Source organism: Aeromonas sobria (assembly GCF_050266975.1).
In the GTDB taxonomy this organism is placed as follows: Bacteria; Pseudomonadota; Gammaproteobacteria; order Enterobacterales; family Aeromonadaceae; genus Aeromonas; species Aeromonas sobria_B.
Genome location: NZ_JBKISU010000015.1, coordinates 1 through 57,671, shown reverse-complemented (window position 1 = coordinate 57,671; position 57,671 = coordinate 1). Strand labels below are relative to the sequence as shown.

48 protein-coding genes and 1 pseudogene (1 of these 49 running past the window's edge) are annotated in these 57,671 nt (G+C 59.5%); 17 read left to right on the top strand and 32 right to left on the bottom strand.

The genetic code is table 11. The features are described 5' to 3' along the window. The 3 genes in view from sdhA to sdhC are tightly spaced (at most 1 nt apart) and all read right to left on the bottom strand, a layout consistent with a single transcriptional unit that may run on beyond the window. Positions 1-557: the start of a succinate dehydrogenase flavoprotein subunit gene (gene sdhA / locus ACLHZ1_RS10440; RefSeq protein WP_408793281.1), read on the bottom strand. Its footprint begins 1,210 nt before the window's first position; 557 of the gene's 1,767 nt are visible here — the first part of the coding sequence; the start codon lies at positions 555-557; the stop codon falls past the left edge of the window. Position 558: 1 nt separating this feature from the next. Beyond that, a complete protein-coding gene (sdhD, locus tag ACLHZ1_RS10435) occupies positions 559-903 on the bottom strand; it encodes a succinate dehydrogenase, hydrophobic membrane anchor protein (RefSeq protein ID WP_408793280.1) in 345 nt (114 codons plus the stop codon). Further along, entirely contained in the window at positions 897-1,286 is a 390-nt protein-coding gene (gene sdhC / locus ACLHZ1_RS10430) for a succinate dehydrogenase cytochrome b556 subunit (protein ID WP_041992260.1), read from the bottom strand. The genes sdhD and sdhC overlap by 7 nt, the downstream gene beginning before the upstream one ends. 433 nt (positions 1,287-1,719) lie before the next feature. On the opposite strand from sdhC, the gene ACLHZ1_RS10425 reads away from it, so the two are divergent. Further along, positions 1,720-3,006, top strand: a complete 1,287-nt coding sequence (locus ACLHZ1_RS10425; protein WP_427262042.1) for a citrate synthase — start codon at positions 1,720-1,722, stop codon at positions 3,004-3,006. A 98-nt stretch (positions 3,007-3,104) separates the two neighbouring features. Beyond that, positions 3,105-3,422 carry a DUF4377 domain-containing protein gene (locus tag ACLHZ1_RS10420; RefSeq protein WP_427262041.1) on the top strand — a complete coding sequence of 106 codons (318 nt, stop codon included), beginning with the start codon at positions 3,105-3,107 and terminating at the stop codon, positions 3,420-3,422. 67 nt (positions 3,423-3,489) lie between these two features. On the opposite strand, the gene fbp is transcribed toward ACLHZ1_RS10420, so the two are convergent. Further along, complete coding sequence (fbp, locus tag ACLHZ1_RS10415; protein ID WP_427262040.1) at positions 3,490-4,518, bottom strand: class 1 fructose-bisphosphatase; 1,029 nt, start codon at positions 4,516-4,518, stop codon at positions 3,490-3,492. Positions 4,519-4,907: 389 nt separating this feature from the next. On the opposite strand from fbp, the gene ACLHZ1_RS10410 reads away from it, so the two are divergent. Then, complete coding sequence (locus ACLHZ1_RS10410) at positions 4,908-6,524, top strand: peptide ABC transporter substrate-binding protein (RefSeq protein WP_427262039.1); 1,617 nt, start codon at positions 4,908-4,910, stop codon at positions 6,522-6,524. A gap of 164 nt (positions 6,525-6,688) precedes the next feature. Here ACLHZ1_RS10410 and ACLHZ1_RS10405 read toward each other — a convergent pair whose 3' ends face one another. After that, positions 6,689-6,895 carry a DUF1107 domain-containing protein gene (locus ACLHZ1_RS10405; RefSeq protein ID WP_408793275.1) on the bottom strand — a complete coding sequence of 69 codons (207 nt, stop codon included), beginning with the start codon at positions 6,893-6,895 and terminating at the stop codon, positions 6,689-6,691. Between the two features lie 116 nt (positions 6,896-7,011). Further along, a complete protein-coding gene (sixA, locus tag ACLHZ1_RS10400; protein ID WP_041992242.1) occupies positions 7,012-7,491 on the bottom strand; it encodes a phosphohistidine phosphatase SixA in 480 nt (159 codons plus the stop codon). A 168-nt stretch (positions 7,492-7,659) separates the two neighbouring features. Between sixA and ACLHZ1_RS10395 the strand changes: the two genes are divergently transcribed. Next, positions 7,660-10,434, top strand: a complete 2,775-nt coding sequence (locus ACLHZ1_RS10395) for an insulinase family protein (RefSeq protein WP_427262038.1) — start codon at positions 7,660-7,662, stop codon at positions 10,432-10,434. A gap of 392 nt (positions 10,435-10,826) precedes the next feature. Here the strand turns inward: ACLHZ1_RS10395 and ACLHZ1_RS10390 are convergent, their stop codons facing one another. Both ACLHZ1_RS10390 and ACLHZ1_RS10385 read right to left on the bottom strand, forming a co-directional pair. Continuing rightward, positions 10,827-11,477, bottom strand: coding sequence for a thiopurine S-methyltransferase (locus ACLHZ1_RS10390; protein WP_427262071.1), 651 nt, complete (start codon positions 11,475-11,477; stop codon positions 10,827-10,829). A 140-nt stretch (positions 11,478-11,617) separates the two neighbouring features. Next, positions 11,618-12,982, bottom strand: a complete 1,365-nt coding sequence (locus ACLHZ1_RS10385) for a leucine-rich repeat-containing protein kinase family protein (RefSeq protein WP_427262037.1) — start codon at positions 12,980-12,982, stop codon at positions 11,618-11,620. A gap of 259 nt (positions 12,983-13,241) precedes the next feature. Between ACLHZ1_RS10385 and ACLHZ1_RS10380 the strand changes: the two genes are divergently transcribed. The 5 genes from ACLHZ1_RS10380 (at position 13,242) to ACLHZ1_RS10360 (ending at position 16,949) form a co-directional block, all read left to right on the top strand. Then, positions 13,242-13,772, top strand: a complete 531-nt coding sequence (locus ACLHZ1_RS10380; protein WP_427262036.1) for a MarR family winged helix-turn-helix transcriptional regulator — start codon at positions 13,242-13,244, stop codon at positions 13,770-13,772. Next, the gene (locus ACLHZ1_RS10375) at positions 13,769-14,551 is read left to right on the top strand and encodes a DNA alkylation repair protein (protein WP_427262035.1); all 783 of its coding nucleotides are present in this window, start codon (positions 13,769-13,771) and stop codon (positions 14,549-14,551) included. Before ACLHZ1_RS10380 ends, ACLHZ1_RS10375 begins: the two co-directional genes overlap by 4 nt. After that, positions 14,548-14,922: a DUF6616 family protein gene (locus ACLHZ1_RS10370; RefSeq protein ID WP_427262034.1), complete on the top strand. Its 375-nt coding sequence runs from the start codon at positions 14,548-14,550 to the stop codon at positions 14,920-14,922. The genes ACLHZ1_RS10375 and ACLHZ1_RS10370 overlap by 4 nt, the downstream gene beginning before the upstream one ends. Before the next feature lie 398 nt (positions 14,923-15,320). After that, the gene (locus ACLHZ1_RS10365; protein ID WP_427262033.1) at positions 15,321-16,112 is read left to right on the top strand and encodes an SDR family oxidoreductase; all 792 of its coding nucleotides are present in this window, start codon (positions 15,321-15,323) and stop codon (positions 16,110-16,112) included. Positions 16,113-16,121: 9 nt separating this feature from the next. Continuing rightward, on the top strand, positions 16,122-16,949 hold the full coding sequence (locus ACLHZ1_RS10360) for a bifunctional transcriptional activator/DNA repair enzyme AdaA (RefSeq protein WP_427262032.1): 828 nt from the start codon (positions 16,122-16,124) through the stop codon (positions 16,947-16,949). 259 nt (positions 16,950-17,208) lie between these two features. Here the strand turns inward: ACLHZ1_RS10360 and ACLHZ1_RS10355 are convergent, their stop codons facing one another. Then, positions 17,209-17,790, bottom strand: a complete 582-nt coding sequence (locus ACLHZ1_RS10355) for a GNAT family N-acetyltransferase (RefSeq protein WP_427262031.1) — start codon at positions 17,788-17,790, stop codon at positions 17,209-17,211. A 185-nt stretch (positions 17,791-17,975) separates the two neighbouring features. On the opposite strand from ACLHZ1_RS10355, the pseudogene ACLHZ1_RS10350 reads away from it, so the two are divergent. After that, positions 17,976-18,260 (top strand): annotated as a pseudogene (locus ACLHZ1_RS10350) (methylated-DNA--[protein]-cysteine S-methyltransferase); the annotation flags it as partial. Between the two features lie 185 nt (positions 18,261-18,445). On the opposite strand, the gene ACLHZ1_RS10345 reads toward ACLHZ1_RS10350, so the two are convergent. The 9 genes from ACLHZ1_RS10345 to ACLHZ1_RS10305 form a co-directional block, all read right to left on the bottom strand. Beyond that, the gene (locus tag ACLHZ1_RS10345) at positions 18,446-19,204 is read right to left on the bottom strand and encodes a hypothetical protein (RefSeq protein ID WP_182310606.1); all 759 of its coding nucleotides are present in this window, start codon (positions 19,202-19,204) and stop codon (positions 18,446-18,448) included. 185 nt (positions 19,205-19,389) lie between these two features. After that, entirely contained in the window at positions 19,390-19,533 is a 144-nt protein-coding gene (locus ACLHZ1_RS10340; RefSeq protein WP_427262030.1) for a hypothetical protein, read from the bottom strand. Between the two features lie 696 nt (positions 19,534-20,229). After that, positions 20,230-21,948, bottom strand: a complete 1,719-nt coding sequence (locus tag ACLHZ1_RS10335; protein WP_234917548.1) for a DUF2326 domain-containing protein — start codon at positions 21,946-21,948, stop codon at positions 20,230-20,232. 64 nt (positions 21,949-22,012) lie between these two features. Continuing rightward, positions 22,013-22,261: an ABC-three component system middle component 8 gene (locus tag ACLHZ1_RS10330; protein ID WP_319893861.1), complete on the bottom strand. Its 249-nt coding sequence runs from the start codon at positions 22,259-22,261 to the stop codon at positions 22,013-22,015. Further along, positions 22,245-23,210: an ABC-three component system protein gene (locus tag ACLHZ1_RS10325; RefSeq protein ID WP_201956363.1), complete on the bottom strand. Its 966-nt coding sequence runs from the start codon at positions 23,208-23,210 to the stop codon at positions 22,245-22,247. Before ACLHZ1_RS10325 ends, ACLHZ1_RS10330 begins: the two co-directional genes overlap by 17 nt. Positions 23,211-23,226: 16 nt before the next feature. Next, positions 23,227-23,787, bottom strand: coding sequence for a recombinase family protein (locus tag ACLHZ1_RS10320; RefSeq protein WP_427262029.1), 561 nt, complete (start codon positions 23,785-23,787; stop codon positions 23,227-23,229). A gap of 906 nt (positions 23,788-24,693) precedes the next feature. Next, on the bottom strand, positions 24,694-25,449 hold the full coding sequence (locus ACLHZ1_RS10315; RefSeq protein WP_427262028.1) for an ABC transporter ATPase: 756 nt from the start codon (positions 25,447-25,449) through the stop codon (positions 24,694-24,696). Next, complete coding sequence (locus tag ACLHZ1_RS10310; protein WP_427262027.1) at positions 25,436-26,299, bottom strand: helicase RepA family protein; 864 nt, start codon at positions 26,297-26,299, stop codon at positions 25,436-25,438. Before ACLHZ1_RS10310 ends, ACLHZ1_RS10315 begins: the two co-directional genes overlap by 14 nt. Positions 26,300-26,303: 4 nt before the next feature. Beyond that, complete coding sequence (locus ACLHZ1_RS10305; RefSeq protein ID WP_033134993.1) at positions 26,304-26,534, bottom strand: helix-turn-helix transcriptional regulator; 231 nt, start codon at positions 26,532-26,534, stop codon at positions 26,304-26,306. An 86-nt stretch (positions 26,535-26,620) separates the two neighbouring features. Between ACLHZ1_RS10305 and ACLHZ1_RS10300 the strand changes: the two genes are divergently transcribed. Next, entirely contained in the window at positions 26,621-27,601 is a 981-nt protein-coding gene (locus ACLHZ1_RS10300; protein ID WP_427262026.1) for a hypothetical protein, read from the top strand. A gap of 152 nt (positions 27,602-27,753) precedes the next feature. Here the strand turns inward: ACLHZ1_RS10300 and ACLHZ1_RS10295 are convergent, their stop codons facing one another. The 7 genes from ACLHZ1_RS10295 to ACLHZ1_RS10265 all read right to left on the bottom strand — a co-directional run bounded on the left by ACLHZ1_RS10295 (position 27,754) and on the right by ACLHZ1_RS10265 (position 41,213). Further along, positions 27,754-29,619, bottom strand: a complete 1,866-nt coding sequence (locus tag ACLHZ1_RS10295) for a UvrD-helicase domain-containing protein (RefSeq protein ID WP_427262025.1) — start codon at positions 29,617-29,619, stop codon at positions 27,754-27,756. Further along, entirely contained in the window at positions 29,616-31,601 is a 1,986-nt protein-coding gene (locus tag ACLHZ1_RS10290) for an ATP-dependent nuclease (protein WP_427262024.1), read from the bottom strand. Before ACLHZ1_RS10290 ends, ACLHZ1_RS10295 begins: the two co-directional genes overlap by 4 nt. A 48-nt stretch (positions 31,602-31,649) precedes the next feature. Continuing rightward, complete coding sequence (locus ACLHZ1_RS10285) at positions 31,650-32,837, bottom strand: tyrosine-type recombinase/integrase (RefSeq protein WP_427262023.1); 1,188 nt, start codon at positions 32,835-32,837, stop codon at positions 31,650-31,652. Positions 32,838-33,145: 308 nt separating this feature from the next. Continuing rightward, a complete protein-coding gene (gene guaA / locus ACLHZ1_RS10280; RefSeq protein WP_427262022.1) occupies positions 33,146-34,735 on the bottom strand; it encodes a glutamine-hydrolyzing GMP synthase in 1,590 nt (529 codons plus the stop codon). 83 nt (positions 34,736-34,818) lie between these two features. Then, positions 34,819-36,282 carry an IMP dehydrogenase gene (gene guaB / locus ACLHZ1_RS10275; RefSeq protein WP_427262021.1) on the bottom strand — a complete coding sequence of 488 codons (1,464 nt, stop codon included), beginning with the start codon at positions 36,280-36,282 and terminating at the stop codon, positions 34,819-34,821. 257 nt (positions 36,283-36,539) lie between these two features. After that, on the bottom strand, positions 36,540-37,181 hold the full coding sequence (locus ACLHZ1_RS10270) for a YitT family protein (protein ID WP_427262020.1): 642 nt from the start codon (positions 37,179-37,181) through the stop codon (positions 36,540-36,542). A gap of 825 nt (positions 37,182-38,006) precedes the next feature. After that, positions 38,007-41,213 (bottom strand): alpha-amylase family glycosyl hydrolase, encoded by a 3,207-nt coding sequence (locus ACLHZ1_RS10265; protein ID WP_427262019.1) that lies wholly within the window; start codon positions 41,211-41,213, stop codon positions 38,007-38,009. Between the two features lie 339 nt (positions 41,214-41,552). On the opposite strand from ACLHZ1_RS10265, the gene ACLHZ1_RS10260 reads away from it, so the two are divergent. Together ACLHZ1_RS10260 and xseA are read left to right on the top strand one after the other, a co-directional pair. Then, positions 41,553-42,458: a DMT family transporter gene (locus ACLHZ1_RS10260; protein WP_427262017.1), complete on the top strand. Its 906-nt coding sequence runs from the start codon at positions 41,553-41,555 to the stop codon at positions 42,456-42,458. Between the two features lie 163 nt (positions 42,459-42,621). After that, positions 42,622-43,983, top strand: a complete 1,362-nt coding sequence (gene xseA, locus ACLHZ1_RS10255) for an exodeoxyribonuclease VII large subunit (protein WP_427262016.1) — start codon at positions 42,622-42,624, stop codon at positions 43,981-43,983. Positions 43,984-44,043: 60 nt separating this feature from the next. Here the strand turns inward: xseA and hutW are convergent, their stop codons facing one another. Continuing rightward, the gene (gene hutW / locus ACLHZ1_RS10250) at positions 44,044-45,411 is read right to left on the bottom strand and encodes a heme anaerobic degradation radical SAM methyltransferase ChuW/HutW (RefSeq protein WP_427262015.1); all 1,368 of its coding nucleotides are present in this window, start codon (positions 45,409-45,411) and stop codon (positions 44,044-44,046) included. Between the two features lie 240 nt (positions 45,412-45,651). Between hutW and ACLHZ1_RS10245 the strand changes: the two genes are divergently transcribed. Continuing rightward, on the top strand, positions 45,652-47,247 hold the full coding sequence (locus ACLHZ1_RS10245; RefSeq protein ID WP_427262014.1) for a methyl-accepting chemotaxis protein: 1,596 nt from the start codon (positions 45,652-45,654) through the stop codon (positions 47,245-47,247). 84 nt (positions 47,248-47,331) lie between these two features. Here ACLHZ1_RS10245 and aroG read toward each other — a convergent pair whose 3' ends face one another. The 5 genes from aroG to ACLHZ1_RS10220 form a co-directional block, all read right to left on the bottom strand. Continuing rightward, positions 47,332-48,387, bottom strand: a complete 1,056-nt coding sequence (gene aroG / locus ACLHZ1_RS10240; protein WP_427262013.1) for a 3-deoxy-7-phosphoheptulonate synthase AroG — start codon at positions 48,385-48,387, stop codon at positions 47,332-47,334. A 213-nt stretch (positions 48,388-48,600) separates the two neighbouring features. Next, on the bottom strand, positions 48,601-49,884 hold the full coding sequence (gene aroA, locus ACLHZ1_RS10235) for a 3-phosphoshikimate 1-carboxyvinyltransferase (protein ID WP_427262012.1): 1,284 nt from the start codon (positions 49,882-49,884) through the stop codon (positions 48,601-48,603). A 206-nt stretch (positions 49,885-50,090) separates the two neighbouring features. Beyond that, positions 50,091-51,179 carry a 3-phosphoserine/phosphohydroxythreonine transaminase gene (gene serC / locus ACLHZ1_RS10230; RefSeq protein ID WP_427262011.1) on the bottom strand — a complete coding sequence of 363 codons (1,089 nt, stop codon included), beginning with the start codon at positions 51,177-51,179 and terminating at the stop codon, positions 50,091-50,093. Positions 51,180-51,409: 230 nt separating this feature from the next. Next, positions 51,410-52,330, bottom strand: a complete 921-nt coding sequence (locus tag ACLHZ1_RS10225) for an electron transfer flavoprotein subunit alpha/FixB family protein (RefSeq protein WP_427262010.1) — start codon at positions 52,328-52,330, stop codon at positions 51,410-51,412. Next, a complete protein-coding gene (locus ACLHZ1_RS10220; protein ID WP_408793240.1) occupies positions 52,327-53,079 on the bottom strand; it encodes an electron transfer flavoprotein subunit beta/FixA family protein in 753 nt (250 codons plus the stop codon). Before ACLHZ1_RS10220 ends, ACLHZ1_RS10225 begins: the two co-directional genes overlap by 4 nt. Positions 53,080-53,222: 143 nt before the next feature. Here ACLHZ1_RS10220 and ACLHZ1_RS10215 point away from each other — a divergent pair, with 143 nt between their 5' ends. The 3 genes from ACLHZ1_RS10215 (at position 53,223) to ACLHZ1_RS10205 (ending at position 56,630) form a co-directional block, all read left to right on the top strand. Continuing rightward, positions 53,223-54,860 carry an electron transfer flavoprotein-ubiquinone oxidoreductase gene (locus ACLHZ1_RS10215; protein WP_427262009.1) on the top strand — a complete coding sequence of 546 codons (1,638 nt, stop codon included), beginning with the start codon at positions 53,223-53,225 and terminating at the stop codon, positions 54,858-54,860. A gap of 195 nt (positions 54,861-55,055) precedes the next feature. Further along, the gene (gene corA, locus ACLHZ1_RS10210; protein WP_041992177.1) at positions 55,056-56,003 is read left to right on the top strand and encodes a magnesium/cobalt transporter CorA; all 948 of its coding nucleotides are present in this window, start codon (positions 55,056-55,058) and stop codon (positions 56,001-56,003) included. Between the two features lie 153 nt (positions 56,004-56,156). Further along, on the top strand, positions 56,157-56,630 hold the full coding sequence (locus ACLHZ1_RS10205) for a DUF2919 domain-containing protein (RefSeq protein ID WP_427262008.1): 474 nt from the start codon (positions 56,157-56,159) through the stop codon (positions 56,628-56,630). Between the two features lie 69 nt (positions 56,631-56,699). Here the strand turns inward: ACLHZ1_RS10205 and ACLHZ1_RS10200 are convergent, their stop codons facing one another. After that, on the bottom strand, positions 56,700-57,455 hold the full coding sequence (locus tag ACLHZ1_RS10200; protein WP_427262007.1) for a hypothetical protein: 756 nt from the start codon (positions 57,453-57,455) through the stop codon (positions 56,700-56,702). Positions 57,456-57,671 lie beyond the last annotated feature (216 nt).

Genomic DNA, 57,671 nt, shown 5'->3' with positions numbered 1-57,671 from the left:
TCCATGTCGATGGCGGTACAGCCAACGACGTGGCCATCCTGGTTCTTCACCAGATCCAGGGCATACCACTCGGAGAAGACGGTGGTCTTGCTCTTGACGTTTTGCTGATACAGGGTGTGCAGCAGGGCGTGACCGGTACGGTCGGCCGCCGCGGCGGTACGCGCCGCCTGCTCACCGCCAAAATCCTTGGACTGGCCGCCGAACGGACGCTGATAGACGCGGCCGTTGTCGAAGCGGGAGAAGGGCAAGCCCATGTTCTCCAGCTCATAGACGGCTTCCGGGCCCGTCTTGCACATGTATTCAATCGCTTCCTGGTCGCCGATGTAATCGGAACCCTTGACGGTGTCGTACATGTGCCACTGCCAGTTGTCATCGTGGGCATTGCCCAGGGCGACCGTGATCCCGCCCTGGGCGGACACGGTATGGGAGCGGGTCGGAAACACCTTGGACAGCAGAGCACAGCTCTTGCCGGATTGGGCAATCTGCAGTGCGGCGCGCATGCCGGCGCCACCGGCACCGATCACCACTGCATCAAATTCACGAGTTGGAATAGTCACCTTATACACCCCACAGCACGACGAAACCCGTCATCAGATAGACAAACAAGACCACGACCAGGGCAAATTGCAGAGAGCCCCGTACGGCAACCGGCTTGATATAGTCGGTCAGCACCTGCCACAGGCCGATCCAGGCGTGGATCAGCACACAGAAGAGCGCCAACAGGGTGAACACCTTGGTAAAGGTCTTGGCGAAGAAGCCGACCCATACCTCGTAGGTGATGTCGTTGAAGGCGATGAAACCCACCAGATAGAGGGTGTAGAACGTCATGATGAGGGCGGTGGCACGGATCAGGATGTAATCGTGAACGCCGCTGCGCCCGAAGGTTGCAGAATTGGTTACCATACCAGTACTCCCGCCAATACCGCCAAGACACCGGTGATCACGAAGGCCACGCGGGCACTCTGTGAGCCGGACTCCAGCTCTTCCCAATAGCCCATGTCCATGATCAGGTGACGAATACCACCAACAATGTGGTACGCGAGCGCCGTCAGGATCCCCCAGAACACGAGTTTGACCAGGATGTTGTCCAGGATGGACATGACAGTGTCGAACCCCTCGGGAGAGGAAAGGGAAGTACCAAGCATCCACAGCAAGATGGAAAGCGCCACAAAGGTGATCACCCCTGAGACACGATGCAAGATGGAAGCGATGGCGGTGACAGGAAAGCTGATAGTCTGTAGGTCGAGGTTTACAGGTCTCTGTTTATTTTTCACGGCTTTGCCCACTCAGCTCCATTGAGCACGTTAGTTATTGTTTTCACAAACTATTGAGGGCACGGAGTGGCATTTGTTAGGATTTTGTTACCAAAACAACTCAGGAAAGCCAAAAACAACATTTTCAATATCACATCCGGCTTTGCGAAAGCGTTTCAAACACCGACAGCCATCACCCACGAGGCGCAGTATATCGGCGGCCTTAACCAATGACAATCAAATAGCTACAAAGAAAACCCAAAACCGTAAACCAGATCTCACATCTTGTTTAACAGGTCATTAATGATCATTCAGCAAAATTGACAAGGGGGGGGATCTCTGGTTCAAATAAGGCGATCCAGCCGACCCTTTAGGGATGAAGGGTGAGAAACCTTTTTGCCTGAGTCATGATTCTCGTAATAGAGTACGACTGGAACTAATTATAAAAGAGCAAAGGAGACGTGCTATGGCTGATAAAATAGCCACCCTACACCTACCCGGAAAAGAGCCGGTCGAACTACCGATCCTGTCGGGGACCGTCGGACCCGACGTGATCGATGTCAGAAAACTGGGCGCTCAAGGTTATTTCACCTTCGACCCTGGTTTTATGGCCACAGGTTCTTGCAAATCCTCCATCACCTACATAGATGGCGATCAGGGTGTCTTGCTGCACCGTGGTTACCCCATTGCCGAGCTGGCCACCCAGGCAAGCTATCTGGAAGTCTGCTACATCCTGCTCTACGGCGAGGCCCCCACCAAGGCCCAGTACGCCGAATTCGAGCGTCTGGTCACCCGCCACACCATGGTGCACGAGCAGATCGCCTTCTTCTTCCGCGGCTTCCGTCGTGACTCCCACCCCATGGCCATCATGTGCGGTGTGGTCAGCGCCCTGTCCGCCTTCTATCACGATGCCCTCGACATCAACAACGAAGAGCATCGCGAGATCTGCGCCTTCCGTCTGCTCTCCAAGATGCCGACCCTGGCCGCCATGTGTTACAAATACTCCATCGGCCAGCCCTTCATGCAGCCGCGTAACGCCCTCTCCTATGCCGGCAACTTCCTGCACATGATGTTTGGCGTGCCGACCGAAGAGTACAAGGTCAACCCCATCGTCGAGCGGGCCATGGATCGCATCTTCACCCTGCATGCGGATCACGAGCAGAACGCCTCCACCTCCACCGTGCGTCTGGCCGGCTCCTCCGGTGCCAACCCGTTTGCCTGTATCGCCGCCGGGATCGCCTCCCTGTGGGGACCGGCTCATGGCGGCGCCAACGAAGCCTGCCTCAAGATGCTCGAAGAGATAGGCTCGGTGGATCGCATTCCCGAGTACATCGCCAAGGCAAAGGACAAGAACGATCCGTTCCGTCTCATGGGTTTCGGTCACCGGGTCTACAAGAACCACGACCCTCGTGCCACCGTGATGCGCGAAACCTGCCACGAGGTACTGAGCGAGCTGCAGATCAAGGATCCGCTGCTGGATGTGGCCATGGAGCTGGAGCGCATCGCGCTGTCCGATGCCTACTTTGTCGAAAAGAAACTCTACCCCAACGTGGACTTCTACTCCGGTATCATCATGAAGGCCATCGGCATCCCCGTCTCCATGTTCACCGTGATCTTCGCCATCTCCCGCACCATCGGCTGGATTGCCCACTGGAACGAAATGCACTCGGATCCGGATCAGAAGATCGGTCGCCCGCGTCAGCTCTACACGGGTCAACCGCAACGGGAATTCACTCCGCTCGATCAGCGCTGATGCACTGAGTCGATACGCTGTGTTACCAAGGCGGTCATTGACCGCCTTTTTCTTTCGCGTTTTAATCCTCGTTTGAATTCGTCAACGAGGCCCATCCCATGAAATTTCCCCTTGCCGCTGCCGCCCTGGTACTGGCTGGCTGCCAACCGGCCCCCGCCCCGGCGGGCGACACCCTCTTTATCAACGCCCAGCTGGTGCCCTGCACCGGTGTAGGTCCCATGCAGTGCATGGAAGTCAAGGAGAGCAAGGATCAGGACTGGACGCTGTTTTACAACCAAATTCAAGGCTTTACCTTCGAACCTGGTTACCTGTATGAGCTGAAGATTGCCAAGCATCCGGTGGAAAATCCCCCCGCCGACGCCCCCAGCATTCGCTACGAGCTGCTGGAGCTGGTGAGCAAACAAGCGGCCAAATGAGCCGTGAGTGCAGAGAAAAAGGCCGCTTGCGCGGCCTTTTTGCTTTTTGTCGGAAGGTGACCAGGTCTTAATCCTTCACCTCTTCATGACCGGAAAACTCGCGCATGAAGCCCTCGGCCCGCTCCACCATCCGGGTTGAGCCCACGAAATAGGGGGTGCGCTGATGCAGGGCGGTCGGCTGTATGTCCATGATGCGACGGAAACCGTCAGAGGCCTTGCCCCCCGCCTGCTCCACCAGGAAGGCCATGGGGTTGCACTCGTAAAGCAGACGCAGCTTGCCGTTCGGGGAGTTGGTACCGGACGGATAGATGTAGATGCCGCCCTTGAGCAGGTTGCGGTGAAAATCCGAGACCAGGGAGCCGATATAGCGGGAGGTATAGGGCCTGTGGGTCGCCTCATCAAGCTCCTGGCAATATTTCAGGTACTTCTTCACCCCATCCGGGAACTTGATGTAGTTGCCCTCGTTGATGGAGTAGATCTTGCCTTCCTCCGGGATGCGGATGTTCTCGTGGGAGAGGCAGAAGCAGCCGATGGAGGGATCATAGGTGAAACCGTTGACCCCAAACCCTGTGGTATACACCAGCATGGTGGAGGAGCCGTAGACCACGTAGCCGGCGGCGACCTGGCGATGGCCCGGCTGCAGGAAGTCATCCAGACGCACCGGCGAGCCCGGTTCGCTCACCCGGCGATAGATGGAGAATATGGTGCCGACCGAGACGTTGACGTCGATGTTGGAGGAGCCATCCAGGGGATCTATCAGCACCACATACTTGGAGTGAGCCGAGAGCGCCGAATCGAAGGCGACGAAGTCCTCCTCCTCCTCGGAGGCCATGCCACACACCTCACCACGGGCCTCCAGGGCCGCCTTGAAGCGTTCGTTGGCATAGACATCCAGCTTCTGCTGCTCTTCACCCTGCACATTTGCGGCACCAACCGAGCCCATGATGTCGGCCAGGCCTGCCTTGTTGATCTCCCGGTTGACCACCTTGGCAGCGAGGCGAATGGAGCTGAGCAAGGAGCTGAGTTCGCCGGTTGCGGTCGGATAGTCCGCCTGTTTTTTGACGATGTACTCACCCAGGGTGATCATGTTCTTCATGGTGTTTCCTTTGAGCATTTCCGTTGGCGTTGAAAACGTTTGCATGGCGGCGCAAAAAAAGAGCCGAGCGCGGCATCATTGTTATGTAACCCAATGTAACGTTGAAAATTTGTTTTTGCAGCGAATTAACTCGTTGAATTTCTGTTCAAAAAAGTCACCTCCATGGTCATTCATCCCTTGATGTGTCGAGTTTGCCCCGAGATTTCGAGAAGTTAATTCGCTTCGATAAACTACCGGCAGGCATGCCCTCCCCACCTTCACCTCACCATGGCGCCCTCCCCTATCGATGCCCGCCTCTCCCGGGCCAGAGGGACTCGCTCTTGAGCTTTCCTTGCGGATACAGCACACTGGGATCGCTTTGGAAGCATACAAAAACATAAGGATATTCAATGAAGAAGACCCTCATCGCCGGGGCCGTGCTGGCCCTGTTCGCGCTGCCCGCCCTGGCAGCACAGGTACCACCCGGCACCACATTGCTCCCCGCCGAGCAACAGACCTTTATTCGCAACATAGGGGCTGAGCCCGCCTCCATCGATCCCCAGCTGGTGGAGGAGAGTTCGGGCAGCGAGATAGTGAACGATCTGTTCGAGGGCCTCTATACCGTGGATGGGGATGGCAAGCTGCAACCGGCCGGGGCCATCGGCTATGAGGTGGATGCCAGCGGCACCCTCTACACCTTCACCCTCAGGCCCGACGCCAGATGGTCCAATGGCGAGCCGGTGACGGCGGCGGATTATGTCTATGGTTGGCAGCGGGCGGCGGATCCCAAGACGGCATCGAATTATGCCTGGTTCATCGAGCTGACCGGGGTCACCGGCGCCAGCGAGGTGCTGGCAGGAAAGGCCAGCCCGGATACCCTCGGCATCAAGGCCCTCGATGACCACACCCTGCAGATCCGCCTCAAGGCCCCCGTCCCCTTCTTCCTCAAGACCCTCTCCCACTACACTACCTTCCCGGCGCCACGGGCGACCATCGCCAAATTTGGCCAGGAGTGGGTCAAACCGGGCAATATCGTTTCGAACGGTGCCTATGTGCTCAAGGAGTGGACCCCCAACGAGCGCCTGGTGGCAGAGCGCAACGTCCATTACTGGGACAATGCCAATACGGTGATCAACAAGGTGCTCTATCTGGAGATAGTGGCCGACACCGCCGCCTACAATCGCTACCGGGCCGGCAGCCTGCACTACACCAGCTATCCCCTGGAGCAATACGCCGTCTTGAAGAAATCGGCGCCGGACGAGCTGCTCAACGTGCCGCTGCTGGCCAGCTATTACTATGTGTTCAACACCCAGCGCAAACCCTTCGACGATCCCAGGGTGCGCAAGGCGCTCTCCCTCGCCATCGACCGCGACACCATCACAGGCAAGATCCTGGGTCAGGGGCAGATCTCGGCCTACAGCTTCACACCGCCCATCGTCGATGGCTTCGAGCTCAAGCCCTCCCGCAGCCAGCAGATGAGCAAGGAGCAGCGTATCCAGGAAGCCAAGGCGCTGCTGGCCGAGGCTGGCTATGGTCCGGACAAGCCCCTCAGCGTGGATATCCTCTACAACACCAACGAAGGCCACAAGAAGATAGCCCTGGCCATCTCCTCCATGTGGAAACACAACCTGGGGGTGAAATCCGAACTCAACAACATGGAGTGGAAGACCATGGTCTCCGCCCTCAACGAGGGGGACTTCGGGGTGAGCCGCTACTCCTGGAACGGCGACTACAACGACGCCTCCACCTTCCTCGACATCATGACCTCCAGCAGCTCGGCCAACAGCGGCAAGTGGGTCAACAAGGAGTATGACGCCCTGCTCGCCAGGGCCCATGACGCCCAGAGCCCGGCCGAGCGCAACCGGCTCTATCAGGCGGCAGAGCAGATCCTCGATCAGGAGGCCCCCATCGCCCCCGTCTACTTCTATGTGAAATCCCGACTGCTCAAGCCCTTCGTGAAGGGCTACCCCTATCACAATCCCCAGGATCTGGTCTATTCCAAGGACATGTACCTGATCGCCCAATAAGGCCCGACGGCGGCTCCTGATATCAGACGGCCCCATCGCGGGGCCGTTTTTTGCATGAGAGGACGGGTGCAAGGGCTCATTGAGGCAAATCGCAGGGGCTGAAACAATCAGACCCTCCGAAGAGGGTCTGGGGCACGGCATGGCGGCAACGCGGGATGGCGCCGTTACGCCGCATCCATGTGCAGGCGACCTATCAGGGCGTTGACCTCGAGCACCGTCTGACGGTGAGGCAGATCGGCCTGGCTCGGCATCAGCAGCAGCCCGGACTGAAAGTCGAAGCGACCGCGACCATGGATATAAATGCGCCCCTTGAAGAAGGTCTTGACATGCTTTGCCACCATCAGCGGCAGGTATTTTTTAAATACTCTCATCGTTGTAACCTCTTGCCATTGTCCCCGTATGACAGCAGTTTCTGCGAAACGGTTCCCTGAAAACTGGATATTCATCTACAAACAACAAGGTCAAACATTAAAAAAGCTGAATGTTATCAGATTGTTTCAATGGGTATTGTATGAGGTCCCGTCAGCCAGAGCAAGTTGCCTTTGCCCTGCTGCCACTCGATGCAGGCCAGACCCGAGGTGGCGAACATGGGCGCCCCCGCCGCCGGGCTCAGCATCTGCACCAGATAGCCCACCAGGGGCAGGTGACTGACCATGAGGATGCTGTCGTGCTGATCGGCCAGGGCGGTGAGATAGCTGGCCACCAAGGCCGGATCGCCGTAAGGGGTGATCTCCGCACTCTCCTCGACCCGACTCGGGGTCGGCAGCACCTGGCTGATCCCCTGCCAGGTCTGCCGCGCCCGCAGGTAGTTGCTGTGGATCACCAATCCCAGGCCATTGTCCAACTGAGGAGCGAGCCAGCGCGCCATATGCAACGATTCTGCCACCCCCTGTTCGGTCAAGGGACGCTGTTCATCGGTTTTCGCATTCATGCCAGCCTGGCCATGACGCATGATGTAAATCTTCATTCCCACCTCACCCTGTCGGGCCTGTTTGGACGTTGACGGCGGGGCGATCTTACCTTGACCCGCACGGGGAAACAATTGCGCGACCTCTCAGAAAAGGGTTTGCCCAACCGGGAACCGAGGTCGATAATCATCTTTAAATTCAAATAAATCCAACATGAGTCAACGCCTATGAGCCCCTATGCCAGCCCAAATGACCACAGGCAGTATCACTACCTCACGCTGGCCAACCGGCTCAAGGTGCTCCTCATTTGTGACCCTGAGACCGACAAATCGGCGGCTTCGCTGGCGGTCAATACCGGCCATTTCGACGATCCAGTCGATCGCCAGGGCATGGCCCATTTCCTCGAGCATATGCTGTTTCTCGGCACCCGCACCTTTCCCAAGCCCGGCGAATACCAGCAGTTCATGAATCGTCACGGCGGCAGCAACAATGCCTGGACAGGCACCGAGTTCACCAACTTCTTCTTCGATATCGACAACGCCTACTTCGAGCAGGGGCTGGCCCGGTTCGCCCAGTTCTTCATCTGCCCGACCCTGGCGCCCGAATGGGTCGACAAGGAGCGCAACGCGGTCGATTCCGAGTATCGCCTCAAGCTGATGGACGACGTGCGCCGCAGCTATCAGGTGCACAAGGAGACGGTCAATCCGGCCCACCCCTTCGCCAAGTTCTCGGTCGGCAATCTCGATACCCTGGCGGATCTGCCGGGACGCAGCCTGCATGGCGACCTCGTAGCTTTCTACGAGCGTCACTACAGCGCGGATCGCATGGCGCTGGTGATGCTGTCACCTGAGTCTATTGCGACCCAATTAACCTGGTGTGAACACTTCTTCGGCCCCATCGTCGATCGCAATCTGGGGGAGCCCACCCTGACGGCGCCCCTCTACCGACAGGAGGAGCTGGGGCTGCGCATCGATCTGGTGCCGGTCAAGGAGAGCCGCCGACTGAGCCTGACCTTCCCGCTGCCGCCGGTCGATGCCTATTACGATCGAAAGCCCCTCACCTTCCTCAGTCACCTCATCGGCTATGAGGGCAATGGCAGCCTGCTCTCCCTGCTCAAGGAGAAGGGATGGGTCAATCAGCTGGCCGCCGGTGGGGGCGTGAGCGGCAGCAACTTCAAGGACTTTGGCATCAACTTCGGCCTGACCCCGGCAGGGGTCGACCATGTGGACGAGATCATCGGTCTGCTGTTTGGCTATCTCAAGCTGATCCAGCGCCAAGGGCTCTCCCCCTGGCGCTACGTGGAGAAGCAGCAGGTGCTCGAGTCGGCGTTTCGCTTCCAGGAGCGGGGCAAGGCCCAGGACACGGTGGCGGGCCTGGTGCTCAACCTCTTTCTCTATCGCCCGGAGGATCTGCTCTACGGCGACTACATGATGCGCGAGTATGACGAGGCCCTGATCGCGCGCCTGCTCGCCAAGCTGATCCCCCACAACCTGAGGGTCACCCTGGTCGCCCCCGGGCTGGCCACGGACTGCCTCGCCCGCTGGTATCAGACCCCCTACAAGGTGAGCCCCATCCCGGAGGCCAGCAAGATCCGCTGGCAACAGTGCGAGCCCGATGGGGCCCTGGCCCTGCCCGAGCCCAACCCCTTCATCGCCAGCCGCCTGGAGCCCAGGGCGCCCGCCATCGCCGCCGACCAGCCCGCCTGCCTGATAGACAGGCCCGGCTTTCGGCTCTGGCACCTCCATGAGCACCAGTTCAAGGTGCCCAAGGGCAACCTCTACATCGCCATCGACAGCGAGCATGCGGTCAAGAGTCCGCGCCACATCGCCATGGCCCGGCTCGCGGTGGAGCTGCTTAGCGATCACCTCAACGCCCTCACCTACCCGGCCGAGCTCGCCGGCCTCGGCTATCAGATGTATGCCCATCAGGGGGGCTTCACCATCACCCTGAGCGGCTTTGCCGACAAGCAGGCGTTGCTGCTGGACATGATCCTCGGCAACCGCACCCTGGGCTATCCGGATCCGGCCCGCTTCGATGCCATCAAGCAGCAGCTCATTCGCAACTGGGAGAACCAGGCCAAGACCCGCCCCATCAACCAGCTGTTCAACCAGCTCACCAGCCTGCTGCAACCCAACAACCCGCCCTTCGAGCAGTTGCTGCGCCACCTGCGCGGCGTCGAGATTGGCGAGATGCCGGCCTTCGTCGCCCAGCTGTTCAAGGAGGTGCACGTGGAGACCCTGGTGCACGGCGACTGGCAGGAGAGCGAGGCCCTGGCCCTGGCCGCCTTGCTCGAGCGCCATCTCGCCCCCTACAGCCAGCCGGGCAGCGAGACCCGACGCCCCCTGCTCTCCATCCAGGACAGAGGCACCCTCATTCGCCAACACGGCTGCGAACACGAAGACTCGGCGCTCCTGGTCTACTACCAGTCCCGTACCACCAGGGCGCGGGATCTCGCCTGCTTCACCCTGGCCAACCACATCATGTCCTCCACCTTCTTCCACGAGCTGCGCACCCGCCAGCAGCTCGGTTACGTGGTGGGGGCCGGCAACCTGCCCCTCAATCGCCATCCTGGCCTCATCTTCTATATCCAGTCGCCGGTGGCTGGGCCCCAGGTGCTGCTCGATGCGGTGGAGGAGTTTATCGACCTCTTCCCCCTGGCCATGCTCGAATTCAGCGAGCAGCAGTGGCAGGAGAGCAAGGCGGGCCTGCAGGCCCAGCTGAGCGAGCGGGATGCCAACCTGCGCAGCCGCGGCCAGCGACTCTGGGTCAGCATTGGCAACAAGGATCTGGGGTTTGATCAGCGCGAGAGGGTCTGCGAGGAGGTGGGCAGGCTCAGCCGCGCCGATCTGGTGCGCTTCGTCATGGCGCTGCGCTCACGGACCTCGGACAGGCTGATCCTCTGCAGCTATGGCCAGGGCCATGAACACGACGAGCGGATCACCGGCCAGATCATCGACGACACAGGGGCATTTCGCCTCACCGCTCAGCCCTTCGAGGGCTGATGCGCCCCAAAGAAAAAGCCGGCCAAAGAGGCCGGCTGGAAATACCACCATAAAGACGACAAGTGCCGCCAAACGTGAACATGAGCGTGAAAATCAGACACTGGACGGCACGCGACCGGGTCGATGCCAGCAGTGATTGAGAAACGCCTTCATCTTACCCCCTCCCGGCAGAGGCCGGTTGATCTACATCAAAAGAGGTAACAAAGAGTCAACGCCCTGCCCGTTTGCCGATCGGGATCCCCCTTCCATCTCCTATCAGACATAACTCCAAGCCAGGACCAAGGCGCAGCCCGTTCAGCGGTTTCCACCTCGGCCCAGCCCATTCAGGCAAGCGCGAGCAAAGCACCAGAGCGCGGCCCCTTGGCTCAGCACTTCCCTCCAGCCCTGACGGATCAGGAGCCCCGGCGGATCAGCCGGTAAGCCACCTCATCGAAATAGGAGAGTTGCCCGGAGATCACCCTGGGGTGATCCAGCTCGGTCGCCCGGCCCAGCACCTCCACGCTAAAGTCGTGCTCAAACAGGGTGCGCACCTCCATCTCCCCCACCGAGAACGGCGGCTGTTGCTGCTGCTCGGGCTGATATTCCAGGGTCACCAGCAGCACCTGGCCCCCGGCTTCCACCAGGCGGCTCATCTGCGCCGCATACTGGCGGCGCATGGCCGCTGGCAAGGCGATGAGGGCCGCCCTGTCATAGACCAACCGATAACGGCGGCCCAGCTCGGGGGCGGCAAAGAAATCCCCCTGGTAGATGCGCAGGCTGTCGTGCTGGTGGCACCGATAGGGCCCCACCTCGCTCACCTCCTCGGTCAGGCCGTGCTCGCTGAAAAACTGGCTCACCGCCAGGGCCGAGAGCTCGAAGCCATCGACAGGGTGCCCCTGGCCGCGCAGCCAGAGCATGTCCCGGGACTTGCCGCACAGGGGCACCAGCACGGGCTCATCCTGCTGCTGGGCCGACCACCAGGATTGCAGCCAGCGGTTGAAATCTGCCTGATGAAAGCCAATCCGGTTCTCTTCCCACTTCTGATGCCAAAACGCCGCTTCCATCATCATCCTCTCGTCATGTGCAATGGTGGATCACTATCACAACTTCACCGAGGCGGCGCAACCCTTGTCTCCCCTGCCCCGCGGTTTTGCCAGGCAAGGGATTTCAACGGCGACCAGGACCGCAGGAGGCATTGCTGTGATCAGGGAATGGCCTGTGCCAGAGCGCAGGCGGGCTCCGCCGCCACACTGGCCGCCACCGCGTCTATCCGGGCGGCACTCTCTGCAAACGAGGGGCGCTGCAGCACCCCTTGCGAGAGGCAATCCTCAGCCAGTCGATGGAGCTGCTCAAGGGCCTTGCCCTGGGTGGGGCAGCGCGCCAGCAGCTCCGTCAGCAGGCAGCCAAAGGCCCGCACCTCCAGGCGCTCCAGCCTTTTGGCCAGCACCTCATCGGCACGGTCATAGCAGGAGGCGGCGCCAAAGTCCCCGAGCAGCACCCGGCCCGGCTCCTGAACAGAGTGCAGCAGGTTATGGGCATAGAGATCCCCGTGCAGTATGCCTCGCTCGTGCAGATGGCGGGCGGCGCTCGCCACCCCCTGCACCATGGCCATCACCTGGGCCGGGGTGAAAGCCAGATCCGCCGGATAGATATCCCGGGTGCAGGATTTCAGACTCGGGGGCCCCGCCAGGGTGGCGAAGGCGGGGTCTATCAGGGGCATCACCAGGGCCGGGATGCCGGAGGGATGATCGCTCACCCGCCCCATCACCCCGACCAGGTTGGGATGGCGACCGGCGGCCAGGGACACCGCCATCTCGCAGCGAGGCAGACCGTCGCTGGTCATCGCCCCCTTGAACAGCTTGACCGCCACCGCCCGGGTCCCCTCGTCGGAGCGCCACTCTGCGCCGTGGATGACGCCGGACGCGCCTTGCCCCAGTTGCTCCCCCAGGGTCAACGCGGGCCAGGGGATATCGGTGGCGGCCCTCTCGCCAAGCCGGCGCTCCTGCTTGTCGCCAAAGGGGTTGCCCGCGAAGGCCAGCCAGGACAGACGCGGCAAGGCGAGCAGCCACTCGGGCAGTGCCGGCAGGCGGTTGGCGGCGATGCGCAGCAGCTCCAAACGCCGGCAGCTGGCCAGGCTTGCCGGCAGCTCGCACAGACGGTTGCCCGCGAGCATCAGTTTTTGCAGGGCACCGCACTGACCCAGCTCATCGGGCAACCGCTCGATGGCGTTGTCGGTCAGGATCAGCCAGCGCAGCCCCGCCGGTAGCGACGCAGCGGGAACCGTGGCAATCCGGTTGGCCTTAAAGCCCACCATGGTGAGCGCCGGGCAGCGCCCCAGCACCTCGGGCAGCTCGGTGAAGTTGTTCTCGGAGCAAAAGATAATGCGCAGTTTGCTGAACTCGGCCAGCTCGTCAGGCAACTCGCTCAGCTGGTTGCCGGTGAGATCCAGCACCTCCAGGGTCTCCTTGAGGCTCAGGATCTCGGGAGGGAACACCGCGAGGTTTTCAGCAAGTTTGAGGTGGCGGGCGCCGCAGAGTTCGCCTGCTCGCAGCTGTTCCAGGGTATGCATGGGATCGTCTCTATCAAGATTCGGGCTTGCGGTGGCTCACTGCGGGGCGCGCCCCCCAGGCCACAAAGGAGGGGCATTATAGGGAATGACGGCCAAAGATGGCCGATTTTCTTGCACAGCCTTTTCTTGCAGAGCCCCCCATCGCCACACATCTGCGCCCCGTTGCCATCGACCATTCGGGTCGCACTTGTGCATGGTTGATCATTTGGTTGGCGCCATATAGTATGGCGCCATACAAAGTCATTCGAGACTCACCATCATGATCATGCTGGAACAGAAACACCTCGCCCTGCTGGAGGATGCGAAGCGCCGCGGCCACGCGGACACCGACAACATACGAGTCTGCTTTGAGGTGTTGACCCTCGCCGCTGCCATTGATCAGGCGTGCGCGGCGCGCCTGGCTCCCCACCGCCTCTCCGAAGGCAAGTTCGTGCTGCTGTTTTTGCTGCGCGACCTGCCAGAAGGGCTGGCCCCCCACGAGCTTGCCGACAAGGCGGGGGTCACACGGGCCACCATCACCGGCCTGCTCGACGGGTTGCAGCGGGACGGCCTGCTGGCTCGCCACTGCGACAGCCAGGACAGGCGAAAGATCTCGGTGCGCCTGACAGAGCAGGGCCAGGCCCTGGCGCAGCACCTGCTCGATGAGCACAGCCAGTGGATAGGCTCCCTGTTTGCCGGGTTCGATCAGGCAGAGCGAGAGACCCTGAGCGCCCTGCTCAAGCGGGCCTGGCTCAATGTCATCTCATCCCGGGCAGGCTGCACAGAGGCCGCCACAGAGGAGCACCCATGACACGCAGCCGCATCACGGATATCGCCCCCTCACGCCTCGCCCGGCTCAACCAGGGAGAGATCGAGGCAAGCAACCTGACCGAATGCCTGGCGGTGGATTTTGCCGCCCTGATGCAGTGCACCCTGCCTGCGCTCGGGCCCCAGGCGCTGGCGTCGCTGCACGCCGCATCCGGGGAGGGCATTACCCGGCGCATGGCGCTGGCCGCCAGGCTGCTCCTGGCCGAGCACGGCAGGAGGGATCTTGCGGCGCTCAGCCGTCATCACTCCGATACCGTGCGGGGCTGGGCCTGTTTCATGGTGGGCGCGAGCGAGGGGCTGTCGCTCGGTGACCGCCTGGCCCTCATTCGTCCCCTCGCCGATGACCCTCACTTTGGGGTGCGCGAGTGGGCCTGGCTCGCAATGCGCTCGACAATTGCCGCGCAGCTGGAGGTGGCCATTGCCGCCCTGGTGCCCTGGACGGCGGAGCCGTCCGAGCGGCTGCGACGCTTTGCCAGCGAGGCGACCCGGCCCCGCGGCGTCTGGTGCACCCATCTTGCGTCCCTGCGACAAGCGCCGGAGCAGGCCCTGATGCTGCTCGAACCCCTCAGGGCCGATCCCGCCCCCTATGTGCAGGACTCCGTCGCCAACTGGCTGAACGATGCGAGCAAAGATAGGCCACAGTGGGTCATTGACCTCTGCGCGCGCTGGTCTCGCGAAAGCCCCTGCCCCGCGACAACCCGGATTTGTCAACGCGCCCTGCGCACCTTGCGCAAGGGCCAACTCCCCAAGGAACCCCTATGACCCACTATCTGGCAGAGCTCTACACCCCCACTCCCGCCTGGCTGGCACTGAGCCAGACGGCCCGTCAGCAGTTCTTCGAGGCCATTGGCACAGGCATGGCCAACCTCGCAGCCCTCGGGGTGGAGCCCATCGCCCTGGGCGAGACCCATGCCACCACCCTCCATGACGCCCCCCACCCCTTCTTCGCCATCTGGCGCGGGCCGGATGCCGCGGCCATCGAGGCCCTCGTCCAGGGGATAGCCGCATCGGGCTGGCACCACTACTTCGAGACGGTCAACGCAACCGGCGCCGGGGTCTCCCTGGGCGATCACCTCGCACAGTTGGCCGCCCTGCCCTGCGCCGCCACATCCAGCCCCGCCCTGACCCGATAACCCGGAGAGGGGTTACTGCCACCAGGCTTTGCGTCAGTGCCGCCGACACCGGTGGCACTGTTTTCCATGCCCTTGCCTTGCATCCCCAGGTCACCACCACCTGGGAAAGCGGCGCAACAACCCCCCTCCCTTCCCACTCCCTTCCCACTCCCTTCAAAGAACGCTGATATCTCCCGATGCCGTGATGACCCATCGCCGATGGGACAAGTGAGCAAGATCCGGGTCGTCGTGACAAAGGTTCGCAGCCATAGTGCTTTCAAACCAAAAGTGCTTTCGATCCCCCGAGGGTTTGAACCAACAGGGTTTGATCAAGAAACGGGCTCGAACCCATCACTTGTCTGCCAATCCTGCATGAGCGCCGCCACCTGGCGCCATGCACATCTCGCGAGGGAACTGCCATGTCACAACTGTCCAACAAGGTCGCCATCATCACCGGAGCCAGCTCCGGCATCGGCCGCGCCAGTGCCATCCTGTTCGCAAGGGAGGGAGCCAGCGTCGTCGTCGGCGCCCGCCGCCAGCCCGAGCTGGACCTGCTGGTGGAGGAGATCAGGGAATTCGGGGGCCAGGCGGTGAGCTTGGCGGGGGATGTGAAAAGCGAAGCTTACGCCAGCGCCCTGGTGGATCTCGCGGTGGGACGTTTCGGGGGTTTGGATATCGCCTTCAACAACGCCGGCACCACGGGGACGCCGGGCAGCGTGCAGGAGATGGCACTGACCCAGTGGCATGAAACCCTGGATACCAACCTCACCAGCGCCTTTGTGGGGGCCAAGCACCAGATCCCCGCCATGGTGGCGCGCGGGGGCGGATCCCTCATATTTACCTCCACCTTCGTCGGCCATACCCTGGGGCTGCCCGGCATGGCGGCCTATGCGGCGAGCAAGGCGGGCCTCATCGGCCTGACCCAGGTGCTGGCCGCCGAATATGGGGCACAAGGGGTGCGGGTCAACGCCCTGCTGCCGGGGGGCACCGACACCCCCATGGGGCGCGCCTTTACCGATACGCCGGAGAGTCTCGCCTTTGTGCAGCATATGCATGCCCTCAAGCGCCTAGCCCAACCGGAGGAGATCGCCCGCTCGGCCCTCTATCTCGCGTCCGATGCATCCAGCTTTACCACCGGCATTGCCCTGCTGGCCGATGGTGGGGTATCTATTTGTCGCACCCAAGATCCTGCGGCTGCAAACCTATCGTGAGAGCGCCTTATGTCTGATTACGCCCGCATCAGTGATGCCATCGCCTTTATCGCAAGCCAGGTGGCGCGCCAGCCCACCCTGGACGAGATAGCGGCGCACGTGCACTTAAGCCCCTTTCACTTCCAGCGGCTGTTCAGCCGCTGGGCCGGAGTGACACCCAAACGCTATCTGCAGGTGCTGACCCTGGAGCGGGCCAAGGCGCTGCTGCAGGAGTCGCGCTCCCTGCTGGAGGTGGCCGATACCCTGGGCCTGAGCAGCGGCTCGCGGCTCTACGATCACTTCGTGCAGCTCGAAGCGGTGACGCCGGGCGAGTACAAGCAGCGCGGGGCCGGTCTGGTTATCGATCACGGGGTGCACGACACCCCCTTCGGCCAGGCGTTCGTCGCCCTGACCCCGCGGGGGGTATGCAACTTCTCCTTTCTCGATGACCAGGATCCACAGGCGCCCCTGACCGCCCTCGCCCACAACTGGCCAGAGGCAGAACTTAGGGAGGCGCCATCACGCACCCAGGGGGTCATCCACACCATGTTCGATGACAGCAAGGCGCCGGATCGCCCCATCTCCTTGCACGTGAGCGGCACCAACTTTCAGATCAGCGTCTGGCGGGCGCTGCTCGAGATCCCGCCCGCCAAGGTGGTGAGCTACGCCCAGGTGGCAAGCGCCGTCGGCAATCCCAAGGCCGCCCGCGCCGTGGGGCTGGCAGTGGGCGCCAACCCCGTCGCCTTGATGATCCCCTGCCACCGGGTCATCCAGCAAAACGGCAAACTCGGCGGCTATCACTGGGGCGAGACCCGCAAACAGGCGATACACGCCTGGGAAGCGGCGAGGTATGAGTGAATTCGGCCCTTGATGGGTTGCTTGATAAGGGGAAAAGGCATGATGGCCATCCGGACCACCACTCATCGGATTGACCAAGCCCGTAGGATGCCATGAGCACCGCCCATGGCATAGATGGAGAGGGTATTCCCCTGATAGCGGTAGCGACGAATGATACCGCCTTGGCCTGGTCTATCGTTCGAAAGCCGCCTTCACCTTTGAAGCCACGCGGGCCCGCACGGATGTATCGCGCAGCCGACACAGAGCGACACAAGCGGGGTCAATCGCCGGGTTGGCTTTCGCGTTTACCAGCACTCGCGCCTTCCATTATTTTTTCAAACCGGAACATCTCATCGTCATCTCCTTTGCCATCAATAGGGTGTGAGAGCTGATGTGGATCTGGATGGTATTTGTTGTAGAAATCGACAATGTTGAAACCACATCGGTTCACGTAGAAGTGAATATTCCGTTTCTCAAAATATGGCGTCACCGTTTCCCAGACTTTGGTGAGAGGAAACGCCTTTTCAATCGCATGCCAGGCTTTCAGGCCCAAGCCTTTGCTCTGTTGGCTCGTCGCGATGAAAAAGAATGACAGGGAGTTGCGACCGCTCATCTGGTCTATCACTAACACGGCTCCACCAACCCGTTGTTCGGCTGCCATGATCCAGTATGTAACGGCCCCCTTGGTGTGAAATGACTGTTCAATATCTTCGTCAGACGGAATGGGCTCTTCAAGTGGGTGTCCAAAGTCTGCCTCTGCCGCCACGCGAAAGGCATCCTGCAAGGCGAGCTTGAACTCGGGAAGGCTGCCAGGATCCGCCTCCAGGAGGCTGATGTTTACGTTCTCTTCTGATCCTTTCACTTAATTCATCCCCAACCGATATCCCATGAACATTGAACGACAAAGGCGTGCACCGACCTGGATTGGTCACATGATTGAAATACCCATGGCTATGCGGCTCTCATTGCCCCCACGTTTTATCAAGGGGCGGATTTTAGCCAGTCCCAGTGAGCCAGGCGAGCGATTTGAACTCGTTGTTAGGGTAACGCCCCACCTCCCTGCATGTGAGCGGTACCTACTTTCAGATCAGCGTCTGGCGGGCACTGCTCGAGATCCCGCCAGCCAAGGTGGTGAGCTACGCCCAGGTGGCGAGGACCATCGGCAACCCCAAGGCCGCCCGTGCCGTGGGTCTGGCAGTAGGCGCCAACCCCGTCGCCTTGATGATCCCCTGCCACAGGGTCATCCAGCAAAACGGCAAGCTCGGCGGCTATCACTGGGGCGAGACCCGCAAACAGGCCATACACGCCTGGGAAGCGGCGAGATATGAGTGAAGTTCGCCGGTCTGATAGGGGGAAAAGAGCCGACTGATCATGAGGCAACAGACCATCAGATATAGCCGGACAGTCGTCCGGCTATATCCAGGGGGGGATTACCGTACCAACAAGGGCCATCAGAATGCCAAAGGCATGGCCCTTGTTGGCGTCCGCTTGACCGACTAGTTAGGCGTGGCGCGTTACTAGTACTTCTCGTAATGTGCTGCTGCATAGCCGTCTTCCCATTCGCATTGAGGGCAAAGCTCGGCTTCTTCGTATTCCACATTCGAGTAGAGATAGTCTGCCTTGCATGACTTGCACTGGAGCACGGGTTCATTGTGACCACACAGCACACAGACCTCTGCCTCCATGTCGAAAGTCTCATTGCCGCACATCGGGCATTCCATCGTAGGAATACCGCTGCCGTTTAGCGCCTCTAAGACGCGAGCCTTTTCAAGTTCATAGAACTCGGCATACTCATTGAGGCGCTTCCACGCCGGATCTTCAATCCTGCGGCCAGCCCAATCGAGCCCTACTTCATCTGTGGCGAAGCGAAAGATAAAAGCGAGCACGCTACCAATGACAACCTTTGCCTCGGTTGCGTCAATGGAGAACTCATAGTGCTCAATTTCATTCCTCTTCTCTCTGATGGTTTTTAATGCGCTTTGGTCAGCCTCAGTGAACTCAACCTCTCCAATTCTTTGAAGGCGGCGTAAAGCATCCGCAGCCGTCACGGTGTGAGCTGTAGCAGAGGGGTACTTATCAACGTCAGACAGAATAAACGCAGGGTGAATTTGGCGAAGACGTTCTTTGAAAAGAAGTTCTGCTACGTGAGAGAGGTCCAGGATGATGCGCTTGAAGGTTCCTGCTGTTGGCGCCTTGGGCATTGCGTTGAGATGCGAAATCGCATGCTCAAGGCTGTCGAACGCGTTTTCTACCAGTGTGAGCTTCTGTGTTGCCATGGCTTTGAACTCAAGCGCCTAACAGTGATTAGATGGAAGGCGGTACTAATCCAATAGCAGAGCCTTCTGTATAACTCCGCTTCATCTTCATAACCGCCATAAAAACTCATTTTAAATCATAATATTACCAACCAATTTCTGACAGCTGAGCATATTCGCCTGACTTCCTCTTGTGGCTCTATGACTTACGCCGTATGAAATACAGAAAAGAAATCAGCCATGGAAAGCACCACCAAACCCGCCTGCGTGAACAAGTCAAAGTAGTGATGCATTTGCATCACTGAAACATCCGCATAGAAGATGCTGCTGGTACTGACTCGCTGTTGCATTCGCTTCTATCCACTGCGACACCCACTGGTACCCAGTCCGCCCGTGCCATTCCCGAATAACAGCCAAGCTACCGCACGACAACCGCCAGTTTGCGGTCTTTGACCCTCGCGATATTTCTGGCCTGACTCCTCATAGGTGACGACAAAGAGGCCATACCCAGACGGCTATCCTAGCGAGCATGAGAGACAAGAAAAAGCGGAAGGTGGGCGTTTCCCAAGCCAGATCAAGAAATTACCCCATCTTGGGGGGGCGTATCAGCAGCTCGTATCACCCTCTTGCATCAAGATGGGGCATCGAAGCGACGGGGATCCGGTTCCATTGCCCGCATGGCAACTGACGGACAGGGTTTGCTCCCCCTCCCCTGTCTGGATAAACCGTAGCCTGCCGCCCTATGTGGACGCGATAGATGAGGCGCTTCCGATCGACTCGGGCACTCATCACGACAACGTTGGCAACAGAGCCCTCAACCCCTGCGCCAGGGGAAAAATTTTCTCGCAAACGATTGGAAAAAGAAAAGGCGCCTCAAGGGCGCCTTTTTGACAGTTTTGCGTTACCGCTGGGAGAGGCGTTAGCCGCTTATTCCCACGCCTTTTATTCCCATTCAATTGTAAACATGGCTATAAATTCGTTACTTTTCAAGTACATAAACAACAACCAATACTAAATACCATGAAAAATTCCATTTAAAAAATTCCTTACCAGGATTTCATTTTGAAGAGTCGCCCTTGCTCTCCCTCATCGTGTAAAGTAATCACAACTTCATCAGATGAAAACACTGGCTCATCATGCGAGGCACGCGCTGGTAAATCCGAATCTATGAGCGTGATTATTAACTGCAGTCCCAATTCATCATACCGGCGAATTATAGATAAAAGATTTTCCTTCTTGCGATCATCCAAAGACTCAAACACCCCATCGTGATAAACAAAACGAGGGTATTTTTCATCTAAGTGCGCACGTAATACAGCCAAGTCAAAGGCTACACACAACAGTTTACGATATGTATGTCCAAGGTCCGCACTAGTCGCATTCCCTGACTCATCAAGGATTTCAGCCTTGAACTCTAGATGGCCGGCTTGATTGGGAGATACACTTAACAGAGCTTTACGATCAATAACCTCTTCGACAATCTCGCTGAAGAACACTCGGATTGCTGAAAACAAGCTGTTCTGATCAGAATTTTGCTTCTCGACATTCGCCTCAATCTGGATCTGTAAATGCCCACACTCTTCGGTCAATGCTCTGATTTCTGTTCGCAGTTCCTGTAAACGATGCAAGAAGCCACGCTGACGCTCTAGAGATGTGATATCAGCACGCAGTGTCACCATCTCGTCAGAGACAACCTTGTATTTGCCAAAAATGTCAGTTTCGCTTAGAAATGACAGCATCTCCGAGCGTTTTTTCCCCAGGGAATTCAGTTCTGCATTGATACGTTTCAGCTCAGTTTCGACCTCTGCCCGCTCTTCCTGCAGATAGCCACGACGTTCATCAGTAATAGCCCGATTAAAGTCAATTAACTGTTGAAAATCCTTCTTGAGCTGCCCATTGAATAAGACGCCAACTTCTTCAAATAGACGCTGAGCCTCATCAGGATTGAAAAGGATCTGATCTTCTTCCAGAGACGCGATGATTTTCTTCCGACTCTGGTTGAGTGAATAGCGTTCAGAGTTTAGAGATGCAATACGTTCGTCGATATCATCGACCAACTGCTTAGTGCTGTCCTTATCCTGAGCACGAAAGTCGAATGCATCTAGCAAAGCTTGCTTTTTCTCTGCCTCTCTTTGCTTGAGTAACAGAATACCCTCAATCTTGCTAATATCCTCAATCGAACCTCCAAGCTCGTTCTTGATGGTCTGTGCAGTAGCTTGTTTTTTCGCTAGCTGCTCTTCTTTCTCATAATGCTGTGAGACAAGCTGAGCGTCAAAACCAAGAACATGAGCTAGGTAAGGTTTCCAATCAGAATGCGCTGCCGCAAACTTGCGTAAATGAAACACATCACGGAAATCGTCTTGAGATCGCAACAGATAACCCAAGCCTTTTCGGTATGTCCAAGGCTTGAGTGCTCGCCAGTCAAGCAATCCATCTAACAGGTCACGTGCACGCTCGAAAGGCATGTTCTGGTGATCCCAGTCCGCAAGGTATAGCCCCGAGAAATTCTGATAACCAGCCTCATGGCGTTTGAAGCTAATCTTGGTGGCCTCTTCAACTCCGCGTCGGATTGTTACAAATGAAGTATCTTCCAACTCAATCTCTAAGAAAAAGACGAAATCCTGGAATGATGCTGCATGCTTGAAAAGAAAGAACTTTGGATCGCGTTTAGCAAGGAAGCAGAAGTCAAGCAAACGTCCTAGCGTTGTCTTACCGAGATTATGGGTGTCCTTATTTCGGTTCTCCGGCAGGCGAATCTCAGCCATTATGACGTTCAGGCCCTGAACAAACTCCACGGGCTCAAATAAGTCAGGCTTGTTAGAATAGAGTCTAGAGAGCTTCATTTGGACCAACATACTCCACAGCGTCGGTTTTAGGGCGATACTCGATCAACCCCATGAGATATAGAAAATTCAGCGCAGGTAAGAACAATACGTCCCCACCGACAACACTTTTTTTTGCAAACTTACATAGAGCATCATATTCATCAACGCGCCGAGTCTTAAGACGAGCAAGCAACAACAAAGCTACGTTGATGACTGTCCGGTCAGGATGGGAGTGCTTAGTCGGCCGCAGCATCACCCACCTCCCCGATATCACAATTCCAATACATGTAGAACAGTACAGCTCGCGTTAAACGCTTGTGAATGTGCTGCCGCAAAACAGGATCACGGCTAAACAACAGATCTACAAGATATTCCATAACATCATCAAAGGTCTGGTAGTCCCGCCGCTTAGCGATGATTTTGAGCTGGAACTCATCGACTACCGACTCGTACATGTGCAGAAGTTCTAGGTTCTCCGGTGCAGACAAAAACCGTCGAATTTGAGCGGTCTCTTTCAGATACTTCTGCCGTAGAGCCTTGGCATAATCAGCACTCATGTTGTTAAGTGTATTTTTCCGCTCAAAGCTCACTCGCTCTGTCGGTGGATCGTCAAGCAGTACGGTCACACTATCCTTATGTCGCGCTAGTGCTTGCACTACATCTGCCAAATCATCTGGGCTGACAATCAACGGTGAATCAACCGGATCAAGATCTGCCTCCCTAGCAACTTCTGGGAAGCGCTTCAGCCAGATTTCCAGTTGTTCCAATCCGCAAAGATAGATTGAGGACGTAGGGATATCACACTGAGACGCGATGTACTCACGTATTTCTGTTTCGGCATTGCCAGACAGACGACGGTTAGCAAATAGCATGTAGTGGTCTAGCTGTTTAGCTTTACGAAGTTTCTGAATACGAGGAATTTCTTTCCCCAGCACAGAATTCACGGATTTCACACTGAAAAAGTCTAGTTCGGAAAAATTACGGTTATACCCGTTGGTATGTTTGGCCTGGACAATGGTTATACCAACCCATGGAGCTGACTTGCTAGGGTGCAGCTCAGCAGTTCCCAAAAACTTGGCATCACGTCCGCCATCAGGTCCTTTTGCAAAGCCCTGTACGGCGGCCCCAAGCAGCCGCTGACACAGAAGAACGATCAGCATCTCGAACTGGCCATCGCTTAGGTCTTCGTATGCGAATTTCATTACATTTCCATCTCTTTCAGATGCTCACACGGCAGTACTTGTAAATCGTCGTTCGCGACACTCCGTAGTCGCGAGCTAACTCAGTCACGCTAACGTTTGGCTCACACAACAATGTTTTAATATGACTAATCTGCTTGGCGTTTAGCTTCGGTTTCCTACCACCTAAGCGACCACGTGCACGAGCAGCAGCAAGACCAACTTTTGTACGTTCCCGAAGCAGATTTCGCTCAAACTCGGCCAATGCAGAGAAAAGATGAAAAATCAACTTGCCAGAAGTATCTGTAGCCTCAATCTGCTCTGTAAGCGACTCAAAGCCAACACCTCTCTCGATCAAACTGGTCACTATCTGCACTAAATTTGGCAGACTACGCCCGAGCCGATCCAGCCGAAAAACAACGAGAGTATCACCTGCTCGTAGTGCTTGACAGCACCGTTCAAGCTCAGGACGTGCGCTGTTCTTATCGCTAACAACTTCTTCATAGATAATGCTGCATCCAGCCTGCTTGAGAACACTGAGCTGAAGGTCTAAGTGCTGGTCATGAATTGATACTCGGGCATATCCTATGCGTTGATTCATTGGCGCAACTAGAACATTGAAAACTTGACGGGAATATTAACATTCGTTGCCTCCGTAGACGAGCAAAAACAAAGCTTTGCGCCTTGTTCATAAAACCACCGCTTTATGAACGTTACACTGGGTATATTGAGGAATCGATAGGTATGACGCATGAGTAAAAAGGTACTCACAAAATCTGGCAATAACTCCGACCAAGCCTTGTCATTCGAAGCTAACGCCATAAGCAAAGGGATTCGAAGACTGACAGCCCATGAACTTGCTGAGCTTCGTCGGGATATGGCCGAATCATCAGCCAAGATGCGGACAGTGTTGGCTCGTAGACGGAACGATTGCCCGACTAAACAGGACTCGTGATCACCTGCGTAACTGACAAGCCCCGCAGTGCGGGATACACGTTGAGCGCCGCAGGTGCGAATAAGGGACAGTGAAGAGAGTTAACCGGCTTGCCGGTTAGCTAACTTCACACATCCTGCCCTCAGATCAGCCTTGTATCTCTCGGGGATACTCAATAGGAAAGGGCTGTTATCGCCATACATAGGATTAAGTAATTCACTTACGCCAGAAAAAGATCTAAAAACAGATAAAAAGCCATACAAAACAGTAAATTACTACGAAAATACATATGCTTTACTTAGCTAAACCCAATAACTTTACACATAGTTTCCATGCACTTTCCTACGATCTCCCCTCAGTCAGCTTATAGGGCTAGATCCTTTCCTGGCGTTCAATTATCGGCCTCTGGCCGATTGCGAAGTCCGACAAGGTGTAACCGTCCGCATAAAGCGGACGGTTACACCGCCTGGAGATCCTGAGATATCCTGAATATCCTGCCAAAACAGTAAAAAATCGGGCGGGTGTGAAACGCCATCGGGCGGGTGTGAAACGCTATCGGGCGGGTGTGAAACGCTATCGGGCGGGTGTGAGACGCTTTATCCTATTTTCAGCATCTATCGCTATCCCAACTGCATGCAATTTTTCCGCATCTTCCCTGAGCCTGTAACGCTCATTTCGTATCTTTTGACTATTAAGATTTTCACCACACACTGCGCGAATCAGGGTGTCAACATGCCATCCTCCGGCGGGCTCATGCTTGTGAGTCAATATATGGCGAGCAATAGCTTGGCTAATACCGTGCCGCAAACGGGCAATGGGGGCCGGATCGTAGTACAGGCTTAGGTCATGCTCCAATAGCATGACCAGTGCGATACCAAGCCGAACTCTCCATAAGTTCCGCTCCCCTCCCGTCAGAGGATCAAGGCGTGTCATCGGTGAAGGGATAACATGATCTATCAAACCACCGATTATTGGAAAATCGAACTGTGACGTTTCAATAGTTACGGTTGCTGCTCGCAGCTCAGTCAGTAATTTCTCAAGCTGGAAGAGGCTATACCGGCTATCTGACAGCGTTTTCCGCACTTTGGCAGGGTCTACCAAAAGCTCGACACCACCATCGGACACATCGCGGCGACGTTCTGCACAATACAGAATCGCCTCAACAACATCTGCGTGCCGCTGTCCTAACCTCCCCTGAATAGAGCAACGGCCAAAGGATGTCTTCATCCAGTTTGCCTCCCTCATGCTCGGACGTTGAGTCGCTTGGTAGATCATCACTCGTGCTTGTGCGCTGGTACTGGTTGGAACGACCTTGTTACCAATTGTCATCAGCGCCCTCCAGAGCAATTTCCGATTTCTTGAACGGCAATACTTCTCTCGTTTTACGCCGTTTCTCCAACACAGCCGGCTTGAGTACGCCCCCCTCATGACGGCGCAACCAACGTTCGGCAAAAGGCGCGCCATAGTTGGCTTTGCTGACGCCAAAGCGGACGAAGTAACCGCGTTGGCCGTCGTTGACCCCCAACTCTTCGGCTTCCTTTGGCGTCATCCCCGAAAGGTAGGATTGCCAACGGATGTTATCGACCAATACAGATGAACCACGACTGGCCTGCTGTTGGTCACCAGCCCCCATCATGGTCGCCCCCTTGCTGGAGTGATGGAGAAATACGATAGCGCAGCCCGTTTCGACAGCGATGGCCTCCATCCTGCCAATCACCTGCGACATTGGCCCACTGGCGTTCTCCTCCTCAATATGGAAGCGCCGCAGAGTATCCAGAATGAGCAGGCGTCGGCCATCAGCAACCTGTCTGAGTCCGTCGAACCACGCCGAAGACATAATGTCAGGACACCGACCGATCAGCGGCTCAATCAGTAATCCATCAGCTACCGCCTGCTGTTCTGTAAGCGTGAGATGTGCACCCAATACATGTAACCGATGATGAATCGTGGCGGTCGGATCTTCAGCTGGCAGGTAAGCCACAGCTCCTGTGAGGAACTCACCAATGTTCAGTAGATCTGGGCCTCCAGCAATCTGTGTCGCAAGCTGTAAGGCCAACATGGACTTACCCGCCCCACCAGGTGAAACAATTGCGCCTACAGTTCCCGCAACCATATTCGGTAGAACGTAATCAATAGGCGGCGGTAGCTCAGTAAAAGCGGCCATGAGATCGAGGGCCATGCTATTAACCTCCAATAGTCTGGCCGGGGCGTGAAGCATGAAATCCGGAAGACTTGCGCTCTTCAATCCATTTTTCGACTTCCGATAGATCCCAAGCAACATTTCTGCTTGTCAGCGCAATACGACGCGGGAATTCTCCCCGGAGTTCCATGTTGTAAATTGTTCGCGCAGAAAGTGGGATCATGTCCAAAAGTGCTTTTCTATTAATCAGGGTCTTGAATGCCATTGTTTGCATGTGTTTGCCTCCAGCAACCAGTGAAGGCGCCATAGTGCCAAGCAATACAACTTGAGTAAGCGCATTAATTGGCTAAAATGGTTGACATGAAAAAAGCACCAAAGATAGTCATCTGGGAAAACTGCGATCATCACATTTCGGCTGCCATCCAGCAGTTTGAAGAACTCTGGCTACCATACTCAGTGTCATCACGCCGCTACCCCATCCTTCGCTTGATCAAGGAAGTCCTAGACCACGCTGTAAATAGCTACATAAAGACTGTTCCAGCAAACTACACAGGGTATCTTCCTGGTGCGGCGGTCGGTGTACCTTTCAGTGAAATTGTCAGACTGGTGGGGCTAGAGGCCATGGTCCGTATGCAACGTCAGTTATTGCGACAGTTCATCAAAACTGAAGACCAGCAAACGACGAGAGACATGTGCTTGGTCGCTACGCTTGAATCTTTGATTGGATTAGTCTGGTGCTGCGCATGTAAATCCCCCAAAAGGTCTGCCTCCAAAAAAGGGGTCAACCTGAACAAGCAACGAAAAAATGGATTTTGCGAGTTCTGCGGGAATATGACTGAGTTTGCTACCTTTATGGAAACTGTGGAGGAGAACCGGATCAATAATTCCGAACTCGAAGATCACAAGAAATTAGAGCTCAGTCATCAGTATTGCAGCGAGCACCGACCCAAACTGGTAACTGGCGAGTGGAATCCTTTATATAGAAGATCCAAACGCTCTCTGACACAATTCAATATCGAACTTGCCAGACTGACTCATCAGTGTGCCAACCGCTCAATACCTAATGCGCTATCAGACGATGAACTAATAGAAAATTATTTTTTTCAATTAATGCTGAGATTAACCTTGCAGTCAGCAGATGAAGACGAATTGCGTAATATGGCTCGTAGAATGGTGGATTCAAGACTGTCAGACGCCAAGAAAAAGATGTTAGTACTCAAAAGATTAGGGTTCAATCAAACAGAGATTGGTCAACGGATACTAAATGCCAAGCAACAGCCAATAACACGACAAGCTGTATCTAAAGCGTTGGCGTCAGTTCGAAAGGAGTTCAAATTATGAGTGCATCTAAGACTGAAAAAAATTTTTAGCCGCTAAAATATACCCGCTCAGCCTTGAGCAGATGCTCTCTGTCCAAATTGGTAGAAAGCATCTACTCTAAAGAGACATGAAACTTTTATTACATGGGCAGAGATAAATCACCTAGGCCATATTCAGTTTTCACCCAATATGGTCGCACCATCTATAGTATCGACTCCCGCCGGGGCCAATAATCGCTGTATCCAGCCAATAGCATGCCCTCGCTCAACGCACTGGGAGAAAAACGCACGCTGCTTTGCTCTGGTAAAGGCAACAAAAAAAGTGTTTAGCTCTTCACCCCGTTGCGGCGTAAGGCTCCACCAAGTCTGATTGTCGAGCCCATAAAATATCATCGTGTGGAACTCAAGACCTTTGCTTTTATGGACGGTCATCAGAGCCACCTGGCCAATACCTTCAAACTCATCCAGCGCTTCCGTCCAGCTGCTGCTATGTTCTGCGCACTCTTTCAGGAGTGTGACAAATCCACTCCATACCCTCTCAAAGTCCCTTTCCCGCTGATAAGCGGGAAAAGATTGCCGAAGCGCAGGGGTTCCTACAAATTCAAGAAGCATCTCTGCAATCTCTTCCGCTGCATCCAGATCAGGCTGGCGACGCGCCAACTCTTCCCTTAATTGACGGACGAATGCTTCAAGCTGAACCAGTAATCTTTCCTGCGTGAGATCGTTATCCGGATCGGCAGCCTCCAGAAACAGATAGTTCTGCTGGGCCTGCTCCCAATTTTCCGGGCTTCGGTCCGTCGCTCCCAGGCGGAGCAAAGGAACGAATATGCTGGTCAGCTCTTCACCAAGCAGATCCTGTATCTGAATTTCACCGACTGACCGGGCCGCATTTCTGATCCTGAGACCGCGTGCCGCAAAAGCAGGAGCTATCTCACCCTCCACCTGATCTGCCCGCATTCTGATCAGAATTGCTACATCATGTGGTGCTACACGCCCTGACTGAACCTCACGGCTCACCCATTCAGCCAGATAATTGTTCTCGTCATCTGCGTTCCGGAATTGCCAGATAGCAGAAACCTCACCTTCAATTTCACGGGTCCCTTGTGCCTGCACAGCTTCCACATTGCCGTCTATCCGGCGGGCAATCTCGTGCTGAATAAGAACCAGATCCGCATGTGACCGCCAGTTTGAAAGCAATGTGATGCGCCTCGCACCAAAGTCGTTTTCAAACTGGTCGAAGGCGTCATTCATGGCTCCCGCCCATCCCATGATACGCTGCTTATCATCGCCGACTGCTGTAAAGACAGCATCGCTACCATCGAATGCCGTTTGCAGCATGTCGTACTGGGCATAGGTAGTATCCTGGTATTCATCAAGAAAGACGATGGGATACGTTGCCTGTAAGGCCCGACGGATATATGAATTTTCCTGAAGCAACAGTTTTACAAGCCTGTTTATCATCGGGAATGATAGAGAGATCTCGTCGCCCCCGAAGAATTGTTCATGCCAGTAATCTGCTAACGCACGGTGTACTTCAGATCCATTTGACAAGTCCATTGACAAGTCTGCCATAAGCAGTCTTCTCTCAAGCTGTTGAACACTCACACCGTGATAACCGTGACGTTCAAGAAAATCCTCATAATCCCGACGAAATGGTGTAACGATCTGATAGGTGCCAGGCGCATTGAACGGCTCAGGTAAAGCAGGGCGAAACCGGTCCAGAAGTCCCTTGGTAAAGGCATCAAAAGTCATTGAATCAAAGCGCCGCGCCTGATCTCTCGGGCAACGCTTTGCAACCCTTTCAGCGAGGTTTTGGGCGGCATCTTTTTTAAAGCTGATGGCCAGAATACGTTTGGAGGCCGGACAAATACCTGTCTCCAGAAGATAGGTCGCCTTCTGTGCCAGAAACTCAGTTTTTCCCGCTCCGGCACCAGCGGTCACGAGGATGCTGCTATCGGTTTCACGTAAAGCCTCCCACGCTCTGCCTTCCAGACCACCGACCCCCTGAGGTACCCAATCATCCTTGCGTACGCGAGTCATGCATCCTCTCCCGGCAGCTCAAGCTTCTGTTTTACATACTCAATAAGCGTCCTAAGCTCATGAGGTGCTAACCTAGCAATATCGCCGTCAGGAATACGAGAAAAGGCCGATAGGTGAGTCTCGGGCTTGCTGCTGCTCAGGAACAGATACGGGTACCATTTAAAAGCGTCATCATAATGATGAGTGTATAAAGCGGGACTCCCACCTGTTTTCAGGGTAGTGCACTTCCTAGCCTGAATTGCATCTGCACTCCCCATAGGGCCGCGCCCACCGGGGTTAGGTACCTGATATGCATGAGGAAATGCGCATAGCATTGCAAAATCGAGATCGATAGGATAGGAGAAGAAAACACCTTCCTCACAGAAAGCTTGAAGCCAGTTTGCTTGTATATCACCGCTAAGAAGGTTTTGGTCTGTGAGCTGATCAGCTTCATCAGGATCGACATTGCCAAGCAAATATTGAGTATTATTTCGAAAATTATTTCCGATAGCGGCCAGGTTCTCCAAGCAGCTTCTCATGGTATTCGCCCCACCATGTCGGCGCCCCAGATCAAGATCTAGCAATGTGGCATGTGGAATCTCAAGATCATTAAGTAACCGCCAGAAATGCGCTACAAAACGTCCTCCTAGCGGGACGACAGGAACAAATGACGGGTCAAGTGGCACCCCCATATTTTCCGCTATTTTCGGAATGACGACGCGCTCTGAATCCCCTTCACCCAGGATTACAAATCGCGCAAAATAAAGTTCGGGGTATGCCTTTACGGCCAACCTGACATACACGCTGGCCTCAACATCATCTTCAGGCAGGGTCAGTTCTCGGATTGATGAGCACCGGACGCTCCGGTCCATACGACAATATCTCACTTCCTCCGGCTCTATCCGGCTCAGGATAGCCGGGGAATGGCTGGATAGTAGAACCTGTGCGGAAGGCAGTGCGCCGATCTCTCTCGCCTGCTTGATGATGCGAGACAAAAAGAACGGTGACAGGCTGTTTTCTGGTTCTTCGATGGCAAGAATCGTCAGGTGAATACGGCGTAACTTATCCTGTTCAAATGAGCTGTCATCAGCAGGCAAAGAAAAAGCTTCCCGCTCGCTTTCTAGCGTTGCCGCTGTAAGGGCGATATGGAACAGAGAGCGCTGTCCGTCACTCAGCTCGGACAAGCGGCGCTCCTGACCTTCTTCATCAGGCGTAAAGGTAAATTCGGCTTTACGAACAAGCTCCTCAAAACGGTTTTCGATGAGCCTTAAGCGCGGCTTACTGTCTGTATCAGCTTCATGGACCTGTTGCCAACGCTTCGAAAGACGCTCCAGCAGAAACTTCGACGGCTCCTCTTCCTCGAAACTGCTTTGGACCTGACCGGCATTATCAGAGCTTGCATCCCTAAATGCCGTCGACCATTTGGCAGCCTGCCATAACCGCCCTTTTAGAAGAGCGGTCACCTGAGTCGTCGCATCACGATTTGCCGGTAAGTAAATAAACTGGATCGAGGAGCGCTCTACAGCCTGAACCCTGGAACAATCATCCCATTCAAAATTATCATCCAGGACTCTTATCCAGCGTATATCCTCTTCAATTGCTCCTTCCGGCGTACCGTCATCTGTCCATGTTGCTTGTAGTCGTATCCGGGCCTTAAGGGGCTCTCCCTCACCGGAAGCTGCCATCTGATTGAAGAACTCCGGAACGGCATCAAGAGGAGAAGCGTCTTGCTCTTCCAGTTCAGGGAAGGCAAGTACCGCTTCGACAAACAGACTGTCGCCAGACTGCAGCTCCTGCCGGTCAATAGGTATGTGAAAATCCCGACGCTGTACCGACCGCTGCGCTAGTGATGTACCAAACAACCGGGACACAGCTTGCAGCACTGCCGTCTTTCCGGAACCGTTTCCGCCGACAAGTATCGTCAGTTCTTCCTCGAAATTTAGCTCGACCACCTCATGCCCGAAACAACGAAAATTCTGTAGTTTTATCTTCTCTATTTTCATCCCTGATTACCTTTTTGTAAGAGATGCCTTTACAAGTTAGCGAGCCCCCTAAATAACCCACTCATCAATCATATCAGCCCAGTCTTGCAACATAGATGTACGCTGATCACGATACTCCGCTTTGTTATACACCGCTCTCACGCCCTTCTGCTCATGAGCAAGGCATTTCTCAATCCAGTCAGTGTTGTAGCCAGCTTCATGTAGCAGAGTGCTGGCAGTGCGACGAAGGTCGTGGGGCCCAAACTTGGCGAGCGGCTTGCCTTCCTTCTGGGCCAATGTGTAGGTCATAGTCATCACCCGATTCAGGGTGGCGCTGCTCATGGGCAAATCTGAGTCGTAACGGGATGGCAGAATATAGCTAGAGCCACCAGAGAAGGTCTTCAACGCAATCAGGATGTCCAGAGCTTGTCTGGATAGAAACACCAGATGGGGTGACCGCCGCTTCATCCGCTCTTTTGGGATGGTCCAAAGGGCCTCACTGAAATTTATCTCGCTCCAAGTCGCATTTGTCAGCTCACTTTTGCGCACCATGGTCAAAAGCAGTAACTTTACCGCTGCACGTATGGAGGGCGATGTGCCAATCCGCCCCATATATTCATACATAAGCTGGATTTCTGCAGGCGACAAAGTTCGATCTCGCGGCTCAAATCTGGCAATGCTCGTTGGTCTAACAAGGTCAGCTGGGTTTTCAACCTTCTGCCCTCGCTCGATGGCCCAACGATAAATCTGTAGCACTATGTCACGGGTATGAACAGCCGTTGCTGGAGCCCCTCGCTCCACAATGGCATCCGTCAGCATGCGCAAATCTTCATGGGTGATCTCGGTCAGCTTCTGGTTGCCAAATTTCGTTTCCAGTTCCCGAGCATAGACAGAGCGACGCATATCACGGGTGGAGTCCGCCATCTGGTAACCTCGCAACCACTTTTCCGCCCAAGCACCAAATGTTTCAGCATCTTTTACCCGAGCCTTTTTACGAGCCTTCTCCTTAGCCGGAGACTTACCGTCGGCAACCATCCGCTTGGCTTCATTCAGTCGCTCGCGGGCTTCAGCCAAACTGATACCACCGACACCGTAGCGGCCAAAGGTGATCGTCTCTTGCCTGCCATTGATCGAGTAGTTGTAACGGAACGAGACCGAACCGGCGGGGGTAACAGCTACATAAAGGCCATCCCGGTCATTCACCTTGTAAAGTTTGTCCCTCGGCTTGAGGTTGCGTAGCTTGGTATCAGTCAGCAAAAGTCTTATCCTTCCTCGTATCCGATACCATGCTGAAAGATCACCCAGAAATTAGACAATAAAACCAATAAAAACAGTCAGTTAAATAAATGTCATACCATGAACATACAGGATCAAGCAGCATGGTATCGGCTATCACTCATGGTATCATGCCTCGATAATACCACCTTGAATGCCATACTCAAGTGGTGCTTCCCAATGCCATCCGTTGCCAGGACATGCCAAACACATAAACAAAAAAGCCCATGTAAACATGGGCTTAATCTTCTTTTCGTGCCGGTGAGTACCAGCTAATGCCTAACGGGTGATCATTCCCATTCGATGGTTGCGGGCGGCTTGCCGGAGACGTCGTACACCACGCGGGAGATGCCGTTGATCTCGTTGATGATGCGGTTCGACACGTGGCCGAGGAAGTCGTACGGCAGGTGGGCCCAGTGGGCGGTCATGAAGTCGATGGTCTCGACGGCGCGCAGCGCGATGACCCAATCGTACTTGCGGCCATCGCCCATGACGCCGACGGAGCGCACCGGCAGGAAGACGGCGAACGCCTGGCTGACCTGGTTGTAGAGGTCGGCCTTGCGCAGCTCTTCGATGAAGATGGCGTCAGCCTTGCGCAGCAGATCGCAGTACTCTTTCTTCACCTCGCCAAGGACGCGCACACCCAGACCCGGACCCGGGAAGGGGTGACGGTAGAGCATGTCGTAGGGCAGGCCGAGCTCGAGGCCGACGCGGCGCACTTCGTCCTTGAACAGCTCGCGCAGCGGCTCCACCAGACCCATCTTCATCTCTTCCGGCAGGCCGCCGACGTTGTGGTGAGACTTGATGACGTGGGCCTTGCCAGTGGCGCTGGCGGCGGATTCGATGACGTCCGGGTAGATGGTGCCTTGCGCCAGCCACTTGGCGTTTTTCAGCTTTTTCGCTTCGTCGTCAAACACTTCCACGAAGACGCGACCTATGGTCTTGCGCTTGGCTTCCGGCTCGTCGATGCCAGCCAGGGCTCCGAGGAAGCGCTCTTCGGCATCGACCTTGATGATCTTGAGGCCGAAATGATCGCCGAACATCTCCATCACCTGCTCGCCTTCGTTCAGGCGCAGCAGGCCGTTGTCGACGAAGACGCAGGTCAGGCGATCGCCGATGGCGCGGTGCACCAGCATGGCGACCACGGAGGAGTCCACGCCGCCGGAGAGGCCCAGGATCACCTCGTCGTCACCCACCTGCTCGCGGATGCGGGCAACGGCGTCGTCGATGATGGTGGCCGGGGTCCACAGGCATTGGCAGCCGCAGACGTCTTTGACGAAGTGCTCCAGCATGCGGGCACCCTGACGGGTGTGGGTCACTTCCGGGTGGAACTGCACACCGTAGAAACGCTTGGTCTCGTCGGCCATGGCGGCGTGGGGGCAGGTGCCGGTCTGGGCGATGGTGGTGAAACCCGCCGGGATCTCGGTGACCTTGTCGCCGTGGCTCATCCAGACATCCAGCAGGGCATTGCCGTTGGGGGCGATGGCGTCTTCGATGTTGCGCAAGAGGGCGCTGGTCTGGCCGGAGTGACCCAGCACTTCGACCTGGGCATAGCCGAATTCACGTTCGGTGGAAGACTGCACCTTGCCGCCGAGTTGCTCGGCCATGGTCTGCATGCCGTAGCAGATGCCAAACACCGGCACCCCGGCGTTGAACACGTACTCGGGGGCGCGCGGGCTGCCGGCCTCGGTCACGGATTCCGGGCCGCCGGAGAGGATAATGCCGTTGGGATTGAATTCGCGGATCTGCTCTTCGGTCACATCCCAGGCCCACAGCTCGCAGTAGACGCCGATTTCACGGACACGGCGGGCGATGAGCTGGGTGTACTGGGAACCGAAATCCAGGATCAGGATACGGTGATCGTGAATATTTTTAGTCATTTTATTCCTGCATCAGGCTGATGTTGTCACAAAAAGCGTGGGGATAAAAAATCATGGAGAAACGGGGCCGCAGCCCCGTTTCATCAGCCCATCCGGTAGTTGGGGGCTTCTTTGGTAATGGTCACGTCATGGACGTGGGACTCTTTCATCCCGGCGCCGGAGATGCGCACGAACTCGGCCTTGGTACGCATCTCGTCGATGGTGGCGCAGCCGGTCAGGCCCATGGAGGAGCGCAGGCCACCCATCTGCTGGTGGATGATCTCTTTGAGGCGGCCCTTGTAGGGGACGCGCCCTTCGATCCCTTCCGGCACCAGCTTGTCGGCGGCGTTGTCGGTCTGGAAGTAGCGATCGCTGGAGCCCTTGGACATGGCGCCGAGGGACCCCATGCCGCGGTAGGACTTGAAGGAGCGGCCCTGGTAGAGCTCGATCTCGCCCGGCGCCTCTTCGGTACCGGCGAACATGGAGCCCACCATGACGCAGCTGGCGCCCGCGGCGATGGCCTTGGCCACATCGCCGGAGAAGCGGATGCCGCCATCGGCAATCACCGGCACGCCGGTGCCTTCCAGGGCGTCAACGGCGTCGGAGATGGCGGTGATCTGGGGCACGCCCACGCCGGTCACGATACGGGTAGTACAGATGGAGCCCGGGCCGATGCCGACCTTGACCGCATTGACGCCGGCGGCGACCAGCGCCAGGGCACCGGCGGCGGTGGCGACGTTGCCGCCGATGATCTGCAGATCCGGATAGGCATCACGGGTCGCCTTGATGCGATCCAGCACGCCCTGGGAGTGGCCATGGGAGGAGTCAATCAGCAGCACGTCCACACCGGCTTCCACCAGGGCGGCGACGCGCTCTTCGTTGCCGGCACCGGCACCGACGGCGGCACCGACCCGCAGGCGGCCCTTGTCGTCTTTACAGGCGTTGGGCTTGCGCTCGGCCTTCTGGAAGTCCTTGACGGTGATCATGCCCTTGAGCTTGAAGTCGCCGTTGACCACCAGCACCTTCTCGATGCGGTGCTTTTGCATCAGGGCCACCACCTCTTCGCGAGGGGCCCCTTCGCGCACGGTCACCAGACGATCCTTCTGGGTCATGATCTGCTCGACGGTCTGGGAGAGATCAATCACGAAGCGCACGTCACGGCCGGTGATGATGCCCACCAGCAGGTTGCCCTCGGTCACCACGGGGTAACCGGCGAAACCGTTCTTGTGGCTCAGCTCCTTGACCTGGGCGATGGTCATGTCGGGACGCACGGTGACGGGGTCGCTGACCACGCCGCTCTCGTACTTCTTGACCTTGCGCACTTCGGCAGCCTGCTGCTCGATGGACATGTTCTTGTGAATGAAGCCGATACCGCCTTCCTGGGCCAGTGCGATAGCCAGACGGGCTTCGGTCACTGTGTCCATGGCAGCGGAAATCATCGGAATATTCAGGGAGATGGCAGACGTGAGCTGGGTGCGCAGGTCGGCGGTATTGGGGAGAACAGTGGAGTGGGCTGGAACCAACAGTACGTCGTCGAAGGTCAGCGCTTCTTTGGCAATCCTGAGCATGGCAATATCTCACCGTTGAGGAGTGGGGGTGTAAAATATTGCCGACAAATTTTACTCATGGTTTCCCGGTTGGTAAAGAAGTATTTTTGAATTTTTCATGGCATAGCCCGTTTTTAGACGGCCAAACCGCTAAAATACCCATCAATACAACCCTAACCATGGCGTTTTTCGCGACAAAAGGATCCTTTTTGCCCCTGAACAAATATTCGCCTGACGCCCTGTGTGGCTGTCTCCCGCGAGAGGGGCTCCCTCCCCCACTACCCCTCTCCCCCCTGATAGCGGCCCGGCTTGTGCCAGTTCATCAGCATGGCGTTCATGGCCAGCGCGCTTAAGGTGGACCAGAGCAGCAAGGGGAGCGGCAGGGTGAGCAGGGAGAGGGCAAACACCAGCACATCCAGCACCATCTGGCTCTTTCCCGCATTGATACCGGCGCGCCGTTGCAGCCAGAGCGTCACCACGCCGGTGCCCCCCACCGAGGCATTGTGGCGCGCCAGAGACAAGACCCCCATGCCGAGGAAGGTCCCCCCCACCAGGGCGGAAAACAGGGGATGGACATAGCTCACCGTCAGCAGCAGCGGCACCGCCTGGGTGGCCGCCGAGAGGGCAAGGTTGACGATCAGTGTCTTGAGGGTGAAGGCGCGCCCCATGGTGACGTAGCAGAACACCATGAAGGGCAGGTTCACCAGGAAGAAGAGTACCCCTATGGGCAGGCTGCTGACGTGGGCGAGCAGCAGGGCGATGCCCGCGATGCCGCCGGTGATCATGCCGGAGCACTTGAGCAGATTGAGCCCCACGGCGATAAACATGACCCCGAGCACCATGCCGTAGACATCGTCCTTGAGGGTGTGGGCCAGGGCCTTGGCTGCCGGCCCGGACGACATGGTCATTTCACCTTCCATATGACTCCTTAACCCGACTTGATGGTGGCATCCATTGCCCGAAAACCAGGCCGCTCCGGCGCCAAGGACGGCGGCCCGTTCACCTTGCCGCCCCCAGCCCCCAATCTTGCGACCCCCGCCCCCTGATGTCGCCATCATGGGGATGACAAGACACAGCAAAAAGAGCGCCAATCAAAACAAGAGTCCGGAATAGCATTAAAAATCGAATTTAAATTCTGAGATATCACCAAGGAACAGGTTGAACATGCCAACCCGGGGCGGAGCACCCATGCCTGACCAGCATCTTTGCCCGATTAATCCCAGAACATGTCGCCCTCCTCCCTTGTCAGCTCGCCTTTTTGGTTGATCATGTCGACAAGATGCCGCTTTGCAGCATGAATAATGCCTGTAACGGGGAGTGCCCGGGGGCGAGGCGACCTGTTTCTTCGGGGCGGGATCCAGAAGCTGATGTGGATGACATGCACCGCATCGGGGCAAATGCACCAATACAGAGCAATTGGGTGGCGCGGGTTTGCCTTGCGGCGCGGCGCAGAGGCGGCAAGGGCACCGCTTTGCTCATTGCTGTGAGCATTGCAATGAGCAGAGCATGAAATGACTCAGGCGGCGGAATGCGCCAGTCCCCTTCTATCTAGTCCCCTTCTCTCTAGTTCGCTGGTTCGCTAGTTCACTAGTTCGCTAGTTCGCTAGTTCGCTAGTCAAATCATCCAGCAACGCCCCCGCATCCAGAGCCCCATCAAGATGCGACATCTATTCAGGCATAGGCAGAAGGCGGAATAAAAAAGTCGGCCCCAAGGCCGACTCGCTGCACCCTGTGACAGGGCTTCCTTACTTGAGGTATTTGCCGTCAGCGCCCACCTTGCCCGGGCCGTTCAGTACCCAGATCCGCGCCGAGTAGGCGGGCACCGCGAAGCTCAGGCTGCCGTTGCTGACGCTCTGGCTCGCGCCGGTCACCGCGTCCGTGTAGGTGCCGTTCTTCAGGCCGCTCAGGCTTATCTGCTGGGCCGAGTTGGCCGCGAGGCCCACGGCGGCGTAGCTGCCCTCGGCGCTCAGATCGCGCACGAAGCTGATGCCGCTCCCCCACTCGTTCACCTGGCTCATGGGCGCTTTCTGCAGGGCGGGCACCGCCTTGCGGATCTGGTTCAGGCGCTTGATGTGCTGATAGAGCGGGTGACTCGGGGTAGCCGGGTTGTCGAGCACCTCCCCAAAGTAGGCGCGGCCGGTCTGATCCACCGTCATGGTGGCCCCGTCGATGTCCTGGGGCTTGCCGGCCTGGAACATCACCTCCTCCCCGTAATAGAGGGTCGGGATGCCCCGCGCCGTCCAGAGCAGGTTGTAGGTCATGGCCGCATTGCCCTCTTCCCCGCCGTAGCGGTACTTGAAGTCATTGTCCGGCCCCACGTCGTGGTTCTGGAAGAAGGTGATGAGCTTGGTGGCATCCCCATAGACCCAGTCCATGGCGAAGATCCCCCCTACCCCGCCAAAGTTCCCCCGGGTGACGTTGTCACGGAAGGTGGAGAACAGCGAGAAGTCCAGCACCGAGAGGCCGGAATCCCCACCTGCGCGGGGATCCGCCGGGTTGGCCGTGGTGCGGGTGTACCACCAGGGGCGGATCACCGCCGAGGCGTTGTCATTGGCCAGCTCCGAGCCCCAGCCGGTGCCCTTGACCAGGTTCTCGCCAAAGACGAACAACCCCGGCTTGTGGGCCTGCCAGTCGTGGACATAGGTCAGCAGCTCGTCCCGCTCGATGTGCTTCAAGGTATCGATGCGGATGGCGTCCACCCCCATGTCGAGATACTGACGGATGGCGCCGTTGAGATACTCCTTGACGTTCTGGTTGCCGGTGGCGAGATCGATGCAATCCCCCGCCATGTGCTTGCGCTGCAGGGCGAGCGGGCTCTCCCAGTCACCGCCGGACATGAAGCCGTCCAGGTGATACCAGGCGGGATCCAGGGTCTGGGCGTCGATGCCGAAGAAGCGGTTGGGGTTGTAGCCCGCACTCGGCACGGTGGCGCCGGTCTTGGGGTCCACCAGGGGCTGGGTGCCGGCCGGATCGGACTGGCAGCGGGCCTTGTACCAGTCGGGGGCCGCCGGGTTGTCGTCGTCACAACGGTTGGCGCTGGCGTAGTCCCCGAGGTTACCCTGATAGGGGCCGTTGTCGATGAGTCCCTGGCTCGACCCCGCAGGTACGTAGTATTTGATCGGCAGGCGATCGATCCAGGTCTTGCCGCGCAGGCCGTACTGGCTCGAGTGGTTGATCACCACGTCCTGGATCACCTTGAGCCCCTTGGCGTGGGCCGCCTGGATGAACTCGCGGTAACCCGCCCCCGGCGACTCCAGACGGGGATCGACCCGGTAGAAGTCGTAGGCGTGGTAGCCGTGATAGTCGAGGCCGGAGCGGTTCTCCACCGGCGGCGTCACCCAGATGGCGGTGAAGCCGAGATCCTTGATGTAGTCGAGCTTCTCGATGAGCCCCTTGAAGTCGCCGCGCCAGTGGGGGTCCCCGACCTTGTAGCGATCCCGGTTATGGTAATTGTTGCTCTCGTCCCCATCGTAGAAGCGGGCGGTCAGCAGGAAGTAGATGCTCTCGCCACGAAAATCGCCGCTCACCACCCCCTGCTCGCCGATACGGTATTCGAAACGCTGCTCGTGCTGATTGCCGCTCTCGTCCACCGCGAGGGTGCGGATCACCAGATCGGTGCCGCTGCCCTTGTCGCTGGCGAGAATGGCCTGGCCGGCGTAGAGGGGAGACGCCGTGGTGGGCTGGCTGCCGTCCGTGGTGAAATGCACGGCGGGGGCGCTGTCCTGATCGTCGCTCACCCCCAGGGTGATGGACTGGCTGTCCACATAGCTCCCCGGGGCCGGGGTGGCCGTCACCGTGGGGGCTTGCAGATCCGCACCGGCCAGGGTCTCCACCTCGATGGCCTTGCGCAGGCTGTCAAAACAGATGCGATAGCGGGTGTTGGTGCTGACCAGGTAATCCTGGGCCGGATAAGCTTCGGTCCAGTCCCCCTTGTGGTCAATCTTGAAGCGGGGGTTGCTGCTGCCAAAGGCCTGCTCGGTACAGAAGGTGGTGCCATCCTCGCTGGTCATGGGGGTGAGCCCCCAGTTGTTGGCCGTGCCCCGGAAGTACCAGCTGTCGCCGCTCGGTCCTGCCCCGACCACCACGCTCACGCTGCTGCTGCCCTTGGCCCCCTGATCGTCGGTGACCGTGAGGCCATAGGTGAAGATGCCCGCCTGAGCCGTATTGACGCTGATGCTTTCCGTGGTCTCGCCGCTGCTCCACAGATAGCCGGCAATCTGGCCGTCGGGATCCGTGGAGTCGCTGCCGCTCAAGGCGAGCGCATCCCCCAGCGCGACATTCAGGATGCCCCCCGGGGTGATCACCGCCAGCGGCGGCTGGTTGTCATCCCCAAGCGGCGCGATGCTGTAGGCCAGGGTCTGGTCGTTGACCTGGATGCGCACCGTGCCGGTGCCACCCCAGAAAATGTCGCCGCCACTTTGCTCCAGCACGCCGTCACCGTTGCTGTCGCCGAAGCTCGCGACCCAGTCGCCCGCCTGGTCAAACTTGAGGCGCTGGTTGGCTCCACCGTCCAGATAGGCCTCGGCCTGCCATAGATGATCCCCTACCAACGTCATGGGGAGGCTGGCCCAGCCGTTGAAGGTGCCGCGCACGTTGAGCTGCGCCAAGGTGCTGGCAAACCCCGAGGCCTCGCAACTCGCCACCGCCGTCGCGCTTACCGCCTGGGTGCTGGCGTTGATGCGGATCTGGTACGCCGTGTTGGCATTGACCCCATAGTCGGCAGCCGGGTAGCTCTGCTGCCAGTTGCCATACCTGTCTATCTTGAAGCGCGGGCCGCCGCTGGCGTCCCCGCTCACGAAGCGCTGGCAGGTATCAAAATTGACGCCGTCCGTCGACGTCATGGCGGTCGCCGCCCATCCATTCGCGGTGCCCCGGAAGAACCATTCCGCCGCCGTGCTCGGCGCCGTGATCAGGGTGCCCAACAATCCGGCCGCGAGTATCCATCTAGCCATTGATAGTCCTTTATTTTCATTGTGTTGTGTGTGATGCCTGTGTGCCCCGGCATGCCCCCATCCGCTACATTCCCGCCTTCGGATGAGCCCGACCAGTCTAGAGTCCCGAGTGACCAATTCATGGCCAAGGAGCGCAAAATGTGACCATGGTCGACCTCGCCATTGGCGGTATGTGATTGATAGCGCTTTCATTTCCTGGCATGGAGACGAAGGGGATGCACTCTCCAGAGGGTCGGGGGATAGGACGGCACGGCGCCGTTGCCATCGGGGGAGCTTGCCGCCATGATGCAATCCCCCTTGCCATCTCGGGCAACAGGGCGGTTCATTCAGGGAGAGACGATGAGACCATCGGATTACGGCAGGCTGCTGGCGCTGGCGGCCATCTGGGGTGCCAGCTTTTTGTTCATGCGTATCGCGGCGCCGGCCTTCGGCTCGGTCAACACCACCTTCCTGCGGGTCTTCTTCGCGCTGGTCGGGCTCGCCGCCATGCTCCTGCTGCTGCGCACCCCCATGCAGTTTCAGGGCAAGCTCAAGTCCATCATGGTGCTTGGCATCATCAACTCCGGCGTCCCCTTCCTGATGTATGCCGTGGCGGCCCTCTGGCTACCCGCGGGGTATTCCGCCCTCCTCAACGCCACCACGCCCCTGATGGGAGCCCTCATCGGCTTCTCCTTCTTCCACGAGGCGCTGACCTTGCGCAAGTGGGCCGGGGTCATGCTGGGGCTATTGGGCATAGGACTCATCACCACCACGGGGGAGGTCGACCTGAGCGGTCAACTGGCCATCGGGGTGCTGGCCTGCCTCATCGCCACCGCCTGCTATGGCTGCGCCGGCTTCCTGACGAGGCGCTGGATCACCGAGCGGGGCGGCCTGGACGCCAAGCTGGTGGCCTTTGGCAGCCAGATAGGGGCCGTCCTCTTCCTGCTTCCCTTCTTCGGCTACACCCTGGCGACCGGCCCCGCCGTCGACTGGGCCCAGCCTGGGGTCTGGGCCAGCGTGCTGGCGGTTGGCTTTCTCTGCACCGCCTTCGCCTATCTGCTCTATTTCAGGCTGATCGCCGACATCGGCCCCCTGCGCTCCCTCACTGTCACCTTTCTCATTCCCCCCTTCGGCATCCTGTGGGGCTATCTGGTGCTGGGGGAAACCCTCACCGGCGGCTTCGTGTTCGGCGGCGCCGTGGTCTGCCTCGCGGTCTGGCTGGTGACCAGCCCTGCCAAAGCCGTCGCAACCAAGGCGCAAGCCTAGGCTCCGCGTCATCTGCCGGACCATGGCTCGGCAGATGGCACAGGCAGACTGGAGCAAGACGCCGCTTCTGCCGCAGACACGGACTCGGCGGATGGGCACAACTGGGGTAAGATGTGCCCATCGTTTTCTCCCCGCCCCGGCGGACACCACAGCAGGGCCAGCCTTGAACCACCTCGACCAATCCAGCCAGAACAAGCAGCAGATCTTCACCGTCACCCGCCTCAACAGCGCCGTGCGCATGATCCTGGAGCAGGATCTGGGGCTGGTGTGGCTGACGGGGGAGCTCTCCAACCTGGCGATGCCAAGCTCGGGCCACTGGTACTTTTCCTTGAAAGACATGTCGGCCCAGGTGCGCTGCGCCATGTTCAAAGGCAACAACCGTCGGGTGCCGTTCCGGCCTCAAGATGGCATGCAGGTGCTGGTGCAGGCGCGAGTCTCCCTCTATGAGCCCCGGGGCGACTACCAGCTCATCATCGAGTCCATGCAGCCCGCCGGGGATGGCATGCTGGCCCTGCGCTTCGAGGAGCTCAAGCGCCGCCTCGGCGCCGAAGGGCTCTTTGACGAGGGTCGCAAGCGCCCCTTGCCTCGGGAACCCCGCGCCGTTGGGCTGGTCACCTCAGCCACCGGCGCCGCCCTGCACGACATGCTGACGGTGCTTGGGCGCCGGGCGCCGGATCTGCCCGTCTTTATCTACCCGACCCAGGTGCAGGGCAGCGCCGCCACCGCCCAGATCGTCTCGGCGATCCTGCTTGCCAACCGCCGCGCCGAGGTGGATGTGCTCATCGTCGGGCGCGGCGGCGGATCCCTCGAAGATCTCTGGTGCTTCAACGAGGAGGCGGTGGCACGGGCCATTGCCAACTCCGCCATCCCTGTGGTGAGCGCCGTGGGCCACGAGGTGGATGTCACCATCAGCGACTTCGCCGCCGACCTTCGCGCCCCCACCCCCTCAGCCGCCGCCGAGCTGGTGGCACCGGACAGAAGCGCCCGCGCCCAGCGCCTGGTGCACCTCAAGCAGCGTCTGGTACAGGCCATCTCCCGGCGCCAGACCGCCGCCCGCCATGGCTTCGTCCTGCTGCAAAAGCGGCTCGATCATCAGGATCCCAAGCGCCGGCTGGAGCAGCAATCCCAGCGCCTCGACGAGCTCGACCGCCGCTTGCAGCAGTACCTGCGCGATCGCCTGCACCAGGGGGAGCGGCGCCTGGCGGGCCTCGCCATGCGCCTGCAAGCCAGAAGCCCCGAGAAGCTGCTGGCCGCCGGCAAGCGCCGTCACCAGCTGGCCGAGGAGCGCCTCCATGCCCTGATGAGCAAGCGCCAGGATCTGGCCGCCCACCGCCTCGCCATGCTGGGAGCCCGGCTCGACGGCATCAGCCCGCTGGCCACCCTGGGGCGGGGTTACTCCATCACCCGCACCCCAAGTGGCGAGGTGATAAGCCGCGCCGCCCAGGTGAGTCCTGGCCAGCAACTGGTCACCACCCTTGCAGAGGGGGCGCTGCGAGTGCGGGTGGAGGAAGTGCACAACCCATGACTAAACAAGGGGGCCTTCAACTGGCCCCCTTTCGTTCCCTCCTCCTCTTGCCCCTGCCCGCTATACCGGCGAATGATGCCTGGTCCCGCCCGGATAAGCGGCGGGAGTTGCCGCCTCCCCTCCCAGGGGATTTGCCTGCAGATACTCGAACAAGCCCGCCTGCAGATTGACGTTCCAGAAACGCCCCGCCAGGGTCAGCGCCAGTGTCTCCCCAATCAGCTCGGCCAGGCCATGCTGTTGCCAGCGCTCAAAGAGCGGCAACAGATGCCCCCGCAAGGGGGGCGGCAAGCCCCCGAGGGCAAGCCAGCCGGTGTCGAGGCCACCGCGCAGCAGGCCGTCGATGGACGCGTTGGGATTGGGCCTCATCACCATGCCGGGGGCACGCACGCCGGCGGTCAGCGCCTCATGCCAGGACGCCAGATCCCGGCCATACATGAAGCCGTGGCTGTGAATCTTGCCCCCCGCCCCCGCGCCGAAGGGCAGGATCTCGGCGCCCCACTTGGCCATCTGGTTGTAGCGGCTCTGCTCGGCATCGGTGCGCCGCCAGTGGCTGCAGGAGAGTCGCTGCCAACCCCCCTGCTCCAGGGTGTGGGCGCCATAGGCATACATGGCCGCCCGCTGCTGACCATCGGCGGCCCAGCCGAGCCGGCCCTTCTCCTGCGCCCGATCCAGATGGGTGCCCTGCATGGGGATGAGCTGGTAGAGATCCACCCCGTGCACCCCGCTCGCCATCACATCCGCGATGTCTTGGCGCCACAGGGCATCATCCTGCCCCGGCAGACCGAAGATGAGATCCGCCACGATCACCGCCTCGTTGTGGCGGGTCAGCGCCGCCAGCCGGGCCAACACCGTCTCCCTGTCATCGAAGCGGGCCGCCTGCTGGCGCACGCGGGTATCAAAACTCTGCACCCCGAACGAGAAGCGGTTGAAGCCACCCGCCAGGGCCGTCTGCCACTTCTCGTCATCAAAGCCGTTGAGCCGCCCCTCCAGGGTCAGCTCCGCATCCGCGGTCAGGGGAAAACGCTGTATGGCATGGGCCAGGCGGGCGAGATCCGCCGCCACCATGTCGGTCGGGGTGCCGCCCCCCACATAGACCGCCGAGAAAGGCCGACTCTGGCCAAAGGGGGACTCGGCGGCCCGTTGCAGGCTGTCGCACAGGGCCGCCATATAGCGGCTCATGCGCGCCGGATTGGCGCCGTTTTCGAAGAAGTTGCAAAAACTGCAGCGCTTGCGGCAAAACGGGACATGGATATAGAGCGCCCGCTCCTGAGCCTCGCTCGGCCGCTGCCACCAGGCTCGCCAGCCGGCGTCGTCCAGCATCAGGGGGACGGCGGCGCCCCGGCTGGCATGGGCCGAGGTCTTGGCGGTGAAGGCGAACGTGAGGGGATCCGGGGTGGAACGCCCCGTCATGGTGGATGTCAGTCTCATCGGGGGTCTGCCAATATGGTGTTTATGCTAATGATAATTACTATCAACAATGCGATGACTTGCGCCAGATCAACTGAAGATCAATCACCACACCTGGCTACCCGTGGTTAACGCCACGGCTGGATCCCGTTAACAGAATCCTTACTAAAGATGCGGTAATGTGTGCCGATAGAGAACCATCACCGACGGGCAAGCCGCCCGCTCGGCTCCCCCCTTTCTGCCGCACGGATCCGGTTACCCATGAAAAACCTCTCCCTCAACTGGAAAATCTTTCTCCCCCTGGCCCTGGTGATAGGGGCCAGCTTCACCCTCAGCTTCGAGCTCTCTGCCTGGTTGCAGCGGGATCTCGCCCTGCGCCTGGCCGACGAGAAGGTGCAGAGCATGGCCAACAGCTACATGGATCAGCTCAACGTCATGATGGTGACGGGGGTCATTGCCAATCGGGCCCTGGTGCAGACCAAGATCAAGAGCGAGACCGGCATCACCCAGGCGCGTTTGATCCGCGCCCCCGCCATCAGCCAGCTGTTTGGCCCGGGTCACGGCGATCAGCAGATAGAAGATGAACTGGACAGGCGCGCCATCGAGCAGGGGGAGACGGTGCTGATCCAGCAGGAGAAGCAGCTCACCCTCGTCAAACCCTTCAAGGCCTATCAGGAGTATCGCGGCACCCAGTGCCTCACCTGCCATCAGGTGGCCGAGGGTACCGTCATGGGGGCCGTGCGCATCAGCTATGACCTGAGCCATATCTTTGCCGAGATCCGCCACAACAACTGGCTGCTGAGCGGCTGCCTGGGGGCAGTGTTCAGCCTGGGGTTCGGGCTGCTGTGGTGGGTGCTGCAACGGCATGTCAAAGGCCCCATTTACCGATTGCAGCGCACCATGATGCAGATGGCCAGGGAGCGGGACCTCTCCCTGCCCCTGGTCAACCACAGCCAGGATGAGCTGGGCCAGATGACCCGGGCGGTCGATGAGATGGTGCAGGGGTTTCGCCTCAGTCTGGCCGAGGTAGAGGGGGCCACCGCCCAGCTCTATCTGGGCTCGGATCAGATCCGCGAGGGGGCGGCACGTACCGAGCACGCGGCGCGCCAGCAGGAGCTGATGACGGTCCAGGTCGCCACGGCGGTGAGCGAGCTGGCGGCCAGCTCCCACGAGGTGCGCGAGCACGCCCGCCATAGCGCCGAGCTCTCCGCCCTCACCAACGAGGATGCGGCCCACACCAGCCGCCTCGCCCGCCATGCCATCACGGACATGGACGAGATGGCGGCCGAGATAGCCAGGGTCGATGCGGTGATCCAGCAGCTCGACAGCCGCTGCCTCGCCGTGGACGGGGTGCTGGAGGTGATCAAGGGGATCGCGGATCAGACCAATCTGCTGGCCCTGAACGCCGCCATCGAGGCGGCCCGGGCCGGGGAGCAGGGGCGCGGCTTCGCCGTGGTGGCCGAGGAGGTGCGTGCCCTCTCCAGCCGCAGCCGCAGCGCCAGCGAGGAGATTGCCGGCATGATAGCCGCCCTGTTGCAGGAGGCCCAGAGCGCGGTGGCCGTGATAGGGGATGCCAGGGTCAAGGCGAAGGAGAGCATAGGCAAGACGGAGGATACCCTGACGGCGATGCAGGCCATCATCACCCGGATCGCCAGCATCAATGATCTCAATGCCCAGATGGCGCAATCGGCCGAGGAGCAGGACAGGGTCTGTCAGGAGGTGGACGGCGCCGTCCATGAGATCCGAAGCCGGTCGAACGACACCCTCGGCCAGGCCCATGAGGCCAGCCTCGCCAGCACGCGCCTGGCCAGCCAGTGCCAGGCCCTGGAGGCCCTGCTCAAGACCTATCGCCGCTGATCCGATCGGGGGGCTTCTGGCGCGCAACGACGCCCACAAAAAAGCGCGACCGGGTCGCGCTTTTTCACTGATTTCAGGCTGTCATCAGGCGGCGTTGCGCTCGGCCACTGCCTCGGCCAGGGTACGCAGCAGGGTCTCGGTGTCGTCCCAGCCGATGCAGGCGTCCGTGATGCTCTGACCGAAGGTGAGTTGGCACCCTTCCACCAGGTCCTGACGTCCTTCCACCAGATGGCTCTCCACCATGACGCCGAACACCGCCTTGCTGCCGGCGCGGATCTGGCCCGCCACATCCTCGGCCACCCGCATCTGGTTCTTGAACTGCTTGCTGCTGTTGGCGTGGCTGAAGTCGATCATCACCTTCTGGGGCAGACCCGCCTTGTCCAGCCCTTTCACCACCTCGTCCACGTGGGCGGCGCTGTAGTTAGGCTCACGGCCGCCGCGCAGTATGATGTGGCAGTCCGGGTTGCCGGCGGTCGAGACGATGGCGGAATGACCGTACTTGGTCACCGACAGGAAGTGGTGGGGCGCGCTGGCGGCGCCGATGGCGTCAATCGCCACCTTGATGGTGCCGTCGGTGCCGTTCTTGAAGCCCACCGGGCAGGAGAGGCCGGAGGCCAGCTCGCGGTGTACCTGGGATTCGGTGGTGCGGGCGCCGATGGCGCCCCAGCTCATCAGATCCGCCACGTATTGCGGGGTGATCATGTCGAGGAACTCGGAGGCGGTCGGCATGCCCAGATCGTTGAGCTCGAGCAGCAGCTTGCGACCGATGCGCAGGCCGTCGTTGATCTTGAAGCTGTTGTCCAGATGGGGATCGTTGATCAGCCCCTTCCAGCCCACAGTTGTGCGCGGCTTCTCGAAGTAGACCCGCATCACGATTTCCAGCTGATCCTTGTACTGCTCGCGCAGCGCCTTGAGGCGCTTGCCGTATTCGACGGCGGCGACCGGATCATGGATGGAGCAGGGACCGATCACCACCAGCAGGCGCTGATCTTCGCCGGACAGGATCTGGTGGATGGCCTGACGGGATTCAAATACGGTGGAGACGGCCGCCTCGGTCGCCGGAAACTTCTCAAGCACCGCAACCGGAGGTAATAACTCTTTGATTTCACTAATACGAACGTCATCGGTTTGATGCTGCATACTTCGGCTTCCTGCTTGGCTAGACACATTGCTTGCACCAATCTAGCCCGAGGGGCCCGGGGGTGTAAATAGAAAATTACATCCCTTAATAAAATATTTTTAGGCCAGTGATTGCATGTTACAGGAATGCTGCTAGGGAGAGGCGAAATCAAAAAGGCCCGCTGGGTGCGGGCCTCGACGGGTCGTGATCAGACTGCGCAATCGGGAGATGCCTCAGGCATCCTGGCTGATGCTGGCCAGCTTGTCGAAATAATCGGGGAAGGTCTTGGAGGTGCAACCCGGATCATTGATGGTCACCGGGGTATCCGACAGGGCCACCAGGGAGAAGCACATGGCGATGCGGTGATCGTTGTAGGTGTCGATCTCGGCATGGTGCAACCGGGCCGGCGGCGTCACTTGGATGAAGTCGTGCCCCTCCTCCACCTCCACACCCAGCTTGCGCAGCTCGGTTGCCATGGCTTGCAGGCGATCCGTCTCCTTCACCCGCCAGTTGTAGATGTTGCGAATGGCGGTGGGCCCTTCGGCAAACAGCGCCGTGGTGGCGATGGTCATGGCCGCATCCGGGATCTGGTTCATGTCCATGTCGATGCCGTGCAGGGGGGCCTGCTCGGCCTCGATGAAGTCGTCGCCCCAGGTGATGCGGGCCCCCATCTTCTCCAGCACGTCGGCGAAGTGAATGTCGCCCTGGATGCTGTGCTTGCCGATCCCGGTCACCCGCACCTTGCCCTTGATGGCACCCGCCGCGAGGAAATAGGAGGCGCTGGAGGCATCCCCCTCCACCAGGAAGTCACCCGGGCTGACATAGGTCTGGTTGCCCTGGATGTAGAAGGTCTGGTAGTTGTCGTGCTCTATCACCACGCCAAACTGCTTCATGATGTGCAGTGTGATGTCGATGTAGGGCTTGGAGACCAGCTCACCCTTGATGTGGATGCGAGTATCGCCGGCCGCCATGGGGGCCGCCATCAGGAAGGCGGTGAGGAACTGGCTGGAGACGGAGCCGTCGACGTGTACGTCGCCGCCCCACAGCCCCTTGGCATCGATGGCCAGCGGCGGGAAGCCATCGCGCTTGAGGTATTGCACATGGGCACCGGCCTCGCGCAGGGCATCCACCAGATGGCCGATGGGGCGCTCTTCCATGCGCGGCTCGCCGGTCAGCATGTATTCGCCGGAACCCAAGCACAGGGCGGCGCACAGGGGGCGCATGGCGGTGCCGGCGTTGCCGAGAAACAGGGTGACAGGCTCACTCACCGCGAAGCTGCGGCCCAGCCCTTGCACCTCGCACACCGTCTTGTCGGCGGAGAGCTTGTACTTGACCCCGAGCTGGGTCAGCGCCGCCAGCATGTGGCGAATGTCATCGCTGTCGAGCAGGTTGGTGAGGCGGGTGGTGCCCCGCGCCAGCGCCGCCAGCAGCAGGGCCCGGTTAGACACGCTCTTGGAGCCGGGCAGATTGACCACCCCCTCGACCCGAGCAATAGGTTCCAAACGCAACGAATTCATAGCCTTCCTGTACCGATATCAAAAAACACCTGCCCGGACGTTAACAGCCAAGGGCAAGGAGGGCAAGGCTCTTGCTTGCCCCCTCTCCTCGCCGGCCCGCAGGGAGGGTGTCAAGGTGAAACGAGGCGGCGCCCCGAGGAGCGCCGCCCATAGAACTGGCCTCTGCCGCGCCCGGGACGCGGCGGCAAGGGGCATGCCCCTTGCACTCAACCGTGCTGCTTGGCGAAACGCTCCATGAAGCTCACCAGCGCCTCGACCCCGGCCAGAGGCATGGCGTTGTAGAGGCTGGCGCGCATGCCGCCGACGATGCGGTGCCCCTTGAGCGCCAGCAGACCGGCGGCCTCGGATTCGGCCAGGAACAGCTTGTCCAGACGGTCATCCTTGAGCTGGAACGGCACGTTCATGCGCGAGCGGCAGGCCAAGTCCACCTGGTTGGCGTAGAAGCTGGAGTCGTCAATGTAGCCGTAGAGCAGCTCGGCCTTGGCACGGTTGCGCGCCTCTATCTCGCCAAGCCCTCCCTGCTCTTTGAGCCACTCGAACACCAGACCGGCCAGGTACCAGGCGTAGGTGGGCGGGGTGTTGAACATGGAGTCGTGCTTGGCGGTCAGGGCATAGTCAAACACCGCGGGCACGTCGCTCCTGGCCTGGGCCAGCAAGTCGTCCCGCACGATGGCGATGGCCAGGCCAGAGGGGCCTATGTTCTTCTGGGCGCCGGCGTAGAGCACGCCGAAGCGGCTCACGTCCACGGGGCGCGAGAGGATGGTGGAGGAGAGATCCGCCACCAAAGGCACGTCCCCCGTGGCCGGGATGTCGAACATCTCTATGCCATCGATGGTTTCGTTCGGGCAGTAGTGAACATAGGCGGCATCGCTGCGAAACGCCGGGGTCGGCAGCAGCTGGCTCACCCCTTGCGCCGTCTTGGCCACGCCGGCATGGGTCAGGATGTCGCCATACTTGTGGGCCTCGTCCACGGCGCTCTGGGCCCAGACCCCGGTCAGCAGGTAATCCGCTTTCTTGTTGGCCCCTCCCAGCAGGTTCATGGGCACGGCGGAGAACTGACCGCGGCCACCGCCGTGCATGAAGAGCACCTTGTAGTTGGCGGGAATGGCGAGCAGCTCGCGCAAGTCGGCCTCGGCCTTCTCGGCCACCGCCATAAAGGGTTTGCCGCGGTGGGAAAGCTCCATGACAGAGGCACCCAATCCCTGGAAATTACAAAATTCGCGCTGAGCGCGCGCCATGACTTCGACCGGCAACATGGCTGGGCCGGCGCAGAAGTTGTAAACCTGTTTGCTCATGACACTTTCCGTGAGGTGGTAAAGAGTGGAAGACTCCCCCGTTTTTACACGAAACAGCGCCCCTTCGGCAAAGGCTTTTTGGGAGCTGGGTCAAGGTTTGGTGCCCCCTGCCCCGGGCCGGGCTGAGGAAATGTGATGGCGCGGCGCCGGCCGAGGGCTCCCCGGCTGGGGCTGGGCCAGGCGAGGAGAGCCGGGGAAGCCCCCCTTGCCTGGCCAATCCGCCCGGGCGGCTAGATCTTGGCGGTCAGCTCGGGCAGCAGGGTGAACAAGTCCCCCACCAGGCCGTAATCGGCAACCTGGAAGATGGGAGCCTCCCCATCCTTGTTGATGGCGACGATCACCCTGGACTCCTTCATGCCCGCCAGATGCTGGATGGCCCCCGAGATGCCGACGGCGATGTAGAGCTCGGGAGCGACCACCTTGCCGGTCTGACCCACCTGCAGATCGTTGCCGACAAATCCCGCATCCACGGCGGCCCGGGAGGCGCCGACCGCCCCTCCCAGCTTGTCCGCCAGGGCCTCGATCAAGGCGAACTGCGCTTTCGAGCCCAGGGCCCTGCCCCCGGAGACCACCACCCGGGCGTTGCCAAGCTCAGGGCGGCTCGACACCACCGCCTGGCGGGAAACCAACCGGGTGCGCGCCGCGATGACAAGGGGGGGCAGCGTCTCTATCGGCGCGCTCTCTGCGCCCTGCGGCGCCGCGCCGAAGCTGCTGGCCCGCAGCGTCATCAGCTTGATGGGGGCACTGCTCTGCACCCGGGCCAGGGCATTGCCCGCATAGATGGGGCGCACGAAGGTATCGGCCCCCTCGATGGCGGTCACCTCGGAGAGCATCTCCATCCCCAGCCGCGCCGCCACCCGGGGCAGCAGATCCTTGGCCGCGGTGCCCGCCGCCATCATCACATGGTGATAATCCCGGGCCAGGGCCGCGAGGGGCCCATCCAGGCCGTCGCACCACGCCTCTGCCAGCTCCGCCAGCAGCACCCGCGATACCCCTTGCAGGCGGGCCGCCTCTTCGGCGCCCTGGCCGGGATTCTGGCCAACCAGCAACAGGTGGATCTCCCCCCCCAGGAGGCCGGCAGCCCCCACCAGGCGCGCCGTGCTGGCAGTCAGGGGGCCTTGTGTTTGCTGCGCAATGATCAGTGTGCTCATCCCAGTACCTTCGCCTCGTGCTTGAGTTTGTCCACCAGCTCGTCCACCGAGCCGACCCTGATGCCGGCGCGCCTTGGCGGCGGCGCCATGACCCCGAGCAGCCGGGTCTGACCGGCGGGCTCGACCCCAAGCGCCGCAAAGGGCGCGCTCTCAATCGGCTTGCGCTTGGCCTTCATGATGTTGGGCAGGGAGGCAAAGCGCGGCTCGTTGAGGCGCAAGTCCACCGTCACCACGGCGGGCAGCCCCATGGCGAGGGTCTCCAGGCCGCCATCCACCTCCCGGGTCACCTGCATCTCCTCCCCGTCGAATGCCATGGCCGAGGCGAAGGTGGCCAGCGGCCAGTCGGTGAGGGCCGCCAGCATCTGGCCGACTTGGTTGTTGTCGGAATCGATGGACTGCTTGCCCAGCAGCACCAGATCCGGCCGCTCCCGCTCGCAGATCCCTTGCAGCGCCCGGGCCACGGTCAGCGGCTCGAGCCGCTCGTCGGTGACATAATGCAGCGCCCGATCGGCCCCCAGGGCCAGGGCATGGCGCAGCTGCTCCGCCGCCGCCTCCGGCCCCAGGGTCACCACCACCAGCTCGCTCGCCACCCCGGCTTCCCGCAGCCTCACCCCCTGCTCCACCGCTATCTCGCAAAACGGGTTGATCCCCATCTTGACGTTGGCCAGCTCCACATCGGAGCCATCGCTCTTGACCCGGATCCTGACGTTGTAATCGACGACCCGTTTGACTGCTACCAGCAGCTTCATTCGACCACTCCTTATCCCGCGTTTCCTCGGGGAGGCGACATACACGCCTCCCATCAACTATTGCGTGCCGAGAGTTTACAGACAGGTTTACGTTTACGTAAACTAACACCACTACCCTAGGCCAAGTCGAGAGCAGAGGCAAGATGGAACGAGAAGCAATGGAATACGATGTGGTCATCGTCGGTGGCGGGCCGGCCGGGCTCAGTGCCGCCATCGCCATCAAGCAGCGCGCCCCGGATTGCAGCGTCTGCCTGCTGGAGAAAGGTGCCGAGGTTGGCGCCCATCTCCTCTCCGGCGCCCTGCTCGATCCCCGCGCCCTCAAGGAGCTGCTGCCGGATCGCTGGCAAGAGGCACCGCTTGGCATCCAGGTGCAGGATGATCAGCTCTGGCTGCTGCGCAGTGCCCACGGCGCCAGTCACCTGCCCCACTGGGCCCTGCCCCCCAGCATGAGCAATCAGGGTTGCCACATCATCAGCCTGGGCAACCTCTGCCGCTGGCTCGCCAGGGAGGCCGAGTCCCTCGGGGTCGAGATCTACCCGGGATTCGCCGCCAGCGAGCTCATCGTCGAGGCCGGGGTGGTCAAGGGGGTGCTCACCGGGGATCTGGGGCTGGATCGGGCAGGCAACCCCAAGGGGGACCATGTGCCCGGCATGGCCCTGCTGGGCCGCTACACCCTGCTGGCGGAGGGGGCCCGCGGCCACCTCGGCAAGCAGGCGATCGCCCGCTTCGCCCTGGCCAGCCACACCCAGCCCCAGCACTACGCCATCGGCTTCAAGGAGTTGTGGCAGGTACCTGCGGAACAGTCCCATCCCGGCCGGGTGCTCCATGGCAGCGGCTGGCCCCTCGGCGGTCAGGATAGGAGCCATGGCGGCTTCTATCTCTATCATCAGGGGGACCATCAGGTGTCGGTGGGGCTCATCGTCGATCTCAATTACCAGAACCCCTGGCTCAGCCCGTTCGACGAGTTTCAGCGCCTCAAGCAGCACCCCCTCATCGCCGCCACCTTGCGTGGCGGTGAGCGCATCGGCTATGGGGCCCGCGCCATCACCAAGGGGGGCTGGCACTCCCTGCCCCGCATGGATTTTCCCGGGGGCCTGCTGCTGGGCTGCGACGCCGGGACCCTGGATTTCTCCCGCATCAAGGGGATACACGGCGCCATGAAGAGCGGCCTGCTGGCCGCCGAGACCCTGGCCCCCCATCTGGCCCCAGGGATGGCCGCTGGCCTGAGCCTTGCCCACTACCAGCAGGCCCTGGCCGCCAGCTGGCTCGGGCAGGATCTCAAGGGGGCGCGCAACTTCGGCGCCGCCCTGCACAGATTCGGCCCCCTGCTGGGGGGCGCCTTCAACTGGCTGGAGCAGCGCCTGCTGCGGGGGAGCGGCGGGCTCAGGCTGCTGGACAAGGGGGAAGACTACCGCGCCCTCAAGGCCGCCAATCGCTGCCAGCCCATCGACTATCCCAAACCGGACGGGCAGCTCAGCTTTGACCGGCTCTCTTCCGTCTATCTGGCCAACACCCAGCACGACAAGGATCAGCCCTGTCACCTGCGGCTGCAGGACGCCAGCATCCCCATCCAGGTCAATTTACCCACCTGGGCCGAGCCCGCGGTGCGTTACTGCCCGGCCGGGGTGTTCGAGATAGTCGAGACCGAGCAGCGCCCCAGATTCCAGATAAACAGCGCCAACTGCATCCATTGCAAGACCTGCGACATCAAGGATCCCAGCCAGAATATCGTCTGGACGCCCCCCCAGGGGGGATCCGGTCCCAACTACCCCAACATGTGATCCGACCAGGGCGGTTTTTTGGACAAACAGGATGAATATCAGCTGAATAGGCCCTGACATTGACGGCGAGCGCCTGTATAGTTCGCCGCAGTCAGGTTGCCCATCGGCCCCGCTATGCTTCATACGATCCCCTTCTCGTGATCGACGCCGCATGAACCTGTTCAACCATCCCACCCAAGACTTTAAGGGGGACAGATGATCACCGCCTACATCCTCAACAACAAGGTGCTCGACATCGTCACGCTCGGGCCTGACGACATCCTGCCCGACAACACGGTCTGGCTCGATGCCTACAAGCCGGACGGCGCGGAGCGAGAATGGTTGACGGGGCTCTTTCTGGAAGAGGTCCCCGACAAGGAAGAACTCGACGACATCGAGGCCTCCGCCCGTTTCTACTGGGACACGGATGGCCTGCACATCCACTCCCTGTTCCCCCAGCGCATCGGCCGTGACACCAAGGGTGTCCACGTCTCCTTTACCCTGCGCAACAACCTGCTGATCAGCATCCGCGAGGACGACATCGGCCTGGTGCGGCTGATGCGCCACTATATGCGCCAGGACAGGCTGGAGGTGGAAGATGCCCTGGATATCCTGCTGGAGGTGCAAAACCTCAAGGTCGAATACCTCTCCGATCTCATCGAAGATGGCTACAAGACCCTGGAGAACACCGCCGATCAGATCTTCGAGCCCGACCAGATCAACCCCATGCTCAAGGAGCTGATGGCCCAGGAAGAGGCCAACGGCCAGATCCGTCTCTCCCTGCACGATACCCGGCGTGCCCTGCGCTTCCTCAAGCGCAGCCTGCGCCAGAAGATGAGCAACGAACAGAACAAGTGGATCGACGAGATGCTCCACGATGTGGAGTCCCTGCTGCCCCACACCCAGTTCCTGTTCGACAAGATCAACTTCCAGCTCGAGGCCGCCATGGGGGTGACCAACCTGGAGCAGAACAAGGTGATCAAGATCTTCTCGGTGGCCGCCGTCATCTTCCTGCCGCCGACCCTGATCGCCAGCATCTACGGCATGAACTTCGGTCGCATGCCCGAGCTGCAATGGGAATATGGCTACTCCATGTCCCTGGTGCTCATGGTGATGTCATCCCTGGGCACCGGACTCTTCTTCAAGCGCAAGGGCTGGCTCTGACACCCACCCATCCCGAGCAAGCAGCGACAGGGGCCAGGGGCCCCTTCGTTTTTGTTTCCCCAGCCCCCCGACTGCCCGCTTTTTCACCCCCTCCTCTTGCAAGCCGGGCCGCCGTCCCCATATCTGCAACACCCTTGCTTGAACTGGCACCCCATGACCCTCTACCCCGACCACCGTTACGATGACCATGGCCAGCTGCGCCCTCCCCTCTGGTTCTGGCCCATCGCCCTGCTGCTGACCCGCGCCGTCTGGCTGTTTCTGATGGCAGGCGCCACCCGCCAGGGGGGCAGCGAGCTGCTGGCCCTGCTCTATCCCGAGCGCTGGAGCCTCTATTTGAGCCTGTTCACCGACCTGCCCGCCCTGCTGGCCCTGCTCGCCTGTGGCGGCACCTTCGCCAACCCGGATGGCTGGCGGGCGCGGCTGCGGCGGCTGAGCCCCCAGCTGCTGATCGTCTCCGCCCTCGGCGGCCTCGTCATGCAGATCCACGCCCTGATGAGCCTGGGCTGGCAATTCAGCTGGCTCAACGCCCTGGTGCTGATCGCCAGCCTGTGGAGCCTCTGGTACCTGCTGAGAAGCCGCCAGCTTAGGGAATACGCGGCGGACAGGCCCCATGGCCCGGATGCCTGATCCGGGTGACGCTCTGATCATGAAGGAGCCTGCTCTGGCGATCAGGCCATCCCGGCCTGGAGACGCGGCTCAGTTGAGGGGGGTCACCCGGATGGCCAGGGTCTGCTGGCGCGCCGTCTGGCCCAGGCTTGCTCCCAGGGCACTGCCCAGCCCCAGGGTTTGACCCTGCCGGCTGTCGGCCAGGGCCCCCACCTCGGTCCACTGACCCGGGACGGCGTCCAGCTCGGTCGCGCTCTGGCCATGCTCAGGCACCCCCTGACCCAGGCTCGCCTGTTCGCTGGCGAGCCGGATCCGCACTCGATCCCCCACCAGGGTGGCGCTGGCATAGAGGCCGCTGACAATGGGCAACAAAGCCGTCACCCTATCGCCACGCCAGCGATAGAGGCTGACGGGCCGATAGCTGCCCAGCTGCAACAGCACGGGGCGCCCGGAGAGCCCGCGGATCTGCCAGGCCTGCTGGCCCTGCTCGCTGCCCTGGCCCAGGGCCAGCCCCGCCCGCCAGTCACCATCGCCACCTTGTCCGGCCCCCAGGCTGGCCCCCTGGGTATCGTTGTTCTGGGCCACCCGCCACTCGATGAGCAGCATGGCGGGGGGCTGATTGAGCCGCGCCACCAGCGCCTCGGCCTCCTGCAGCTGCTGCGCCGTACCGCTCAGCACCAGCTGATTGCCCATGGCGCTCACCCCCAGCGCCGGATAGAGGTCGCGCAGGCTGCGCACCATGGCTTCGGCCTCGAAGACGGTGATCACCTTCACCTCCGCCAGTGCCGGGCCCGCCAGCAGCCCCAGCAGCAGGCAGAGCGATCCCACCCTTTGTTTGATTTTCATATGGCACTCACCTCCCTCTCCTTTGCTCCCGCAAGGCTCAACCCTGGCGGCCCGCTTTGCCAGCGGCTGGGTAAAAAAAACCGCCGAACTGAAGTGAACCCCGAAAGTTGGACACCCAACGAGTAGGGGTTCTTCGTTTCTATGGGAAAGCAAAAATACTCGACCGACTTCAAACGTCAGGTCGTTCTTCACTATCTCAACGGTCATGACGGTGCC

Excerpts from the sequence above, each read along its gene's own strand:
- ACLHZ1_RS10215 (WP_427262009.1), top strand. The coding sequence starts at position 53,223 with ATGGAACGAGAAGCAATGGAATACGATGTGGTCATCGTCGGTGGCGGG.
- ACLHZ1_RS10295 (WP_427262025.1), bottom strand. The coding sequence starts at position 29,619 with ATGACTCGCGTACGCAAGGATGATTGGGTACCTCAGGGGGTCGGTGGT.
- ACLHZ1_RS10220 (WP_408793240.1), bottom strand. The coding sequence starts at position 53,079 with ATGAAGCTGCTGGTAGCAGTCAAACGGGTCGTCGATTACAACGTCAGG.
- ACLHZ1_RS10260 (WP_427262017.1), top strand. The coding sequence starts at position 41,553 with ATGAGACCATCGGATTACGGCAGGCTGCTGGCGCTGGCGGCCATCTGG.
- ACLHZ1_RS10370 (WP_427262034.1), top strand. The coding sequence starts at position 14,548 with ATGACCCACTATCTGGCAGAGCTCTACACCCCCACTCCCGCCTGGCTG.
- ACLHZ1_RS10335 (WP_234917548.1), bottom strand. The coding sequence starts at position 21,948 with ATGGCTGAGATTCGCCTGCCGGAGAACCGAAATAAGGACACCCATAAT.
- guaB (WP_427262021.1), bottom strand. The coding sequence starts at position 36,282 with ATGCTCAGGATTGCCAAAGAAGCGCTGACCTTCGACGACGTACTGTTG.
- ACLHZ1_RS10310 (WP_427262027.1), bottom strand. The coding sequence starts at position 26,299 with ATGGCCCTCGATCTCATGGCCGCTTTTACTGAGCTACCGCCGCCTATT.
- ACLHZ1_RS10420 (WP_427262041.1), top strand. The coding sequence starts at position 3,105 with ATGAAATTTCCCCTTGCCGCTGCCGCCCTGGTACTGGCTGGCTGCCAA.
- aroA (WP_427262012.1), bottom strand. The coding sequence starts at position 49,884 with ATGAATTCGTTGCGTTTGGAACCTATTGCTCGGGTCGAGGGGGTGGTC.
- corA (WP_041992177.1), top strand. The coding sequence starts at position 55,056 with ATGATCACCGCCTACATCCTCAACAACAAGGTGCTCGACATCGTCACG.
- ACLHZ1_RS10325 (WP_201956363.1), bottom strand. The coding sequence starts at position 23,210 with ATGAAATTCGCATACGAAGACCTAAGCGATGGCCAGTTCGAGATGCTG.
- ACLHZ1_RS10315 (WP_427262028.1), bottom strand. The coding sequence starts at position 25,449 with ATGACAATTGGTAACAAGGTCGTTCCAACCAGTACCAGCGCACAAGCA.
- ACLHZ1_RS10245 (WP_427262014.1), top strand. The coding sequence starts at position 45,652 with ATGAAAAACCTCTCCCTCAACTGGAAAATCTTTCTCCCCCTGGCCCTG.
- ACLHZ1_RS10225 (WP_427262010.1), bottom strand. The coding sequence starts at position 52,330 with ATGAGCACACTGATCATTGCGCAGCAAACACAAGGCCCCCTGACTGCC.
- ACLHZ1_RS10320 (WP_427262029.1), bottom strand. The coding sequence starts at position 23,787 with ATGAATCAACGCATAGGATATGCCCGAGTATCAATTCATGACCAGCAC.
- ACLHZ1_RS10360 (WP_427262032.1), top strand. The coding sequence starts at position 16,122 with ATGTCTGATTACGCCCGCATCAGTGATGCCATCGCCTTTATCGCAAGC.
- ACLHZ1_RS10300 (WP_427262026.1), top strand. The coding sequence starts at position 26,621 with ATGAAAAAAGCACCAAAGATAGTCATCTGGGAAAACTGCGATCATCAC.
- sixA (WP_041992242.1), bottom strand. The coding sequence starts at position 7,491 with ATGAAGATTTACATCATGCGTCATGGCCAGGCTGGCATGAATGCGAAA.
- ACLHZ1_RS10200 (WP_427262007.1), bottom strand. The coding sequence starts at position 57,455 with ATGAAAATCAAACAAAGGGTGGGATCGCTCTGCCTGCTGCTGGGGCTG.
- ACLHZ1_RS10305 (WP_033134993.1), bottom strand. The coding sequence starts at position 26,534 with ATGCAAACAATGGCATTCAAGACCCTGATTAATAGAAAAGCACTTTTG.
- ACLHZ1_RS10395 (WP_427262038.1), top strand. The coding sequence starts at position 7,660 with ATGAGCCCCTATGCCAGCCCAAATGACCACAGGCAGTATCACTACCTC.
- fbp (WP_427262040.1), bottom strand. The coding sequence starts at position 4,518 with ATGAAGAACATGATCACCCTGGGTGAGTACATCGTCAAAAAACAGGCG.
- serC (WP_427262011.1), bottom strand. The coding sequence starts at position 51,179 with ATGAGCAAACAGGTTTACAACTTCTGCGCCGGCCCAGCCATGTTGCCG.
- ACLHZ1_RS10405 (WP_408793275.1), bottom strand. The coding sequence starts at position 6,895 with ATGAGAGTATTTAAAAAATACCTGCCGCTGATGGTGGCAAAGCATGTC.
- sdhD (WP_408793280.1), bottom strand. The coding sequence starts at position 903 with ATGGTAACCAATTCTGCAACCTTCGGGCGCAGCGGCGTTCACGATTAC.
- ACLHZ1_RS10205 (WP_427262008.1), top strand. The coding sequence starts at position 56,157 with ATGACCCTCTACCCCGACCACCGTTACGATGACCATGGCCAGCTGCGC.
- ACLHZ1_RS10330 (WP_319893861.1), bottom strand. The coding sequence starts at position 22,261 with ATGCTGCGGCCGACTAAGCACTCCCATCCTGACCGGACAGTCATCAAC.
- hutW (WP_427262015.1), bottom strand. The coding sequence starts at position 45,411 with ATGAGACTGACATCCACCATGACGGGGCGTTCCACCCCGGATCCCCTC.
- ACLHZ1_RS10270 (WP_427262020.1), bottom strand. The coding sequence starts at position 37,181 with ATGGAAGGTGAAATGACCATGTCGTCCGGGCCGGCAGCCAAGGCCCTG.
- ACLHZ1_RS10380 (WP_427262036.1), top strand. The coding sequence starts at position 13,242 with ATGATCATGCTGGAACAGAAACACCTCGCCCTGCTGGAGGATGCGAAG.
- ACLHZ1_RS10410 (WP_427262039.1), top strand. The coding sequence starts at position 4,908 with ATGAAGAAGACCCTCATCGCCGGGGCCGTGCTGGCCCTGTTCGCGCTG.
- ACLHZ1_RS10375 (WP_427262035.1), top strand. The coding sequence starts at position 13,769 with ATGACACGCAGCCGCATCACGGATATCGCCCCCTCACGCCTCGCCCGG.
- ACLHZ1_RS10425 (WP_427262042.1), top strand. The coding sequence starts at position 1,720 with ATGGCTGATAAAATAGCCACCCTACACCTACCCGGAAAAGAGCCGGTC.
- ACLHZ1_RS10390 (WP_427262071.1), bottom strand. The coding sequence starts at position 11,477 with ATGGAAGCGGCGTTTTGGCATCAGAAGTGGGAAGAGAACCGGATTGGC.
- ACLHZ1_RS10265 (WP_427262019.1), bottom strand. The coding sequence starts at position 41,213 with ATGGCTAGATGGATACTCGCGGCCGGATTGTTGGGCACCCTGATCACG.
- ACLHZ1_RS10340 (WP_427262030.1), bottom strand. The coding sequence starts at position 19,533 with ATGCAACAGCGAGTCAGTACCAGCAGCATCTTCTATGCGGATGTTTCA.
- aroG (WP_427262013.1), bottom strand. The coding sequence starts at position 48,387 with ATGCAGCATCAAACCGATGACGTTCGTATTAGTGAAATCAAAGAGTTA.
- ACLHZ1_RS10385 (WP_427262037.1), bottom strand. The coding sequence starts at position 12,982 with ATGCATACCCTGGAACAGCTGCGAGCAGGCGAACTCTGCGGCGCCCGC.
- ACLHZ1_RS10290 (WP_427262024.1), bottom strand. The coding sequence starts at position 31,601 with ATGAAAATAGAGAAGATAAAACTACAGAATTTTCGTTGTTTCGGGCAT.
- ACLHZ1_RS10365 (WP_427262033.1), top strand. The coding sequence starts at position 15,321 with ATGTCACAACTGTCCAACAAGGTCGCCATCATCACCGGAGCCAGCTCC.
- ACLHZ1_RS10345 (WP_182310606.1), bottom strand. The coding sequence starts at position 19,204 with ATGGCAACACAGAAGCTCACACTGGTAGAAAACGCGTTCGACAGCCTT.
- guaA (WP_427262022.1), bottom strand. The coding sequence starts at position 34,735 with ATGACTAAAAATATTCACGATCACCGTATCCTGATCCTGGATTTCGGT.